The organism is Devosia sp. Root436 (assembly GCF_001426345.1).
In the GTDB taxonomy this organism is placed as follows: domain Bacteria; phylum Pseudomonadota; class Alphaproteobacteria; order Rhizobiales; family Devosiaceae; genus Devosia.
Genome location: NZ_LMEM01000016.1, coordinates 112,095 through 155,921, shown reverse-complemented (window position 1 = coordinate 155,921; position 43,827 = coordinate 112,095). Strand labels below are relative to the sequence as shown.

General features: G+C 62.4%; 45 protein-coding genes. 18 read left to right on the top strand and 27 right to left on the bottom strand.

Annotated elements, in window-relative coordinates; genetic code table 11:
* Positions 1-119: 119 nt before the first annotated feature.
* Positions 120-2,693, top strand: coding sequence for a PAS domain-containing sensor histidine kinase (locus tag ASD04_RS18980; protein ID WP_056260390.1), 2,574 nt, complete (start codon positions 120-122; stop codon positions 2,691-2,693).
* A gap of 2 nt (positions 2,694-2,695) precedes the next feature.
* Positions 2,696-3,085, top strand: coding sequence for a DUF2237 domain-containing protein (locus tag ASD04_RS18975; RefSeq protein ID WP_056260415.1), 390 nt, complete (start codon positions 2,696-2,698; stop codon positions 3,083-3,085).
* A gap of 207 nt (positions 3,086-3,292) precedes the next feature.
* Here ASD04_RS18975 and ASD04_RS18970 read toward each other — a convergent pair whose 3' ends face one another.
* The 12 genes from ASD04_RS18970 to ASD04_RS18915 form a co-directional block, all read right to left on the bottom strand.
* Positions 3,293-3,475, bottom strand: a complete 183-nt coding sequence (locus ASD04_RS18970; RefSeq protein WP_056260388.1) for a hypothetical protein — start codon at positions 3,473-3,475, stop codon at positions 3,293-3,295.
* Positions 3,472-3,969: an SRPBCC family protein gene (locus ASD04_RS18965; RefSeq protein ID WP_056260386.1), complete on the bottom strand. Its 498-nt coding sequence runs from the start codon at positions 3,967-3,969 to the stop codon at positions 3,472-3,474. The genes ASD04_RS18970 and ASD04_RS18965 overlap by 4 nt, the downstream gene beginning before the upstream one ends.
* 10 nt (positions 3,970-3,979) lie before the next feature.
* Positions 3,980-4,333 (bottom strand): metalloregulator ArsR/SmtB family transcription factor, encoded by a 354-nt coding sequence (locus ASD04_RS18960; RefSeq protein ID WP_056260384.1) that lies wholly within the window; start codon positions 4,331-4,333, stop codon positions 3,980-3,982.
* 59 nt (positions 4,334-4,392) lie between these two features.
* The gene (locus tag ASD04_RS18955) at positions 4,393-5,412 is read right to left on the bottom strand and encodes an aldo/keto reductase (RefSeq protein WP_056260382.1); all 1,020 of its coding nucleotides are present in this window, start codon (positions 5,410-5,412) and stop codon (positions 4,393-4,395) included.
* Between the two features lie 56 nt (positions 5,413-5,468).
* Positions 5,469-6,464: an AraD1 family protein gene (araD1, locus tag ASD04_RS18950; RefSeq protein ID WP_156461341.1), complete on the bottom strand. Its 996-nt coding sequence runs from the start codon at positions 6,462-6,464 to the stop codon at positions 5,469-5,471.
* A gap of 259 nt (positions 6,465-6,723) precedes the next feature.
* Positions 6,724-7,038: a hypothetical protein gene (locus ASD04_RS18945; protein ID WP_056260380.1), complete on the bottom strand. Its 315-nt coding sequence runs from the start codon at positions 7,036-7,038 to the stop codon at positions 6,724-6,726.
* A complete protein-coding gene (locus tag ASD04_RS18940) occupies positions 7,035-7,376 on the bottom strand; it encodes a hypothetical protein (protein ID WP_056260377.1) in 342 nt (113 codons plus the stop codon). The genes ASD04_RS18945 and ASD04_RS18940 overlap by 4 nt, the downstream gene beginning before the upstream one ends.
* Positions 7,377-7,386: 10 nt before the next feature.
* The gene (locus tag ASD04_RS18935) at positions 7,387-8,166 is read right to left on the bottom strand and encodes a hypothetical protein (RefSeq protein WP_056260375.1); all 780 of its coding nucleotides are present in this window, start codon (positions 8,164-8,166) and stop codon (positions 7,387-7,389) included.
* Positions 8,163-9,659, bottom strand: a complete 1,497-nt coding sequence (locus ASD04_RS18930; protein ID WP_162245162.1) for a phage tail length tape measure family protein — start codon at positions 9,657-9,659, stop codon at positions 8,163-8,165. Before ASD04_RS18930 ends, ASD04_RS18935 begins: the two co-directional genes overlap by 4 nt.
* Positions 9,660-9,688: 29 nt before the next feature.
* On the bottom strand, positions 9,689-10,051 hold the full coding sequence (locus ASD04_RS18925) for a hypothetical protein (RefSeq protein WP_156461340.1): 363 nt from the start codon (positions 10,049-10,051) through the stop codon (positions 9,689-9,691).
* Between the two features lie 171 nt (positions 10,052-10,222).
* The gene (locus ASD04_RS18920; protein WP_056260368.1) at positions 10,223-10,891 is read right to left on the bottom strand and encodes a hypothetical protein; all 669 of its coding nucleotides are present in this window, start codon (positions 10,889-10,891) and stop codon (positions 10,223-10,225) included.
* Positions 10,888-11,346, bottom strand: a complete 459-nt coding sequence (locus ASD04_RS18915; RefSeq protein ID WP_156461339.1) for a helix-turn-helix domain-containing protein — start codon at positions 11,344-11,346, stop codon at positions 10,888-10,890. Before ASD04_RS18915 ends, ASD04_RS18920 begins: the two co-directional genes overlap by 4 nt.
* Before the next feature lie 383 nt (positions 11,347-11,729).
* Between ASD04_RS18915 and ASD04_RS18910 the strand changes: the two genes are divergently transcribed.
* From ASD04_RS18910 to ASD04_RS18900, 3 genes are read left to right on the top strand one after another with little or no spacing between them, the layout of a single operon-like run.
* Complete coding sequence (locus ASD04_RS18910) at positions 11,730-12,332, top strand: hypothetical protein (RefSeq protein WP_156461338.1); 603 nt, start codon at positions 11,730-11,732, stop codon at positions 12,330-12,332.
* Positions 12,322-13,386 (top strand): XRE family transcriptional regulator, encoded by a 1,065-nt coding sequence (locus ASD04_RS18905; RefSeq protein ID WP_056260362.1) that lies wholly within the window; start codon positions 12,322-12,324, stop codon positions 13,384-13,386. The genes ASD04_RS18910 and ASD04_RS18905 overlap by 11 nt, the downstream gene beginning before the upstream one ends.
* A 9-nt stretch (positions 13,387-13,395) precedes the next feature.
* Positions 13,396-14,241 carry a hypothetical protein gene (locus ASD04_RS18900; protein ID WP_056260360.1) on the top strand — a complete coding sequence of 282 codons (846 nt, stop codon included), beginning with the start codon at positions 13,396-13,398 and terminating at the stop codon, positions 14,239-14,241.
* 170 nt (positions 14,242-14,411) lie between these two features.
* Here the strand turns inward: ASD04_RS18900 and ASD04_RS18895 are convergent, their stop codons facing one another.
* From ASD04_RS18895 to ASD04_RS18860, 7 genes are all read right to left on the bottom strand, one after another.
* Positions 14,412-14,729: a hypothetical protein gene (locus tag ASD04_RS18895; protein ID WP_156461337.1), complete on the bottom strand. Its 318-nt coding sequence runs from the start codon at positions 14,727-14,729 to the stop codon at positions 14,412-14,414.
* Positions 14,730-14,812: 83 nt separating this feature from the next.
* Complete coding sequence (locus ASD04_RS18890; RefSeq protein ID WP_056260356.1) at positions 14,813-15,229, bottom strand: hypothetical protein; 417 nt, start codon at positions 15,227-15,229, stop codon at positions 14,813-14,815.
* 507 nt (positions 15,230-15,736) lie between these two features.
* A complete protein-coding gene (locus tag ASD04_RS18880; protein WP_056260352.1) occupies positions 15,737-16,186 on the bottom strand; it encodes a regulatory protein GemA in 450 nt (149 codons plus the stop codon).
* Positions 16,170-16,907 carry a hypothetical protein gene (locus ASD04_RS18875; RefSeq protein WP_056260349.1) on the bottom strand — a complete coding sequence of 246 codons (738 nt, stop codon included), beginning with the start codon at positions 16,905-16,907 and terminating at the stop codon, positions 16,170-16,172. Before ASD04_RS18875 ends, ASD04_RS18880 begins: the two co-directional genes overlap by 17 nt.
* A 101-nt stretch (positions 16,908-17,008) precedes the next feature.
* Positions 17,009-17,359, bottom strand: coding sequence for a hypothetical protein (locus ASD04_RS18870; protein ID WP_056260347.1), 351 nt, complete (start codon positions 17,357-17,359; stop codon positions 17,009-17,011).
* Positions 17,356-18,174 carry an AAA family ATPase gene (locus ASD04_RS18865; RefSeq protein WP_056260345.1) on the bottom strand — a complete coding sequence of 273 codons (819 nt, stop codon included), beginning with the start codon at positions 18,172-18,174 and terminating at the stop codon, positions 17,356-17,358. The genes ASD04_RS18870 and ASD04_RS18865 overlap by 4 nt, the downstream gene beginning before the upstream one ends.
* Positions 18,174-19,934 carry a transposase gene (locus ASD04_RS18860; RefSeq protein ID WP_056260342.1) on the bottom strand — a complete coding sequence of 587 codons (1,761 nt, stop codon included), beginning with the start codon at positions 19,932-19,934 and terminating at the stop codon, positions 18,174-18,176. The genes ASD04_RS18865 and ASD04_RS18860 overlap by 1 nt, the downstream gene beginning before the upstream one ends.
* Before the next feature lie 501 nt (positions 19,935-20,435).
* Between ASD04_RS18860 and ASD04_RS18855 the strand changes: the two genes are divergently transcribed.
* From ASD04_RS18855 to alaS, 3 genes are all read left to right on the top strand, one after another.
* Positions 20,436-20,936, top strand: coding sequence for a helix-turn-helix domain-containing protein (locus ASD04_RS18855; protein ID WP_056260341.1), 501 nt, complete (start codon positions 20,436-20,438; stop codon positions 20,934-20,936).
* Positions 20,937-21,300: 364 nt separating this feature from the next.
* Positions 21,301-22,377: a recombinase RecA gene (gene recA / locus ASD04_RS18850; protein WP_056260339.1), complete on the top strand. Its 1,077-nt coding sequence runs from the start codon at positions 21,301-21,303 to the stop codon at positions 22,375-22,377.
* 172 nt (positions 22,378-22,549) lie between these two features.
* Positions 22,550-25,198 carry an alanine--tRNA ligase gene (alaS, locus tag ASD04_RS18845; RefSeq protein WP_056260337.1) on the top strand — a complete coding sequence of 883 codons (2,649 nt, stop codon included), beginning with the start codon at positions 22,550-22,552 and terminating at the stop codon, positions 25,196-25,198.
* Between the two features lie 108 nt (positions 25,199-25,306).
* Here the strand turns inward: alaS and ASD04_RS18840 are convergent, their stop codons facing one another.
* Positions 25,307-26,191 carry a DMT family transporter gene (locus ASD04_RS18840; protein WP_056260335.1) on the bottom strand — a complete coding sequence of 295 codons (885 nt, stop codon included), beginning with the start codon at positions 26,189-26,191 and terminating at the stop codon, positions 25,307-25,309.
* A 96-nt stretch (positions 26,192-26,287) separates the two neighbouring features.
* On the bottom strand, positions 26,288-27,220 hold the full coding sequence (locus ASD04_RS18835) for a DMT family transporter (RefSeq protein ID WP_056260334.1): 933 nt from the start codon (positions 27,218-27,220) through the stop codon (positions 26,288-26,290).
* A 263-nt stretch (positions 27,221-27,483) separates the two neighbouring features.
* On the opposite strand from ASD04_RS18835, the gene ASD04_RS18830 reads away from it, so the two are divergent.
* Positions 27,484-28,473, top strand: a complete 990-nt coding sequence (locus ASD04_RS18830) for a FecR family protein (RefSeq protein ID WP_056260331.1) — start codon at positions 27,484-27,486, stop codon at positions 28,471-28,473.
* Here ASD04_RS18830 and ASD04_RS18825 read toward each other — a convergent pair.
* Positions 28,470-30,758: an EAL domain-containing protein gene (locus ASD04_RS18825; RefSeq protein ID WP_056260328.1), complete on the bottom strand. Its 2,289-nt coding sequence runs from the start codon at positions 30,756-30,758 to the stop codon at positions 28,470-28,472. The two genes, ASD04_RS18830 and ASD04_RS18825, sit on opposite strands and share 4 nt — an antisense overlap.
* 352 nt (positions 30,759-31,110) lie before the next feature.
* Here ASD04_RS18825 and ASD04_RS18820 point away from each other — a divergent pair, with 352 nt between their 5' ends.
* Positions 31,111-32,784 carry a VWA domain-containing protein gene (locus ASD04_RS18820; RefSeq protein ID WP_056260326.1) on the top strand — a complete coding sequence of 558 codons (1,674 nt, stop codon included), beginning with the start codon at positions 31,111-31,113 and terminating at the stop codon, positions 32,782-32,784.
* 51 nt (positions 32,785-32,835) lie between these two features.
* On the opposite strand, the gene ASD04_RS18815 is transcribed toward ASD04_RS18820, so the two are convergent.
* On the bottom strand, positions 32,836-33,564 hold the full coding sequence (locus tag ASD04_RS18815; RefSeq protein WP_056260325.1) for a head GIN domain-containing protein: 729 nt from the start codon (positions 33,562-33,564) through the stop codon (positions 32,836-32,838).
* A 174-nt stretch (positions 33,565-33,738) separates the two neighbouring features.
* Positions 33,739-34,950 carry an NADP-dependent isocitrate dehydrogenase gene (locus ASD04_RS18810; protein ID WP_056260322.1) on the bottom strand — a complete coding sequence of 404 codons (1,212 nt, stop codon included), beginning with the start codon at positions 34,948-34,950 and terminating at the stop codon, positions 33,739-33,741.
* Positions 34,951-35,091: 141 nt separating this feature from the next.
* Between ASD04_RS18810 and ASD04_RS18805 the strand changes: the two genes are divergently transcribed.
* Both ASD04_RS18805 and fabF read left to right on the top strand, forming a co-directional pair.
* Positions 35,092-35,508, top strand: a complete 417-nt coding sequence (locus ASD04_RS18805) for a MarR family transcriptional regulator (protein ID WP_056260321.1) — start codon at positions 35,092-35,094, stop codon at positions 35,506-35,508.
* A 42-nt stretch (positions 35,509-35,550) separates the two neighbouring features.
* Complete coding sequence (gene fabF, locus ASD04_RS18800; RefSeq protein ID WP_056260318.1) at positions 35,551-36,837, top strand: beta-ketoacyl-ACP synthase II; 1,287 nt, start codon at positions 35,551-35,553, stop codon at positions 36,835-36,837.
* A gap of 3 nt (positions 36,838-36,840) precedes the next feature.
* Here fabF and ASD04_RS18795 read toward each other — a convergent pair whose 3' ends face one another.
* Both ASD04_RS18795 and ASD04_RS18790 read right to left on the bottom strand, forming a co-directional pair.
* Positions 36,841-37,176, bottom strand: coding sequence for a TfoX/Sxy family protein (locus tag ASD04_RS18795; protein WP_056260316.1), 336 nt, complete (start codon positions 37,174-37,176; stop codon positions 36,841-36,843).
* Complete coding sequence (locus ASD04_RS18790) at positions 37,173-37,616, bottom strand: GFA family protein (RefSeq protein ID WP_056260314.1); 444 nt, start codon at positions 37,614-37,616, stop codon at positions 37,173-37,175. The genes ASD04_RS18795 and ASD04_RS18790 overlap by 4 nt, the downstream gene beginning before the upstream one ends.
* A gap of 95 nt (positions 37,617-37,711) precedes the next feature.
* Between ASD04_RS18790 and ASD04_RS18785 the strand changes: the two genes are divergently transcribed.
* The 6 genes from ASD04_RS18785 to rpsD all read left to right on the top strand — a co-directional run bounded on the left by ASD04_RS18785 (position 37,712) and on the right by rpsD (position 42,299).
* Positions 37,712-38,308, top strand: a complete 597-nt coding sequence (locus ASD04_RS18785; protein WP_056260313.1) for a GNAT family protein — start codon at positions 37,712-37,714, stop codon at positions 38,306-38,308.
* Between the two features lie 107 nt (positions 38,309-38,415).
* Positions 38,416-39,012, top strand: coding sequence for a GNAT family protein (locus ASD04_RS18780; RefSeq protein ID WP_056260309.1), 597 nt, complete (start codon positions 38,416-38,418; stop codon positions 39,010-39,012).
* Positions 39,013-39,069: 57 nt separating this feature from the next.
* Positions 39,070-39,861, top strand: coding sequence for an RNA methyltransferase (locus tag ASD04_RS18775; RefSeq protein ID WP_056260412.1), 792 nt, complete (start codon positions 39,070-39,072; stop codon positions 39,859-39,861).
* A gap of 104 nt (positions 39,862-39,965) precedes the next feature.
* Complete coding sequence (locus ASD04_RS18770; RefSeq protein ID WP_056260308.1) at positions 39,966-41,204, top strand: MFS transporter; 1,239 nt, start codon at positions 39,966-39,968, stop codon at positions 41,202-41,204.
* A gap of 11 nt (positions 41,205-41,215) precedes the next feature.
* Entirely contained in the window at positions 41,216-41,512 is a 297-nt protein-coding gene (locus tag ASD04_RS18765; RefSeq protein ID WP_056260305.1) for a DUF1330 domain-containing protein, read from the top strand.
* A gap of 169 nt (positions 41,513-41,681) precedes the next feature.
* A complete protein-coding gene (gene rpsD, locus ASD04_RS18760; RefSeq protein ID WP_056260303.1) occupies positions 41,682-42,299 on the top strand; it encodes a 30S ribosomal protein S4 in 618 nt (205 codons plus the stop codon).
* 69 nt (positions 42,300-42,368) lie between these two features.
* Here rpsD and ASD04_RS18755 read toward each other — a convergent pair whose 3' ends face one another.
* Complete coding sequence (locus ASD04_RS18755; protein ID WP_056260302.1) at positions 42,369-43,742, bottom strand: SbmA/BacA-like family transporter; 1,374 nt, start codon at positions 43,740-43,742, stop codon at positions 42,369-42,371.
* Positions 43,743-43,827: the final 85 nt, after the last annotated feature.

Sequence of the window (43,827 nt, the reverse complement as noted above, 5' to 3'; positions counted from 1 at the left end):
CCCCCCCGCGATCCCGTGTTGAAAACCATGTTCGGTCTCCCGCAGCACCGGGGCATTTGCTAGACCAGTGCAACGTGCCTGATTCGGCCCGACTCACCGGTTACGGAGCACCCTGACCCATGGCATCGACGCCAACAGGCGAGGACAGTTATCCCGATCCGCTCGTGACGGCGGGCCGGGGCGGGGCCGGTTTGTGGCGCGTCGTCGTGCTTGGCCTGGTGCTGATCGCCATAGCGGTTGGCTTCGCCCTGTTCAGCGACCGGATCCCGGCCGATCTGATCATGACCTTTGTCGGCGTGCTGGCCGTGGTGGGCGTATTCTGCCTGTTCGGGCTGGCGGCGGGCCTGTTCCGCTTCGCCAATGGCGAGGAGCGGCGCACCGTTTCCAATGCCGTGGTCGACAGCCTGCCCTTTGGCGCCGTGGTGTCCGACCGAGACGGCAAGATTTCCTATGTAAACGCGCATTACGGCAGCTTTTCGGGCGCGGTGACCAATGGCGTGCCGGTCGGCATACCGCGCCTCTTCGCCGGCCAGTCCGATGCCAGCGAGGCCATCTATCGGCTGTCGCGCGCCGCCAAGGATGGGCGGGCCGCAGTGGAGGATATCCGCATCGTCGGCGGCTTGGGCGGCTCGCTGGGCGATAGCGCCAAGCCGTTCTGGTATCGCGTCAGCGTGCGGCCGCTCCCGGAATCCGACGAGACCAGCAGGCCGCTGGCCATCTGGTCGGTGGAAGACATCACCCGCGACCGCGACAACAACGAAAGCGCCTTCCGCGACCTGCAGCGCGCCATCGACTATCTCGATCATTCGCCGGCCGGCTTCTTCTCCGCCGACGCGCATGGCCGCATCCAGTATCTCAATTCGACCCTGACAGACTGGCTCGGCTACGACCTGGCCGAGTTCAATTCGGGCCATCTGGGCCTTTCCGACCTGGTGCGCGGCGATGGGGCGACCCTGCTGATGCGCGGGCGCGGCGATGGCGAGATCGGCACCGAGATCATCGATATCGATCTGGTGCGCCGCAATGGCACCAGCTTTCCGGTGCGCCTGCTGCATCGCGCGGCGCGCCTCGCCGATGGCGAACTGGGCGAGACGCGCACGCTGGTCCTCGACAAGTCCAAGGCGCCCGACACCGAAGAGGCCCTGCGCGCTGCCGAAGTGCGCTTCTCGCGCTTCTTCAACGATACCCCCTTCGCCATCGCCACGCTCGACGCGGAAGGGCGCATTATCCGCACCAACGCCCCGTTCGGACGCATCTTCAAATGGTCGGGCGAGGAAAAGAGCCTCGAAATGCAGCCCCTGAGCGACCTGATCGGCGAGGGCAGCCGCGAGAAATTCGCCCGGGCCATCGCCGACGCTGCCGCCCACCGCTCCGAGGTCGAGCCGGTCGATGCGCTGCTCAGCGCCGAGGGCGATCATGCCGTGCGGCTCTATCTCTCCTCCTCGGAAATGAGTGCCGGCTCACCCGAGCAGGTCAATGTCTATGCCCTCGACATGACCGACCAGCGCAAGCTCGAAGCCCAGTTCGCCCAGAGCCAGAAAATGCAGGCAGTCGGCCAGCTTGCCGGCGGCGTGGCGCATGATTTCAACAATCTGCTCACCGCAATTATCGGCTTTTCCGACCTGCTGCTGCTCAAGCACAAGCCGGGCGATCCCAGCTTCAGCGAGCTGATGCAGATCAAGCAGAATGCCAATCGCGCCGCCGGCCTCACCCGTCAGCTGCTGGCCTTCTCGCGCCGCCAGACGCTGCGGCCGCAGGTGCTGGAACTGCCGCTGATCGTCGACGACCTCACCGTGCTGCTCAAGCGCATGATCGGCGAGAAGAACACGCTCGGCGTCGAGCATGGCCGCAATATCTGGCCGGTGCGCGCCGATGTGGTGCAGCTCGAACAGGTCATCATCAATCTGGTCGTCAATGCCCGCGATGCCATGCCCAATGGCGGCGCCATCACCATCCGCACGTCAAATGTGGAGCGCTCCGAAGCCGAGCGGCTGAACTTCGAGGGCATGCTGCCGGCCGATTATGTGCTGATCGACGTGCAGGATACCGGCACTGGCATGAGTGCCGAAGTGCTGCAGAAGATTTTCGAGCCCTTCTTCACCACCAAGGAGCTGGGCAAGGGCACGGGCCTTGGCCTCTCCACCGTCTACGGCATCGTCAAGCAGACCGAGGGCTATATCTATCCGGTCTCGGTGGTGGGCGTCGGTACCACCTTCAAGATTTTCCTGCCGCGCCATGTCGCCAGCGCCTCCGAACAGGCCGCCAAGGTTGCCGCCGCCGCGGCGCCGGTGCGCGACCTGACCGGCCATGAGCGGATATTGCTGGTTGATGACGAGGAGAGTGTGCGTGCCTTTTCGGCCCGTGCCTTGCGCGCCACTGGCTATGAGGTTTTCGAGGCCGATGGCGGCGAGGAGGCTCTTGGGGTCCTTGAAGATGAAGATTTCAAGATCGACCTGATGATATCAGACGTGGCCATGCCCGAAATGGATGGCCCGACGCTGCTGAAACATATTCGCGAGCGCATGCCCGACCTCAAGGTCATCTTCGTTTCCGGCTATGCCGAAGAAAGCGTGCGCCGCGATATCGAGGACGACCAGAGCGTCGAATTCCTGCCCAAGCCGTACTCGCTCGACCAGATCAACACCAAGGTCAAGGAAGTGCTGCAGATGGTGGGCAAGAGCGACGTCAATTGAACGTGCATGGGCGCTTCGAGGGGCCGGCCGAGCGCAACGTGCTCGGCGAACCGCTCGGCCCCTGTTCCAGCGATCCGTTGACCGGCTTCTTCCGCACCGGCTATTGCGCCGCCGGCCCCGACAGCGCCGCAGTGCATCTGGTCTGCATCGAGGCGAGTGACGACTTCCTCGAATATTCGGCTTCGGTCGGCAACGACCTCTCGACTCCCATGCCGCAATTCGCCTTTCCCGGCCTCGTCTCCGGCAATCGCTGGTGCCTGGTCGCCCAGCGCTGGCTGCAGGCGCACCAGGCGGGCAAGGCCCCGCGCGTCTTCCTCCGCTCGACCAACCAGGCCGTCCTGGGCCTCATCCCTCTCGACGTGCTCAAGGCCTATGCGCTGGATTTGAACTGAGATTAGTTAAACCGCCAGGCTGCCCCAGGGGATGCTTTACCTCCAGCGCTTGAGTTCTCCCCCTTCTCCCCTTGAGGGAGAAGGTGCCCGAAGGGCGGATGAGGGGTCCTGCGCTATCCACAATCATCGAAGCATGGGATGGCGCAGCACCCTCACCCGGAAATCCGCTGGACGCGGATGGGGAGAGTGCCTGGAGGCGTCTGAAGCCTACCGCCGCCCGCGTACCAATCGTCCCAGGGCCGCGCCCAGCCCGGCGAGAGCCACGGTGAAGAAGGTCCACTGCAGCACCATCAGGAAGGTGCTGGGCGCCTCGGCGGAGAAAAAGATCGTGTAGCCCAGCCAGGCAGCGACCGTGGCGCAGATGATTGCCGAAATGCGGGGATCGTTCATTCCTGTCCCTTTCCCAGTTCCGCCAGCACCTTGTCCAGCTTGCTGTACCCAAACTCCATGCCATCGGCCATCGGCGTCGCCAAGGCCCCGTCGCGGGCCTCTTTCGACGAATAGTTGAGCGTATTGACTAGCGTCGTCCGTCCGCTTTCTTCCTCGAAGATAAGCGTCGACACCGTCTCGCCGCCGGTCCAGTCATCGTCGAACACTTCGGCGCTCACCAGCCGTTCAACCGGTTCGATTTCCCTGACCACGCCACCCATGCCCATCACATAACCACTGGGCGCCTTCCACTCGTAGCGGTATTTGCCGCCCACCCTGGCGTCGAATTCGCACACCGTCATCACCCAGCCTTCGGCGCCGTTGAGCCAGCGGCGGATCAATGCCGGCTGGGTGTAGCAGGCGAAGACCAGGTGCCGCGGCGCGTCAAACTGCCTGGTGATCACGATCCGCGTGTCTTCAGGCGTGGTTACGGTCAGGGGGCCGCCAAAGGCCATGTCGCTCTCCTCAATTGTTCTTGCCCGCCATGGCTTCGAGTTTCTTCAACTCGTCGAGTAGATCATCGAGCTGGCCAAACTGCTTTTCCCAGAATTTTCGGTATTCGATCAGCCAGCCCGTCGCCTCGGCCAGCGGCCCGGCTTCGAGCTTGCAGGGTCGGCGCTGGGCGTCGCGGCCGCGCGAGATCAATCCGGCATTTTCAAGCACTTTCAGATGCTTGGAAATGGCCGGCTGGCTCATGGCAAAAGGCTCGGCCAGCTCCATCACCGAGGCCTCTCCCAATGCAAGGCGCGCCAGGATAGCCCGTCGCGTCGGATCGGCAAGGGCCTGGAAGGTGGCATCGAGGGCGGCTGGCGTCGGCATGACAATAACTCTGAGGTTCTAGAACCGTTCAGTTATATTGAGCGCCATTCAGTCTGCCGTCAAGCCTCTCCGCCGGGAATAGGCGTGCCCGGCGCCAGCAGGTCCTTGGCCGCCAGCGTGGTCCACAATTGCTCGGGCACCTTGACGTCCCACCAGTCGAGAATGCCGTCGAGCTCGGCCGGGGAGCGCGGGCCGGGCAGCACGTTGCACACGGCCGGGTGGGTCAGCGGAAATTGCAAGGCCGCGGCGGGCAGCGGCACGCCGAACTCCCGGCACACTGCCTCGATGGCCCTGACCTTGCTCACGATGTCCTCGGGCGCCTTGGCATAGTTGAATGTGTCGCCGCCCACCAGAATCCCCGAATTGAACGGGCCGCCGATGACCACGGAGGCGCCGCGTTCGATACAGCTGGTCATGAACGGGGTGAGCGAGGTCTGTTCCAGCAGCGTATAGCGTCCGGCCAGCAGGAAGACGTCCCAGTCGCCCAGCGCCAAGGCGTCCATCAGCACCTGCCATTCATTGACGCCCAGCCCGATCGCCTTGACGACGCCGGCATCGCGCAATTCGCGCAAAGCCTTGTAGCCGCCATTGGCAAGCTGCGCCCAGAGTGGCTTGTTGCCCTCGACGCCGTGCGTCGCCGTGCCGATATCGTGGACATAGAGAATGTCGATGCGATGGATGCCCAGCCGCTGCTGGCTGTCCTCGAAGGAGCGCATCACCCCGTCATAGGAATAATCGTAGCGCTGGTTGAAGGGCAGGGGATCGACCCAGTTGCCCTTGTCCTGCTCGGCGGCGCCGACCGGCTGCAGCAGCCGGCCCACCTTGCTCGACAGCACCACGCCGTCGCGTCGCTCCCGCAGCGCGTCGCCCACCAGATGCTCGGAGCGGCCGAGGCCATATTGGGGGGCCGTATCGACATAGTTGATGCCGACATCGAGCGCATGACCCACCGTGGCGCGCGCCTGCTCGGCCGGAACGGCGGAGAAAATACCGGCCAGCGAAGCGCCGCCGAGCCCCAGCGTCGTCACCTCCAGATCGGTGCGGCCGATGCGGCGCTTTTCGAAGCTGCGAGCAGTCATGTCATCCCTCCACCGAGCGGAGGGATAACTGACATGTTAGTTGGCTGGCTTCAAGCTCAATAGACGTTGCCGACGATCATTGGGTGCTCGGTTTCCACCCGGACGGGATTGCGTAGCGCCATGCCGAACTGGGCTTCCTCGATCTCGAAAATATCGTCCGGCTGTGTCTGGATGCCGTCGGCAAAGCTCAGCGTCGCCGTGCCGAACATATGCACATGCAGGTCGCCCGGATTGCGGAACAGGTCATACTTGAAGTGGTGATATTCCAGATTGGCGATGGTGTGGCTCATATTGTCCTCACCTGAAAGAAACGGCTTTTCCCACAACACCTTGCCATTGCGCCAGATTCTCGACTTGCCCTCGATATGGGCGGGCAGGTCGCCCACGCGCAGTTCCGGCCCGAAGGCACAGGCGCGAAGCTTGGAATGGGCGAGATAGAGATAGTTCACCCGCTCGGTCACATGGTCGGAAAACTCATTGGCCAGCGCAAAGCCCAGCCGGCGCGGCTGGCCGTTCTGGTCGATCACGTAAATGCCGGCGATTTCGGGTTCCTCGCCCGCATCGAGCGCGAAGCCGGGCGAGGGAATGGGGTGGCCCGGATTGACCACGGAATAGCCGTTGCCCTTGTAGAACCATTCCGGCTGCACGCCCTTGCGCCCGTCGGCCGGTTTTCCGCCTTCCACGCCCATGCGGAACATCTTCATGCTGTCAGTCAGCTCGCCTGCCGGTTTGTCGCCATTGGCTTTGTGCATGGCGTCGCGCGTGGCGGCTGAGCCCAGATGGGTGAGGCCGGTGCCGGTGACATAGAGATGGGCCGGATCGGGATGATCGACCGGGGCCAGCATGCGCCCTTCGGCCAGGATGGCGGCGCGATCCACCTCGGCCCCGAGACCCTTTTCGGCGATCAGGGCGCCAAGCCCGCCATGGCGCGACAGGGCGGTGATTGCCAGTTCGTAGACGCTGCTGGCATCATTGACGACGCGGGCCATGCCGCTCTCGACGGCGCCGACCGCCCGTTCGCCATTGGCATCGAAAAACTGGATCAAATTCATGGCACGGCTCCTCAGCTGCTTGGCGCGGGCTGTTGGCATAAAGCGCAACCGGGCATGCGGTGGCAAGTCAAAAATCATACTTATCAGGTCGAACCGATTTCCACCTGTTCGGCGCGTCGATGTTAACAGTGTGCTAACCAACTCGCTGTAACCTGTAGATAGATATTCCGGACTGTAGGGCGATATCCGGGATTCACCGGGGATGCCCAGTGATGCCCAACACATGCCAGTATTGGACAGGGGAAAAAGGGGCGCGAACTTACGCTTGGTGGATGAAGCGGTGGATCGATGACCGCGACGGTGCCCGCTCCACCCCGAATCGTTCTTCGCATGCCGCAACGATCTCCTTGATCAGCATCGTCTCGGCGGCCTGAAGGATGAACTGGGCAAGCTCGGGGTCTCTGGCGATGCGGGAGCGAGAGGCCAACCGGACCTTGGACACGTGGTGGGTGTACGCGGCTTCGCGGTCCTTCCGGAACGCCAGGAGCTCCTGATACTCGTCGCTGGAGATGGTCACCGCCTCCCCTGGAAAGGCAAGCCGCCCACACTGCTGGCACTTTTCGGGCACGGTCATCGCGGGTCGCTCCGCAACCTGGCCATCCGCTCCCTATGGGCCGCCATCTGAAGATATCGGTGGATCGCCGAGCGGGAGGGTACGCGCTCGGCGCCGAAGCGTTCGATGCAGGCGTTCCGCATATCGGTGAGCAACATTTTGCCCGCTGCCGCCAGTTCGACCAGGTGGGCGGCCAGCTCCGTGTCATTGTCGAGTTTCGAACGGGATGGCTTGCCCAGATACCCGCCTTCTCGGGCAGGCCGGCTGAGAAGGTCGCGGTATTCAACTGCGGTGATCGTCACCATCGCCTCGGCGTAGACCAGCTGCCGGCAATCGGCACAGGGTTTCAGCATCGCCATATCGGGCTCCTTACCTCTGCGGGCGCCGGGCCGCCTTGAGGGCTCGACGCTGCTGCCTGTTCAAGGCGTTGACGGTGGCCTGGGCACGCACTTCGCCAACAAAGCCTTCGGCATCCCTTGATAGGTCAATCTTGTGCCCGATCCGGTCCGGCCAGCTGCGTAGAACCTCGCTGGTCAAACCTTCTCTGGTGATGGTCGTTAGCTGGGCGTACCCACCGACCATGTGATACCCACCGGTGCTGTGCCGATAGAGCCGCTGGCCTTCCATCAGGCGCATGCCATCGGTGCGGGGATCGAACTCTTCGGGTGAGATCGGGCCGAAAATCCCGACCGCCGCCAACTGATGCGGCGCCGGTATAGGTGAACCGACAAGGTCGGGAACTCGGACGGGGACGGCCTCGGGGATGGTGCCCATTCCGTCGCGCATTCGCCCCTGCGCACTGCGGCTGAAGCATAGGTATGTTTCCATCCCCTCCCGCGCCCCGGAGTACCCGCCGATCGTCAGCTCGAAACGGTCCCGGTGGAAGCGGGCAGTCGCGCCCCGGATTATCGCGGGCAGCTGTTCCACCAGATCGTCAAACGATTTCAGCCGGTCGCCGGAAGCGTTGAGCATGTACTGAAGAACGCGGAAATTCTCGTACGGGCCACGGGTGGCTATCGCCGCTCCGATGGCGGGCAGCAGAATGACCTTGTCCTCAATTGCCTCGATAACGCCGGTCTGGGAGTAGACCGCTGCATCGGTCATGAACCAGATACGATCGTCCCGCCGAATGACGTTGATGGCCGTCATGGTCTTTGGTCTCCGGCCAGTGTGTTGAGGGTGTCCCACTCTCCATCCGGGGACGCAGCGACCGCACGGTCGGCTATCTTGTCCAGGGCCGACACTGCGGCATTGCCGAAGACTTCCCAGGCGTTGCCGCCCTCTCGCAGGCCCTTGAAAATGTCGGTGACAAATCCGCTGAAGGTGGACTTGTAGAAGTCCATCTCGCGGTTGAAGTCGGCCATGGCATCCTTGGCGATCTTTACGCCCTGGGCCGCTGCACCGGCAGCGTCACCAGTTTCCTCAAGCCCGGCATTGTAGTTCGCGATCGCTTGCGTCTGCACGGCGCCGAAGAATTGGCCCATATAGTCGGTCTCGGCCACCTCCTGGAGGCGGGTATTCAAGGCTCCCCAACCTTCGGTCAAGCGGGCAACGGCTGCATCGCCGCCGAAGTCCACGTCCACGTACTCCATCAGGTTCATCGTGGGGAAAAGGTCCTGACCCATACCAGCTTGGGAGGCGAGGCCGTTGATGTCGGTTATGAGGCTGTTGTAGGCGACCTGCACCTCTCGGAAGCCGAAGATGATCGCGTTGGCAAAACCCTCGGCGGCGGCCTCACCCGCTGCGGTGAAGGCGTCGGGAATGGACATGACGATAGTGCCGACGATATCGACCATGCCGATCGTCTCGCGAACGATGAAGTTACCGCCCTCCTTGGTCTGCTGAACGAATAGGTCCCATTCGTCCGACCACCAGGAGGCCACGGCGTCGAGTGCCGGTTTAAACTGTTCATAAATGGCCGCTGCAGGCACCTGAAACACAGCTGCCAGCACATCGCCGAAGCCAACGGCGACACCGCTGGTTTCCTCAATTTCATGGCGTATGCCGGCGATAGACAGGGCACCACCACCTATGACCAGGGCGAGCGGCCCCAGCTTCGACACAAGGCCGCCAGCCATCTTGCCGGTTTCCGACAGAGCCTTGCCCAGCCCGCCTTCTTCCGGGCCGTAGATCATGGAAATCTGGGAACCTTGCTGGGCGGCGACCATCAGCGGGTTCATGCCCGATGCAAGCGAAACGCCAATATCTTGAAGCTGAAAAAGCAGGTTCGTTCGCTGGGCAGCGGCGCGGTTGTTCCGCATCATCGCGCCGGTATGGCCGTCCAGGGCCGCAATGGCGCTGGTGTGCGCCATCTTCTCGCGGTCGATGGCCAGGGACATTTCATCGGCGGATATCGCGCCCAGGCGGTAGGCCCGCTGAATACCCGCAAGGTTGGTTTCGTGCGCCTGTTCGGCAGCAAAGACGGGGTTGTATTGGGCCCGCAGCGTGTCGAGCTGCTGCCCCATCGCTGCAATATCGTCGCGGGTGGTTTTGAAGGCATTGTTGCCGCTAATGCCGAACATCCGGTCAAGGTCGGCGCTTAGACCTTTCCCGCTTGCCGCGCTGATGGAGCTGGTGGCCAGCATCTCGATCTCGCGGCGTGTCTCCTTTAGGCCGGCAACAGCGTTGCTGTTGTCGGCCATGAGCTTCATCGAAATGACGAAGGGCCGGGTCACTTCTTGGTGCCGGCTGCCTGTCCGCTGGTAGACTCTGACCAGGCGGTCCAGAAAGCCTTCAGTACCCAGACATTGGCGAGCATGTCGGCTAGCGCAGCATCCGAGAAGGCCACCGGCTGCCCATCGTCATCCACTACACTTTCGTCCCAGTCGAGGACTATAGCCTGGATGAATTCAATTGTTCCGTTCTCGCCGGCACGATCCATGATTTCCCTGGTTTCGGTCGTGGAAACCGAGCGGAACTGCGCGTTGAACGTCTGTTCAACGGTTGCGCCGCCGCGCTTGGGGTCTGTGTTGGGCGACTTGACCCTCACAGGCCACCAATACTCATAATTGGGTTTTAAGACGAATTTTGCCACGGGATGTGACCTTTCCTTGATGTGGGGCGGGTGCCTGGGAGGGAGGCTAACGGTGTCCCCCACCTCGTGGGCCCGCTGCCGAAGATGGTTGGGCGGTGGCCGGCCTCCGCAAAGCTGGCCACCGCCTCGTCCCGACCCAACCTGGACAAGGGGGTTGGTCGGAAACTTGAGTTAGCGTTTTGCCCTTGCTTTTGAGACCGCCTCAACGGCCTGGATGAGCGTAACGTGTCGGCCCGCCTTTGCTTCAAGGTCGATGTAGTCTCTGGCCGCTGCCGCAATTTCCGCAGCATAGTTTTCCGGTGTGTAGTGGGATGGGGCGGCGTCAGGCCCTAGAAGGTCGCGAACCTTCTTGTTAGTGTCTTCGACGCTTGCGCAGAACTCAATGAACCGGCCGGGATTTTGGCGGGAAAATGAGATGGCCCAATCGCGGTTGTCTTCAAGAATTACTCCTGCAGCGATAGCCTCTTCTGCCAGTCTGTCCAGGTCTGGTGTTGCCGTGTGCTCGGATACCGCACTTGCAACGACCGAGCTTGCGTCAACACTTTTAAAGTCAATTGCCCGTTTCTCCGAGACGAGCGTAACCGCCTCTTCCAGGGAGACTGGCAGGCCGATTTCCTCGCGGTGGTGCATCAGCAGCCTGGCTTGCGCAGCGATGTCACTGGCGGCCAGGAAACTTGCACCCTCGGACGACGCGCGCCGACCATCTGCGACCATCTGCGTAGCCTGTATCAAGCTAATGGGCATGCCTGCTTTAGCCCTTGAGGCCATCAGTTCATTAGCGAGAACCGCGAGTCGTCTTGCCTCCTGAAACGCGTCGGCGTCGGGATACTTGTAGGTCATGGGTCGTTTCCTTTCTTGTCCATGAAACCGACGTGCTGTTGTTCACGGCCCAGCCGTCGGTTCCTTGCGGCGCGCATGTGCGAAACCATCCGTTCGCTGATGCCCAGCTGGATTGCTGTCTCTCGAATGCTGAAGCCTTTGACACAGGCCTGTTCGAGCAGGAGTCTCCGTCGCAACCTGATGGCACTGGGAATCACCACGGGCGTTCCAATCCAACCAACGTCGTGGTCACGGTGCCCTTGAACCGACAGTTTGAAGTGGTCACACACCGCCCGTGCGGCGTCATGACCAAGAAGCTGAGTAAGCCAATGATCTGGCATTGCGGCGGGCGGGATATAGACGCGTTGACCACCCCTTGCCGCCGCGAGCGTCAGGACGGCCTCAATCCCGATAATTTGCGCGAGCCCCGCTAACAACGCGGGTAAGTCGGAAATATCCGTTTGGCTTGCTGTCACTCTCAGGAGGTCGCCGGTTTTTGAGCAGGTGACTGACAGCTATCAGGGCTTGTGGGTGTCTCCGACCCTGACGAATGTCAGGGGGACGTCGTGTCGGTCGACTTGGGAAGCTGGTGCTGGGCCTAGGAACTCGTTATCGTCCAGTGGACCGCCGTGACAACCGGGAAATCGTCGGTCCGGTTCAGAGCCTCCTTCGTGGAGCCTCTGTTACGGGGAGGGTGGCGTACCCCCCGGCGGTCACCCCCTTATCGAGGCCGATTTGACCATGCCCTGGTCTTGATCGGGCATGGCGATCCATGGAGTTATTTTCTCAGTTATATTTTTCATTGAAAATGTCGAACAGCGGGCCCATGTTTGAGACCCTGTCCTTTGGAGATTCGTGCATGCCGTTGTCCCGTGAAGACGATCAGAATGCCGCGATGGTCGCTATCGCTCCGATCCTGCCCCTCGTGAACGATATCCTCAACGGGGCGGTCGAATTCTACTTCGGCGAGAATTACACCGACGCCGCCCGCGCGCAGCACACGGCCCGAGCTGCTGCAAACTGCATATATTCACATGCAGAGCGCCTTATGTTGGACGCCGAAGGTTCGAGGGCTGGCCTTCACATCCTCGATGTCCGTGGACTCCGCGTCATGAACTGGCGGGACCAAGCATTGCTGAGGTTCAAGAAGGTCGACGGCAATGGCCGCAGTTCAAATTACCAGACCAAACAGCAACAGGACTATGACGATCAGTTGCCCATTCCCGACCTACCAGACCCCGCTGTCCGACTGACTGCTGGCTATGAGCTGGCGCCGGCCGGCGTGGGTCTGAACCGCGTGATCATATCCCGGCGCGTCGGCCAGGGGATGTTCTGGTCGTCGCAGGTGATCTTCTTGGAAAATGAGGCAAATTGGGTAGATATCACGCCGCAGCGGTTCGCAGGCATGGGCGATTCCGACTTTAACGCTGCGCGGGCGCGGAGGGCGCGGAGTGGACGATAGGACTTTCAATCCCGATATGTTGAGGTTGGCGCGAGAGGCGCGCGAACTGACTCAGTCGGATCTGGCAAAGCGCGCCGATGTTACCCAAGCGCTTATTTCGAAGCTCGAGCATGGCCTCATTACGCAACCAGGTGATGAGGCCATTGAACGGATCGCGACGGCGACCAGGTTCCCAGTTGAGTTCTTTTTCCAGCGGGAGAGGGCCGTTGGCTTCCCGCATTTCCACTATAGGAAAAGGGCGAGGCTCGCTGCCAAACCGTTGGCGCGCATCAACGCTGTGATGAATATACGCCGGCTTCACGTTGCGAAGTTGCTAGCATCTTTCGACTGGGAAGTGGCGAAGCCAATTCCGCAGATCGATCTGGATGAAAACGGCCTCACGCCGGAGAAAATTGCGGAGCGGGTGAGAGAGTATTGGATGGTGCCCCGTGGGCCTCTGGCCAACGTTGTCGACCTCATAGAGCAGGCGGGCGGGGTGGTGATCGTTGCCCGGTTCGGCACGGACCTCATGGATGGGCTGAGCTTCCGTTCCGAGGGGCTGCCCCCGATGTTCTTCATGAACATGGATATGCCAGGCGATCGCTTCCGCTTTTCGTTGGCCCATGAATTGGGTCATATGATCATGCACCACCATCCTGACGACGATGCAAAGATGGAAGAAGAGGCGCACCGGTTTGCCGCAGAACTTCTGATGCCGGCAGCAGATATCCGCTCGTATTTGGTCGGCGCCAAGCTCAGCCACATGGGTAGAGTGAAGTCCTTCTGGAAGGTTTCGATAAAAGCTTTGATCCGGCGAGCGTTCGATCTGGCTCTCATGACTCCCTCGCAATACAAGTCTCTGAGCATCCAGTACAGCAAGGTGTTCAAGGGTGTAGAACCGCTGCCGATACCGGTCGAGAAGCCTTGGCGCCTGGCTCGCGTCGTGCAGCATCACCTGGAAACGCTTGGCTACTCGGTTGACGAGCTGGCCAAGTTGCTGGCGTTTCGACCAGAGGATGTTCAGACGGTCTACATTGGTTCACGCCCTGGTCCGCGCCTCGTTATTTCGAACTGAGGTGCAGTGATGACAATTGCCGCTGCCATTTCGGTCATCTGCACCAACGTATGGTGTGCGGTGACAACGGAAGTTGTCGTCCGTCTTTCTGAGAGGCCAGCTGGGTCGTTTGCCCGGACGCCGGTGCACGTGGTGTGCGATGGCTGCCGGGAGGAATACTTTCTGTCTCTCGATTCCGACGACGCCGGCACAGAGGTCACGCCAAGCGATGCGCCAGCGTTTTTCGCAACATGTCGCCCCTACTTGGGCGACGATATCGACTGGGATGAATACGACCCACCAGCCAACCCCTATGACGTCTTCCGGAGGGGTCGCGAGAGCTTAGGCTTGCTACTGAAAAACGGTGGCTGGGCGAAGCACCGGACGTTTCAGCAGATGGTGCTGGTCCAACACTTCTCCCTGATCGAGGCGTTTCTAGCTGATGCGTTGATTGGCCTATGCCAGCGAGAAGGCGAGGTCCTGGACCGCATGGTGTCGCGAGTAGACGAACTGCGGACCGCCAAGGTCGGCCTCCAGGACATCCTTAAGGACGGCGATATCGTCCGCAATCGGGTGACGAGCTACCTGCGTGGCCTGCAATTCCATAACTTTCCCAAGGCAGATGCCCTCTACAACATCGCGATCGGGACGGGCATCATGCCCAAGTCTGAGGAGGACCGTGGCTGGTTGGGGATCATCACCGGTCTGCGGCATGACTGCGTTCATCGAAACGGATTCGACAAGGACGGAGACCTGACGCCTGACTTGCAGGAAGAAATCCGCATCGCAGACCGCATGTTCCTAGCCATGGCGGAACGCGTCCAGGACGGCATCGCCAGACTCGATCGAGATCGACCCTTCAGGCACAACCGCTAGCAGGTTTATGAACGGGAATGGTGTCACGCCCACTTCGCTACAATCGCCCTGTGGCAGGCGAAAGGCAATCGGTGCGGCTTGGGTAGCTGGGCGCGTGGCTTCGACCGTTCTAGCCGTTTCAATACCGCTTCAAATTCGATGTTCGAGGCCGGGGTTGGGGCGGGCGGCGTCTAGCGGTCCCAAACCTTGCCGGTGAAATGCATTCGCCATTGGGTGACGGTCGACTCGTTGATGCCGAGCCTTTCGGCAGCACGCTCATCGGACGTGACAAGAGCAGCCCTCGCCTGATCCTCGGAAACGCACCTGCGGTTGCCAGGAATTAGAACACTGACGCCGATTTCCCCATTCGAGGAGCGCTGCGGTTTTCCCAGAGCCGCAGCAACCCGGAGCGCAGCATCCGTGCCGACGATGGTGGCAAGCGCGGATTCGGCTGGCACTTCCAGCGGCAACCAGAGGTCGCGACCGCCAAGCCGCTGGGCTACGATCATGCCCGCTTCCCGACCCAGAACCTGGATGATCACATTGATTGGGTCGGAGCTCGGAGAAGGAGCCGCCACGGACATGGCGAAGCTCAACGCGAGGATTGCCCGGTGGGCGCCCCGTCCGAATAACCTAGCTTGGCCCGATAGCGATAAACGGTGCGAACATGGCACCCCATGCGAACAGCGGTTTCGCTGACCGTCAAGCCGAGCGCCAGGACATCTTCCCAGGCAGCGGTCTGCCGGGCATACCGCGCCATCGGTACCGTTAGACTCACCCCTTGCCCTTGAACCTTTCGGTCACTGCCGTTGCCAACGCGGAAGTGTTCACAGAGCTTGTTCGCCAGGTCGTAGCCGATCAGTTCGGACAGCCAATGCCCAGCATCGACCCTGGAGGGAATGTAGGTGACCAGGCCGCCCTTAATGTTTGCGAGCATGGTCGCAGCTTCAGTGCCGATGACCTCGGCAATCTCGGCGAGGGATGTTGGGAATTCGTCAGCTGAAGACATGGGGTGGCCACCCGGAGCGTTCGGCTGGCTTGAGGGACGCGTATTTGCCAGCGTGCCCCTAACATCTGTCACCCCTAAGAACAAAACGGGATCGTGACGGATGTCACCCCCTTTGCGGGGACGCTTGGGGTGTTCGGCAGGAGCGGCGCCAAAGAGGTCCAGTTGGAGCGACTTCCCGGAATCGGCTACCACTTTGCGGCACACCGGACACTGGAGCGGACATGAGAGCGAATTGGGTTGCCTGCACGTCGAAGGACCATGAAGGCCGGACGGTTTACATCAACCTGGACAGGGTGGACCTGATCTACGCAGACGAGGGTGAGACATTCGTCGTGATGGCGGGCTGGGACACTGGAGAAGATGGGGGCCCTTTGCACGTCGAAGAAACTCCGGAAACTATTCTCGCGGGCGCCTCGAAATAATCTGGTGTGGCGCGAAGTGCGGGCGGGGCTGGGCAACGGATTGGCGCAATAGCGCCACCCCCTTCCAGCCCCCTTGAAAGCCTGTTTAACGGCCATGTTGATTCCGGGCGGCCATGGCCTTGAGGCCGGGAATTATCCGCCCGGCAATCTCGGCCGTCACGAAGCGCAGGGCCGATACGTGATGGTACCTGGTCAACCAGGTGTTCAGCGCGGCTTCGGCGGTTTCGTCGTTGCCCTGGTGGTGGTACTCGCCCCAGAGCTTCCGGATCAGGTCCACCTGGCTGGGGCTGGCCATGCCGGCGCGATTGCCGAACGTGCGCTTCGACCAGGTGGACTTGAAGCCCAGCCTGGTCAGGTGTGCGATGACCCGCTCGAAGCCGAGCAGGTCAAGTTCGGTGGCGCTTGCGACGCCGGCCACCTGCACCAGCATGGCCCGATAGTCGTCATCGGACAGGTGGAGATCGCGCTTCGCCACGTGCAACAGCGCGATCTTCTTGCCCGGCAAGCCGGAGGTGGACTTAGGCGCCCTGGACATTGCGCAGCGCCAAGGTGAGCGTGATCCGCTTGCGAATGTCGGCCTGCTGGCTTTCGAGCCGATGGAGGGCATCAAGCAGGGCTTCGCTACTCATGGCTTTGAGCTGGTCTGCCGATGGCCCTTCCACCAGCACGGCGATGTCTTCCATGCGGGCCGTATCGATGAACGGCCAGGCTTTGGAACGGTCAACGCCACAGACTTCGCCCAGCCGCTCCAGGAGCTTGGCGATGCGCCAGTTGATGACGGCCTCGGCCTTCAGGCGTTCGTACCAGGACAGTTCGGCGCGGGGCTTGCCCTTGACCATTTCGAGGAAGGTGCGGGCTTCACGGTCGCGCAGGCGTTGCCCCTCGCGCTCATCGAGCACTTCGGCCATGAGCTGGGCATCGGCCATGAGCTGGGCCGCCTGGCGCAGGGATGCGGCGGCCTGGGCGACCACGCCGGCATGGTCGGCGCCGGTTTCGGCCAGCACGATCGCCGCCCGCTGGCTTTCGTCGGCTGCGGCGCGGGTGCGGTCAGCGGCGGCGCGAAGGTCAGCCTCGAAGGCATCCAGGTCGCGGAAGAGATCGCCATGGCCGGCTAGCTTATCGCAATCCTGTGCGATCGGACTGTCAACGCCGAAATATGGGCCATTGTGACCCAGTCTGTTGGGCAGGGATTCGACCTGGGCCGCGACGGCCGGTTGCTGCTGGTTGTCGGTAGACGTAGAGTGGCAAGCGTCCATTTTCGGTTCCTTAGAGTGGCATCGGGGGTGGATAGGACCGAAGGTGGTGCAAACACCTTCGGTCCGATTGGTCTGCCGGCGTCTCCCCCGGCAGCGGGTAACTAGTCGCGGTCCTGCCGAGCCCTGACGAAGGGATTGCTGTCTTCGTCGTTGGCGACCGACCAAACCCAGAAGGGCGCGCCATTAGGCGGGTACCATTTTTCCGGGTCACTGCTATCGGCAACCTGTGCGGCTTCCTTGGCCATTTGGCGCAACCGAGCTGCGATTGCGCGAGGCGTCGCCGGGTCTTTCAAGACGTATTCCGGCGCCATTTCGATCGTGAGGCCGTTGCTCACGGCTCGCCGCAACATGCTGCGAAGGCGCTCTGCGCTGCCTTCATCAATGAGGTAGCGCCTGACGAGCCAATTTACGAAGTCGCTGTCACGCTGGAAGGCAGCCCATGATGTGCTCATGCTATTTTCCTCCGGTGCTCTGCTGGTTTTGCGTGGTCATCGAGGACGGGAAGGCGTGAGCGGTTAGTCAGCTCAACCATGGCGCGCAGGTGTTCCATACGCACCGTCCCGATGCCCGAAAGCTTGCGAGCGCTGGTTAGCAGCATGACCAGTTGATGCAGGCTGAACTGCCGCCCATAACGCGCAAGCGCGTCTCTGGTGGACGCCTCATTCTCGACGGCCCATTCGTCGGCAACCCTGTCGAAGTCGCTGTCCAGCAGGCCATCAATCTTGATGTCCATACCAAAGCGATTGTTGATCTGCTCCATCGCCCGCACCTGGTCGGCATTCGCGCGCTTGACGACCGTTTCGCCATTGCCAACGAGCAGCAGGCCAAAGCCAATTTTGCTTTGAACGCGAAGCAGCTCGCGAAGCGCCAGCGGCTCGATGCTCTGGAATTCGTCCAGGATAATCGGTTCGATCCACTCACCGTGGTTCCGCTCAGGGATTTCCCGATAGACCCGGTCGGCCAGTTCATTGAGCGTGGTGTTGGTGACCTTGATTTCGTAAAGTCGCAGCAACATGCGATAGACCCCGCGAGGGCTGCTGTCAGGCAGGCGAACTTCGCAGCCCAGCGCGAGGCCTTCGTCCAGAATTTCGGCGATGACGCCGGATTTTCCGATGCCTGATGGCCCTACGATGCGGGCAGGATGACCAGAGCTTATGGCCTGGTCTAAAGCGTTTCGAATAATCGTGCCCGTCGAGATCTCGACATAGCGCGTCGCGCGTCTCGGCAAGACCAGATTGTAACTGTCATCGTTGCTGAAATGGTCCATCAGCTTGACCTCAGACGGCGGAGAGTTTCAGTTTGACGCGCGAGGCTCGCCTCGAACTCGGCTTCCTTGGCGCGGCGGGCGATTTCCTGCTGATCAACCTGGTCGGCCAAGGTCGCCTTTCGCGGCGTGATGGCGAGCAATGGCTCTGCGTAGAGGCTGACATTGACCGTCCCGCGGGGCGGGTTGGGTCGGGCGAGGGGTTGCTTGCGGGCGCGCTCGATCAGCAGCTTCCCACCGTCGACAATTGGGGCTTGCCGTTCCAGCTCCCTAAGGCCCTCGTAATATAGCTTCCGCGCCGCCAGCGAATTGATGATGCCCTTGGGGTCGAGGTAATCGACAATTTCATTGGGCTCCGCGATACCGAGAAAGTTGCCCGCTGTGTCTTCCACGACCAGGGCGTTGAACTTGTGGTACTTTGGCCGGTAAATCATGGCGTAGTCGCCATGGTATTTCTTGAGGGCGTCGCAGGACCAGAAGCGGTTTTCCAGGCGGAATTGCTGCCGGGTCAGCTTTACTTGCTTGCGCTCGCTGAACGCCATGTTGAAGCCCTGTTCGCCAGCAACGACGGCGGCCCAGCCGGCGTCTACAAACTCTTGGAACCGTTGCTCTGGTGACCGGCCAGCTATGCCGCCTGAATCGCGTTTGAAGGTGTTGTCGACACGCTCGTATCCATAGAAGTCCTCGAAGAACGCTTCGACGCCCTTGCTCCAAGGCTCGTGCCGCTTGCCAAGCGCAGGAACCTTGGGATCGTGCCGATTATCGCCGGCCCAACCTTCCATGTGCTTGTAGAAGTGATTTTCGACATAGGCGAACCGGGCCTCGACATGCGCCTTGGCCTGGGCGTTGTAGGCCTGGGCGAAGATGAGGGTACGCATGCTGCTGCCGTCTGGCTCTTCCCACGCCAGGCGCGCGGCATCCTGCATGAAGGGCGCGAAGCCGTTCTCCTTGCCGTTGTCGAGATAGAGGGTGCGCGGGATGCCCCAGCTTGGGTCCGTGACCATGGCCTTGTAGGCTTGAATCATATCGATGACGCGAACCGAGCCGCCCATTTCGGAGATCACCACAACGCTGAAAATGCGCTGGGTGGCGACATCCACGAAGCTGATCATGCGCGGCCAGACGACCCTGCCGGTCGGCATGGTGATTGGGTCGTTCATGTAGTGAACGTCGCCCACGACGACTTCCATCGGCACAAGGTTTTCGGTAGTGCGTGGCTGGCGCCAGCGCGAGTCCTCCGAGGCTTTCCGGTCGAGCCGGTGTCGGCCAGCTTTCAGAAATACTCGCTCCTGATCGATGCGGTCGATCGACAAGGCGAAGATGGCTTCGCCGATGGGGACGTAGCCGAGCTTTGCGGTCTGCTCTTGCAGGTAGCTCTCGGCTAGGGACCTGACTTTGCTGCGTTCCTGGTTGTCCATCCAGAGGCCGCGAATACGCAACTGCAACGCCTTGGACATGGCTATTTTCGTAGCATCGTCGAAGGGAACCGCATTGTCCCATTTGCGGCTGACGTGGACCTTCTTTTTTCCCGTGTCTGCGCGCTTCTTGCGCAGCAGACCTGCCGCACCGAATTCGAGGTAATCCTTAACGTAGCCGTACAGAGTTGTGCGTTTCAGCCGCACCAACTTGCCACGCCAGTCATGCACTTCGCGGCCATGCAACTCCATGATCGCGGCTTTGCGCTTATGGCCGGAATCTAGCTCCGCAAGCGGTTGCACATAGTGCAGCAGCCATGCCAGTTCCCTGCCGTCGCCTTCGGTCAAGGAGAGCGAGGGTTGAAGGGCTGTTCGTGAGGGTTTTAATTGCCGTTGAAGGTCGAGCGGGAGCGAGCTGACTTTGACGGAGTAAGATGTTCCGCTGCGACCGCCCCGGCTCCCCGCTGTGGTTTTCACAACTAGGGATACGCCTCGCCAAATACCCTTCGCACAAGCTTTCCACGCTGCTTGTCGGCTAATTTCGGCGAGCTTTGCGAAATCGCCGAGAGACAAATAGTCAGGCTGCATTTCTTACAGCACCGGCTATGATGCGAATGCGAAGGGTTTGTGCCTTCGGCCCGTTTCGCTTGCCGAGCAGAGCATAGGTCGCCCAAACGCGGTCTACTTCATTTTCTCGACACCAAGCGGTAAGGGATGTGCCCTGAGCGACGAGACAACCTCGAACGGCGCTTAACAGCTCTGGGCCTGGTGATATACAGTGAATCGAGTTGGTTACAGTATGCATTCACGCATACTGTATGCAATTTTGAGTACCGTCAAGCGGTGACAATGACTTCTGAGATCGAAGAATATCTAAGCCTGCTCAAAAAGCTCACCGGAGCCACGTCCGATACGGACCTAGCCACGAAGCTCGGTAAAGCCAAGCAAACCGTCTCGTCTTGGCGTAGGCGAGGCAGCATTCCGCTAGAGGTGCAGTATGAGTTGGCAGAGCAGTACGGGCCTGAAGCGACGCCGTTCCCTGAGATAAAATATGCCGTTCAGATGCGGGAGCGCCTCATTGCGACAACGGTTTTCCTCAGTCTGTTTGATGAACAAAGGGCGGAGTTAGAGCCCAAAGACGACCCCTCTCGTTACGTCTCTTGGGGGCGACTTTTTGAACACGTTGAACTTGAGTTGATGAAGGCAGCTAGAAAGGTGCGCGAGGCTTCTTTGGACGGTGATCCGTTTGCGGCTGCCGAACTCGTGAAGGGCCTGCTGCGTGCGGGCAAACTTCCCGATGTCCAACGTTCAATTGATATTTGGATACGCGACGTAGAGGTTGACGACTAGGTTTACCAATTTGCGGATCAGTCGTGACGGTAGGGTATCAAGGTTTCCCAATAATCCTAACGCGATCAACCACTTGATATGTACGACGGACTCTGTGGCCAATTTACCAATTGGGTTCCAGAGTGGTTGACCATAGTTCCCATGCAGATCAATGGCTTGGGTAGTTTTTGGTCCGAAATATCGACCGACACCAATCCCAAATAGCTTTCGCCGCCCTAGCTGCCCGCGTGAATGCGGATGTTCTCATTTTGTCCCTTGACGGCGCCGGAACAATATGAGAACAAATAGCGGACATTCAGGGCAGACCACCGGCGGTACCAGCGCGTTGCGCAGCCTCCAAGGGCGTGGAATAAGGAGAGACCAGATGGCTAGTGCGCCGCTTCGTATTGTTGAAGGTGGATCGATGGATAAGGACAAGGCACTTGCCGCGGCGCTCAGCCAGATCGAGCGCAATTTCGGCAAGGGCTCGATCATGCGCCTGGGCGAAGCGTCCTCCATCGAGGTCGAATCGATCTCCACCGGCTCGCTTGGCCTGGATATCGCGCTGGGCATTGGCGGCCTGCCAAAGGGCCGTATCGTCGAGATTTTCGGGCCTGAAAGCTCGGGCAAGACCACGCTGGCCTTGCATGTCATCGCCGAAGCGCAGAAAGCCGGCGGCATCTGTGCCTTCGTCGATGCCGAGCATGCGCTCGATCCGATCTATGCCCGCAAGCTGGGCGTCAGCGTCGATGATCTGCTGATCTCGCAGCCCGATGCCGGCGAGCAGGCGCTCGAAATCACCGATACGCTGGTGCGTTCCGGCGCCATCGACGTTCTGGTGGTTGATTCGGTGGCCGCGCTCACGCCGCGCGCCGAACTGGAAGGCGAAATGGGCGACTCGCTGCCGGGGCTTCAGGCCCGGCTGATGAGCCAGGCCATGCGCAAGCTGACCTCGTCCATTTCCAAGTCCAAGTGCCTCGTTATCTTCATCAACCAGATCCGCATGAAGATCGGCGTGATGTATGGCTCGCCCGAAACCACCACGGGCGGCAATGCGCTCAAGTTCTACGCCTCGGTACGCCTCGATATCCGCCGCATCGGCGCCCTCAAGGACCGCGAGGAGATCGTGGGCAACCAGACCCGCGTGAAGGTGGTCAAGAACAAGCTGGCCCCGCCATTCCGCCAGGTCGAGTTCGATATCATGTATGGTGAGGGCATTTCCAAGACGGGTGAATTGCTCGACCTGGGCGTCAAGTCCGGCATCGTGGAAAAGTCCGGCGCCTGGTTTTCCTGGGACAGCCAGCGGCTGGGGCAGGGCCGTGAAAATGCCCGCCAGTTCCTTAAGGACAATCCGGCGATTGCCGCCACGATCGAGCAGGGCGTGCGCGAAAGCTCGGGGTTGCTCGGCGAAGTGCTGCTGGTGGCCGGTGGTGACGACGACAGTTCCGGCGACGACGACTGAGCTCCTTCCCATGCAGGGATATTCGAGGCATCGCGCAAGCGGTGCCTCTTTTCTTTGTCGATCTGCCGCAAGGCAGCCGCAATGCTGGACAGGGCGGCAAGCTGCACGATAGAAAGCCAGCCGAACTCGTCTGCGGCGCCCCTGCGCCAATTTCCGCAATGAAAGCCTCTAGATGACCAGCGTAAACGATCTCCGTTCGAGCTTTGTCGATTACTTTGCCCGCAATGGTCACCACGCTGTGGCGTCGAGCCCGCTGGTGCCGCGGAACGACCCGACGCTGATGTTCACCAATTCGGGCATGGTGCAGTTCAAGAACACCTTTACCGGTGTCGAGAAGCGCCCCTATTCGCGCGCCACCACGGCGCAGAAATGCGTGCGCGCCGGGGGCAAGCACAACGATCTCGACAATGTCGGCTTCACCGCGCGCCACCACACCTTTTTCGAGATGCTGGGCAATTTTTCGTTCGGCGACTATTTCAAGGACCACGCCATAGAGCTGGCCTGGAACCTTCTGACCAAGGACTGGGGCCTGCCCAAGGACAAGCTCATGGTCACCGTCTATCAGGACGACGACCAGGCGATGGACCTGTGGAAGAAGATTGCCGGCCTGGGCGAGGACCGCATCGTGCGGCTCGGCGCCAAGTCGAACTTCTGGCAGATGGGCGATACCGGCCCCTGCGGCCCATGCTCAGAAATCTTCTACGATCATGGCGAGCATATCTGGGGCGGCCCGCCGGGCTCGCCCGAGGAAGACGGTGATCGCTGGATCGAGATCTGGAACCTCGTCTTCATGCAATATGAGCAGCATGGCGACGGTTCGCGCAGCGGGCTGCCGCGCCCCTCGATCGATACCGGCATGGGGCTCGAGCGCATTGCCGCCGTCATGCAGGGCGTGCACGACAATTACGATATCGACCTGTTCAAGGCGCTGATCGCTGCCGCTGCCAACGCAACTGGCGCCGACATCAATGGCGAGGGCAATCGAAGCCTGCGCGTCATTGCCGATCACCTGCGCTCGATGAGTTTCCTCATCGCCGAAGGCGTACTGCCATCCAATGAAGGCCGTGGCTATGTGCTGCGTCGCATCATGCGCCGCGCCATGCGTCATGCCACCCTGCTGGGCGCCAATGAGCCTGTGATCCACAAGCTGGTGCCGACGCTGGTGCGCGAGATGGGCCAGGCCTATCCCGAGCTCAGCCGCGGCGAGGCGTTGATTTCCGAGACGGTACTGCTGGAGGAAGGGCGTTTCCTCAAGACGCTCGGGCGCGGGTTGCAACTGCTGTCTGAAGAGACGAAGGACATGGGCGAAGGCGCGGTGCTCAATGGTGCCAGCGCCTTCAAGCTCTATGATACTTATGGTTTTCCGCTCGACCTGACCGAGGATGCCCTACGCATGCGCGGCATCACCGTCGACCAGGCCGGCTTCGACGCCGCCATGGCCGCCCAGAAGGCCGAGGCGCGCAAGAGCTGGTCCGGCTCGGGGGAAGCGGCGACCGATACGGTCTGGTACGGCCTGGCCGACAAGCTCGGCCCCACCGAATTCCTCGGCTACGAGACCGAGACGGCTGAGGGCGAGATCAAGGCCCTGCTCAAGGGTGGCGCCGAAGTCGCCGCGCTGGCGACGGGTGAAGAGGGCGTTGTCGTCCTCAACCAGACGCCGTTTTACGGGGAAAGCGGTGGCCAGGTCGGCGATATCGGCCTGCTCAAGGGTGAAGGCCTGGCTGCCACGGTTACCGACACGCAGAAGCATCACGGGGTGTTCGCCCACAAGGTTGTCGTCACCGAAGGCGGTCTCAAGGTCGGCCAGCCGGTGACGCTGGTGGTCGATCACGAACGCCGCTCGTCGATCCGCGCCAACCATTCGGCCACCCACCTGCTGCATGAGGCTTTGCGCCTCGTGCTCGGCGATCACGTCGCCCAGAAGGGCTCGATGGTTTCGGCCGATCGCCTGCGCTTCGATTTCGTCCACACCAAGCCGGTGACCGAGCAGGAAATGGCCGAGGTCGAGGATATCGCCAATGCCATCGTGCTGCAGAACACCCCGGTCGAAACGCGCCTGATGGGCGTCGAGGAAGCCAAGGAATCGGGGGCCCGCGCCCTGTTCGGCGAAAAATACGGCGATGAAGTGCGCGTCGTAGCCATGGGCGAGCCCACCGGCAATGGCCTGGGCTGGTCCGTAGAGCTCTGCGGCGGTACCCATGTGCGCCGCACCGGCGATATCGGGCTCGTCTCCATCGTTGCCGAAAGCGCCGTCGGTGCCGGCGTGCGGCGCATCGAGGCGCTGACCGGCAAGGCGGCCCGCCATCGCGGCAATACCAATGTGGCTATCGTCGATGCCGCCGCGGGCCTGCTGCGCTCGGGCAGCCACGAAGTGCTGGACCGGATTGCCGCCCTGCAGGACAACGTTAAAAAGATCGAGCGCGAACTGACCGATGCCCGCAAGAAGCTGGCTCTGGGCGGGGGCGCCGGCTCGGGCGCGTCCGCATCGGCCGACGAAAGCGTCAATGGGGTCACCTATGTCGGCCGCACCGTGGAAGGCATTCCCGCGCGGGACGTGAAGGGCCTGGTCGATGCCGAAAAGAAGCGCGTCGGCTCGGGCGTGGTCACAGTCGTCCTCAAGGGCGACGACGGCAAGGGCACGGTGGCTATCGGTGTCACCGACGACCTGACCTCGCGCTATGCCGCCGGCAACCTCATCAAGCTGGCCACCGCCGCGCTTGGCGGGCAGGGTGGCGGCGGCCGCCCCGACATGGCGCAGGGCGGCGGACCGGATGGCGGCAAAGCCGCCGAAGCCATCGCGGCCGTGCGCGCGGCGCTCTGACGCCGTTGCATCTGCTCATCGACGTCATCCCCGCGAAAGCGGGGATCTCTCTTGTCTTGCAGGGAGATTCCCGTTTTCGCGGGAAAGACGTGGTGGGCGCAACTGCCGCTAAAGCCCCGTTCGGAAGAAGAACAGCCGCGGTTTCCAGACGATTTTCATCTTCTCGGTCAATACGTTGGCAAGGCCGGCCGCCAGCACGATGACAAGTCCGATAATGGCGACGTAGTCCGGGTATTCTCCGAAAAACAGCGCGCCGAAGACGATGGCCCAGATCAGCTGGCTGTATTGCACCGGCGCCACCAGATTGGCGGGCGAACGCCTGGCCGCCGCGATCAGCAGCAGGCCCCCCGTACCGCCGATCAGGCCGATGCCAAGGAATACCGCAAGCTGTTCCGGCGAAGGCAGCACGAAGAATGGAATCATCAGCACGCCGTTGACGATGCCCGAATAAAGCACCTGCAACCCCACCAGGCTGACGCGCCGCTCCCTAGGCGCCACATGGCGCAGGATGATGGTGGTGATGCCGCCAAAAAACACGCTGCAGAAAATCGCAAGATGGCCCAGTTGCAGGTCGCGCACGCCGGGGCGGATCACCAGCACAACGCCGAGGAAGCTGATGATCAGCAGCAGCCAGCGATGCAGCGCCACATGCTCCTTGAGCACCAGCACGCCCAGTAGGGTGACGACGATCGGTGTTAGGAAGCCGATGGCATAGACGTCGGCAAAGGGAATGTGGGTGAAGGCGAACATGACGCAGGCCGTGCCCGAGATCGCGGTCGCGCAGCGCAGGTGCACCAGTCGCGGGTGCTGCAACTTGTAGAGATCGCGCCAGCGCTCGCCGCGCTTGGTCAGCATCGCCGGAATGATCGACAGCGTCGTGGTGAAAAAGGCGATCTCGAATACCGACATGGCGGGGCCGGTGGCCTTGATGAGGGCGTCGGCGACCGAAAAGCTGGCATAGGCCAGAAATGCAAAAAGGACGCCGACCGGCATCGAAATATCCGAAAAACAGGGAAGACTCGAAAAAGGCAGGTTCTACCATACAAACGGCAGAGCCTGCCGTCGACGGAACCAGCCGGCGCGATGCAACTATATTTCGGGGCCGCGCAGCTCGGTGATATTGCCCGCCGGATTGTCCGGGCGCCCGCGATATTCGGCGAAGCGGCCGGCCACCCGCGCCCTGGTGCCGTCTACGAACACGTTGACCAGCCCGGACAGCACGACGACCGCCAGCCCGATATAGGCCAGCAGGTCGGGATATTCGAAATAGAAGAATGCCCCCAGCCCGATGGCCCAGACAATCTGTACATACTGGATCGGCGCGACCTGGCTGGCCGGCGCGTTGCGCGTGGCCGATATAAGCAGGATGTGGCCCATGCCGACGAGGCTGCCCGACGCGGCCAGCAGGCCGAATTGCTGCGGCGTGGGCATGACGAAGCCGGGCACCATCAGGATGGCATTGACCACGATGACATAGAGCGCGGGCAGCGCGATGAGGCTGACCCGTTTTTCGGTCGGGGCGATGATACGCAATATGGTGGTCGTCGACGCGCCGAAGACGGCGCAGAGCAGGGCGGTCAGGTGCCCGAATTCCAACTCGCGGAAGCCCGGTCGCACCACCAGCATCACGCCGACAAAGCCCAAAGCCAGCATGGACCAGCGCACGATATCGACGCGCTCCCTGAGGATGAAGACCGACATCACGGTGATGAACAGCGGCATCATGAAAACCAGCGAATAGGTCTCGGCGAAGGGAATGGTGGTGAAGGACACCGTCACCAGGATCGAAGAGGCGACACCCGTGAACGAGCGCAGATGTACCAGGGCGGAATGGCGGAGCCGGAAGCTGTCGCGCCAGCGCTCGCCCTTCGGCTTGGCGAAGGCGGCGGGGATCAGCCCGAAGATGGCGATGAAAAAGCCGATCTCGAACACCGAGAGGCTCTGGCCGAAGCCCTTGATGATGGCGTCGCCGCAGGAATAGACCGAGTAGGCGACCACCGCGTAAAGCACGCCGACCGGCATGGTATTTTTCCAGGAAAACGAGGGCTTGGAGCAATGGGGCGACCCTAGAGCGCGGGGCCCGTTCCGTCGATGGGATTCGGCGCGGCTGCGGCGCTATCGCGCGGCCATGAGGCGCCGCACGCTGCCGGACGGTCAATCCATCAACATTCCGCCGACCAGGTAGTCGATCGTTAGGCACCAGAGCAAAAGCATTTCGGCAGATACGCCTTATTAACTGGGCCGCGACCTCGGCAAGGCTACCATATGTGCTGGAGGTGCCCGTCATGGCTCACGATGGATTGTTGCGTATTGCGCCACTGGCTCTGATCGCCTGGACGGGGCTGGGTGGCGTCGTCATGGCCGATGACTGGATGGTGGACCGCCTGCGCGGCGAAGTGCAGGTGCAGGTCGCCGGCGCATGGCAGGACCTGCAGCGTGGCGACATCGTCAGCGACGAGAGCCGCATCCGCTCGCTGGATGGCAGCCGCGTCGTGTTTACCCGCGGCGCCGAGGCGATCGAATTGAGCGGGGCTACCGAAATCCGCATCTTCGATCAGGCTGGCCAGCGGATGACCACGGTCATGCAGGCCTATGGCACCGTCACCGTCGAGGCCGAGCGCCTGCAGGTGCAGCATTTCTCGATCCAGACGCCTTACCTTGCCGCCATTGTCAAAGGCACACGCTTCACCGTTCATTCCAGTGACGGGCAATCCAGCGTCGATGTCGAGCGCGGCCTGGTGCAGGTGCAGGATTACGTGCACGGCGTCGCCACCGACATCACGCCGGGTCAGAGCGCGGTCGTGAGCCCGAATGTCGTGCTGGACGTCTCCGGTATTGGAGCCCATGTCCCGCTCGTTACCCTGGATGGCCAACTCGTTGACCGCGGCAGTGTGATGGCGAATGACAGTGCCAGCTCAGCCGGCAATGGCCGCGGACCCGAAGGCAACAATGCCGGCGGTAACGGCAATGGCAATGCCTATGGGGTGGAAAACGGCAAATCCGCAAACGGCAGCAGTCATGCTGGCGGGGCCGGCCAGGCCAATGGCCACAATGGCGGCAATGCCGGTGCAAACAGCAGCGCTCCGGGGCTCGAAAACGCCAATTCGACTAATGGTGGCAGCAATTCCGGTGGGAATGGCAGCGGTAACGCCAACAGCAACAGCAACAGCGCTAGTGGCAATGCTCATGCCCACGAAACTGGCAATTCGGGCGATACCAGCGCTGCTGGCGGGAGTTCCGGCCAGGGCACGGGAAATGGCGGCGGGAAGCCCTAGGCCGAGCGCGCAGATCCGGCACTGAGCAGGGCCGCGATGGCCGATGTCTCCATGGGCCGGCCGAGATGATATCCCTGCCCGATATCGCATCCCGCCAGCCTTAGAGCGTCCAACTGTGCGGCCGTCTCGATGCCCTCCGCCAGCACGGCTTTGTCCAGCGCCTTGCCCATGGCAATGATGGATTCGAGCAGCGAGCGGTCAGTGGCGGTCTGATCCATGCGGCGCACGAAGCTCTGGTCGATCTTGATCGTGTCGAAGGGCAGGGTGCTGAGGTGGCTGAGCGCCGAGTAACCCGTGCCGAAATCGTCCAGCGCCAGGCCGATCCCACGTTCACGCAGGGCTGCGGCCAGTGCTTGCGCCGCTTCGATATCCCGCAGCACGGTGCCTTCGGTAAGCTCGATTTCGAGCCGAGCCGGATTCAGTCCGGATTCGCCCAGGGCATGCTCGATATCGTCAACCAGATCGGTATTCTGCAACTGGCTGGGTGACACATTGACCGCAACCCGTCCGGTCCAGTCCCAGCGCATCGCATCATGGCAAGCGGTGAGCAGGGCCCAGCGCCCCAGCCGGATCATGTCGCCCGATTCCTCGGCCAGCGGAATGAACTCGCCCGGCGAGATGGGGCCCAGCTCCGGGTGCTGCCAGCGCATCAGCGCTTCGATGCCGACCAAGCCGCCGTCGCGCAGGTCGAATTGCGGCTGATAGACAAGGCGCAACTCGCCCCGGTCGATGGCCTGGTGGAAGTCCACGCTCAGATGACGCCGGCGCTGCAGCGCATCGGCCTGTCCGGCGGCAAAGCCGGCAATGTTCAGGCCGCTGCGCTGCCCGTGCATCAGGGCGGCTTCGGCTTCGCGCAGCAAGGCGCCACGGCGGAAGCGACCATGGGCAAAGCCGAAGCCGAGGGCTACCAGTACGGGTCGATCATCCGCCCGCAATATGCCACCGGCCATCACCTCGATATCCCTGCACAGTTCCTCGACCGTGCCATCGCCGCACGGGCGGTCGAAATGCAGGCAGAACAGGTCCTCGGCGATATAGGCGAGCTGTGCATCAGGTATGCGGCCCAGCTGCGCGGCGATGGCCGCCAGTGCCGCGTCGGCAACGTCGCCACCCAGCGTCGCGCGCACCTGGTCCAGGCGATGCACGGCGATGAGCAGGACCGTGCCTTCCTTGCTGCTCGGTTCCAGGGACTCGACGAGGCCCGTGCGGGACAAGGCGCCGGTCACCGGATCATGGCTGGCCAGATAGGCCAGGCGCTGTTGGGCGATGTCGCGCCGCCGCGCCTCGTCCTGCGCCACCCGGGCCAGCTCAATGCCGAGCAGGGCCACCACCGCCATGTGGAATGTCGCCGTGGCGACCAGCCATCCGGCGCTCGCATAGGCCACCAGCGCTCCGATTTCCACTCCGCCGGCCGTAACGGCTCCGACCACCAGCAGGGCGCCAAGGGGCCCGCGGCGGCGCAGCAGCCCCAGGACAAGGGCGAATGCTGCGGCAATCCCGGCAGCGGGCGCCCAACCGGTCATCTGCAATTCGCGGTGTTGAAGCAGGGTTTCGGTGGCCAGCGCCTGCAGTACGGGCCCTGCCATGACGCCATAATGGGGAACCGCGAAAATGTCGCGCAGCTCCACAGCCGTGGCGCCGATGATGACCTGCTTGTCGCGGATACGCTCGTCCGCCACGCGGCCGCGCAGCAGTTCGGCAAAGGAAATATGGTCGATCCCGGTGGCATCTATGCCGAAATCGATGCCCGGATCGGCGCCGTCGAGGTCGGCGCGGCGCGACAATATGGCGGCCAGCGCGGGCACCTGCCCCTCTGCCGTGGGCAAGGTGGGAACGATGCGCGTGGCCAGGCCGTCGCCGTCGAGCGCTACATTGACCGACGCGGCGTCGGCCTGTTCGAGAAACCGGGCCAGCGGCAGGGAGACATAGTTCGCGCCGCCGACGAGCTGCTCGAACGCGCCCAGCCAGGCGAAACCGCCGGCCCGCTCCAGGGCATCGGCGAATATCTGGTCGTCGTCCGGATTGCTTGCGCTGCTGAAATCGATGTCGAAGGCCACATTCGCTGCGCCCTTGTCGAGCAGCACGTCAAGCGCTTCGGCATGCAGACGTCGGGGCCATGGCCACACGCCGATTTCGGCAATGCTGGGGCTGTCCATTGCCACCACGACGACATTGCCGGTCGCGGCGCGGCCTGCCAGCGAAAAGCGGCTGTCCTGCAGCATGCGGTCGAATGAATTGAAAGCGCCAAGGGCGCCCAGGGCCGAAAGGCAGCCGACGGCCGACAAGCCAATTGCCGTCCAAAGCCACGAGCGCACGATGGTCCTCACTGTCGATTGCGCTGAAGCTAGCGCGGCCGGGTAAAGGAGCCGTCACCGAAATAGGGCGCCTTGCCTTGGCCGGGCAAATCCCGCACCACTGAAGCCGGTGGTTCCGGCCGCTTCTCTTGGGCGGCGGGATTAAAAGGGAACACGGTACGAAGTGCACATCAGGCGCAAGGCAGGTGCCGAATAGTTCCGATACAAAGTTCTGCTCAGGCTGAATAAAGCATTCATCCCGCCGTCATCTGCGGCGTGATTTGAATTGCGCGCTGTTGTGCGGTCCCCGATAGTCGAGGCCGCCATTGCTGGAGGGCTTTCTATGCGGTTCGTTCGAAACTTCTTGCTGGGGGCCGTTGCGGCGCTCGGTCTGGTGCTGCCGGCGGTTGCCGCCGAGCGGGCCATCATCGTGCTTGATGGATCGGGCTCGATGTGGGCGCAGATCGACGGCAAGGCGCGCATTACCATTGCGCGCGAGACATTGCATGAGGTGCTATCGACGCTGCCCGACGATCTCGAACTCGGCTTCATGACCTATGGTCATCGCGAGAAGGGCAATTGCGCCGATATTGAAATGCTGGTCGAACCGGCCACCGGCACCGGTGCTGCCATCGCCGCGGCGGCCGACGGCATCAACCCCAAGGGCATGACGCCGATTTCCGACGCGGTGCGCCTGGCTGCCGAGGATTTGCAATTCACCGAGCAGAAGGCCACCGTGATCCTCATTACCGATGGTCTCGAAACCTGCGAGGTCGATCCCTGTGCCCTGGCGTCCGAGCTCGAAGCCCAGGGTATCGACTTCACCACCCATGTCCTGGGCTTCGGCCTCTCGGACGACGAAGGACAGCAGGTGGCGTGCCTGGCCGAAAATACCGGCGGCAAGTATCTGTCGGCCAATGATGGCGATGCCCTGGTCGAGGCGCTGACGACCACCGTGGCCCAGATCGCGCAGGCCGAGCCCGAACCTGCCCCGGAGCCGGAACCCGAACCTGTCGCCGACTATAACTACAAGCCCACCGCGTCCTTGTCGGAGGGTGGGCCCGATCTCGCCAGCGACAATGCCGACCTGGTCTGGGAGTGGTACAAGGTGGCCGCCGATGGCAGCCAGGGCGACTATGTCGGCACGGACTACAATTCGGACTTTGAAGGCTCGCTCGAACCCGGCGACTACATCATGACCGCCAGCATGGGCTATGCCAGTTCGTCCCAGCCGGTGCCCATCGAGGCCGGCAAGGTCGCCGAGCCGCATTTCATCCTCAACGGCGTCATTCTCAAGCTGCACCCGCGGCCCAGCGAAGGCGCCGAAGTCGATGACAACGCCTCCATCGAAATCCGCCATGCCGGTGAATATGTCACCACCAACTATGGCGATACCAATCTGGTGGTGCCGGCCGGTGCTCTGGATGTTGACGTGTCCATCGGCGCGGCGACCGTCACCCGCAGCTATGATGTGGCAGCGGGCGAGACCATCGATGAAGACGTCATCGTCGGCGTTGGTCTCGCCAAGGTTACCTCGCTTTATGTCGAGGGGATGCCGGTCGAAGCCGATATCTTCATCGAGGTCTTCGCAGCCCAGAAAGCCATCGATGGCGGCCGCAAGTCCGTTGCCTATCAGTATGGCGGCGATCTCGACTTCGAGCTGGCGCAGGGTGACTATGTAGCCGCCTACCGCCTCGGCGGCGCCGAGGGCGAGGTTCCCTTCTCCGTCAAGACGGAGGAACTGACCGAAGTGGCCATCGTGCTCGACGCCGGCATTCTCGCGGTCACCACGCCCGGCGACAAGTATGTCGAGGTGTTCGGCGCGGCCAAGAGCATCGACGGCAGCCGCAAGTCCTTCCACTACGGCTATGGGCCGGATGTGCAGGCCGCGTTGCCGGCCGGCGACTATGTCGTCGCCACGACGATCGGCGATGCCGTCACCGAGACGCCGGTCACTATCAAGGGCGGCGAGCGCTTCGAGCTGACGGTCGAGGCCGCCGCCGGCAAGACCAAGTAGCTGCTTCCCGCATATGAGGAGGGCGCCCGATGGGCGCCCTTTTTGTTTGGCTCAGTCCTCGAAATTCACGTCGCCGCCGCTCGAAGCGTCCACGTCCCGCTCCGCCGGATTGCCGTAGACATCGATATCGCCGCCGCTGGATGCATTGGCCTGGAGGCGGGCCGTGGCATGGACCGAGACATTGGCTCCGCTGGATGCTTCGGCCTTTGCCGTGGCTGCGACCAGGTCTCCGGCGTCGAGATCGGCGCCGCTGGAGGATTGGGCACTGATGGAATCGGCCGTGCCCGAAAGGGTGAGATCGGCACCGCTGGAGGACCCGGCGCGAACGGTGCCGAGCCTGGCATCGCGCAGTGAGATATTGGCGCCGCTTGAGGCGGTGACATCAAGCTGGTCGCTGGTGACGCCCTGTGCCTTGATATCGGCGCCGGCGCTGGCCTCCAACCCGGCCAGCGCGGGCAGGGTGATGTCGATGGTCACTGCATTGTCGTTGATCAGCATGCCGACCAGGCCGCCACTGAAAATGAAATCGAGAAAGCTCTCATCCAGCCGGGCGCGCAATACGCCGTCGACGACGCTCAATTGCAGATTGTCGAGTGCGTCGGGATTGTTGGAGGCGGCGGTGACCGCAAAATCGCCCTGATGGATCACCGCATCGAGGCCGGCGGCTATATCGACCTTGTCGAAGCCGCTGAGTTCGAAGCTGCGGCTCTCGGCCCAGGCCGGTCCGGCCAGCGACAGTCCCAGGATGGTCCCCAGCGCCAGAGTGACGGAAGTCCGCATGATGTTGCTCCCTCATTGTGCGGCTCTGATATTGGGGGCGTCCCCCTGGCACTCAAGGGATCGTGAAAATATAGTCCGAATGGGGTTGCAAGGCACATTCATGTGCCTACGGCGCGGAAAATAAAAAAAGGCCGGGTCGCAACCCGGCCTTCGTATTCATGCGTGGCGGATGGGTTACGCCATGGCCTTCTGCAGGTTCTGGTCGATGGCGTCGAGGAAGCCGAGTGTCGACAGCCACGGCTGGTCGGGGCCGACCAGCAGGCTGAGATCCTTGGTCATCTTGCCTTCTTCGATCGTATCGACCGTGACTTTCTCCAGCGTGGCGGCGAACTTGGCCAGTGCCTCGTTGTCGTCGAGCTTGGCGCGGTGGGCCAGGCCACGGGTCCAGGCGAAAATCGAGGCGGTTGAGTTGGTCGAAGTTTCCTTGCCCTGCTGGTGCTGGCGGTAGTGACGGGTCACCGTGCCATGGGCGGCTTCGGCTTCCACGATCTTGCCATCGGGCGTGGCCAGGACCGAGGTCATCAGGCCGAGCGAGCCGAAGCCCTGCGCCACGATGTCGGACTGCACGTCGCCGTCATAATTCTTGCACGCCCAGACGTAGCCGCCGGACCACTTGAGGGCCGAGGCGACCATGTCGTCGATCAGGCGGTGCTCGTACCAGATCTTCTTGGCCTCGAACTTTTCCTTGAACTCGGCCTCGTAGATTTCCTGGAAGATATCCTTGAAGCGGCCGTCATAGGCCTTGAGGATGGTGTTCTTGGTGGAAAGATAGACCGGCACGCCGCGGGCGAGGCCGTAATTGAAGCTGGAATAGGCGAAGTCGCGGATCGAGTCGTCGAGATTGTACATGGCCATGGCCACGCCGGCACCGGGGGCCTGGAACACTTCGTGCTCGATGACCTTGCCGTCTTCGCCGGTGAACTTGATGGTCAGCGTGCCCTTGCCGGGGAAGGTGAAATCGGTGGCGCGGTACTGGTCGCCGAAGGCATGGCGGCCGACGATGATCGGCTGGGTCCAGCCGGGCACCAGGCGCGGCACGTTCTTGCAAATGATGGGTTCACGGAAGATCACGCCGCCCAGGATGTTGCGAATGGTGCCATTGGGCGACTTCCACATCTTCTTGAGGCCGAATTCCTCGACGCGCGCCTCATCGGGCGTGATGGTGGCGCATTTGATGCCGACGCCGTATTTCTTGATGGCGTTGGCGCTGTCGATGGTGATCTGGTCGTTGGTGGCGTCGCGGCTTTCCACGCTCAGGTCGTAATATTCGATCGGCAGATCGAGATAGGGATGGATGAGCTTGTCCTTGATCGCCTGCCAGATGATCCTCGTCATCTCGTCGCCATCGAGATCGACGACCGGATTGGCGACTTTGATCTTGCTCATCGGAAACATCTCCCTGAATTCCGCATATGGCCGTCTGGCCTTCGGCGAGCCCTATAGCATCGGCGGACGGCAGCGCAAAGCAGGCAAAGGGCAAGGGGGCATGCCGTTGACATCGTGCATATACACGCTTACCTGAGCAGCATGAAGGACGACTTCGATCTCTGCATGGTGCTGAATACCCGCATGGCGGCACGGGCCGTCACGCGGCGGGTCGATCGCAAGCTGCGCCCTTATGGCGTCACCGGCGCCCAGTTCACCATCCTGGGGTCGCTTCGCAACCATCCGGGCCGCTCGGTAACGGAGATGGCCGAGGCCATCGCCATGGATCGCACGACCCTGTCGCGCAATCTCGCTTTGCTCGAACGCAAGGGCCTCGTTTCCGCCACGTCCGCCGCCCATGGCAATGGCCGCATCGGCGCCGTCACCGAGGCGGGCCGCACGGTTATCGATGACCTGCTGCCCGAATGGCGCAAGGCGCAGGCCGAATTACGCGGCCTGCTGTCCGATCCCGATTTCGACACCATGATCGCCGGCCTCCGGCAACTGTCCCGCGTCTAGCGCCGTTCTCGACGCAACTGATCTGCACTACAGGAGAAATTTATGCTGAAGCCCGATCCTGCCGATCCCATTGTTGTCACCGGCATGGGTGCCATCAGCCCGCTGGGCGTCGGCGTCGATGCGCTGTGGCAGGGCCTCACCAGCGGACGCAGCGGCATTGTACACAATGATCGCTTCGATACCGGCGAATTTGTTGCCCACATTGCTGGCCTTGTGCCCGCAAAGCCGGCCGACCCCAATGGCTTCGATCCTGCCGACTTCATCGACGGCAAGGAGATCAAGAAGATGGACCTGTTCATCCAGTACGCCATCGGCGCCGCCAGCGAGGCGCTGGACCAGGCCGGCTGGCATCCGACCGCGCTCGAAGACCAGTTGGCCACCGCCACCATCATCGGCTCGGGCGTGGGTGGCTCGCCGGTCATGGCGCGCGCCGTGGAAATCATCCAGACCAAGGGGCCGCGGCGGCTGTCGCCCTTCACCGTGCCGTCCTTCCTCGCCAATCTGGCGGCCGGCTGGCTCTCCATCCTCCACAGCTTCCGCGGTCCCATCGGCACGCCGGTCACTGCCTGCGCCGCCTCGGCCCAGGCCATCGGCGACGGCATGCGGCTGATCATGACCGGCGAGGCCGCGGTTGCAGTGGTCGGCGGGGCGGAAGGGTCGGTCGATCCCATTTCCATCGGCGGCTTCGGCGCCTCGCGCGCGCTGAGCCCCAGCCATGCCGACGAACCGCAAAAGGCGTCGCGGCCATTCGACAAGGGCCATGACGGCTTCGTGCTGGCCGAAGGCGCTGCCGTGCTGGTCATCGAAAAGCTCAGCCATGCCCTGGCGCGCGGCGCGAAGCCGCTGGCCGTCGTGGCCGGCTACGGCACCTCGGCAGACGCCTATCACCTGACGGCCGGTTCGCCCGATGGCGCCGGGGCGCAGGTCGCCATGCGCAATGCGCTGGCCATGGCCGGCATCGATCAGCACCAGGTCGGCTACGTCAACGCTCACGCCACCTCCACCGCGGTCGGCGACACCGCCGAAATCGCCGGCATCGCCGCGGTATTCCCCGGCCGTGGCAAGGATCTGGCGGTGTCGTCCACCAAGTCGGCCACCGGCCATCTGCTCGGGGCCGCCGGGGCGCTCGAAGCCATCATTTCAGTCAAGGCACTGCGCGAAGGCCTGCTGCCGCCCACCATCAATCTCGACGATCCGGTGGAGGAAGCCGACATTTTCGACCTCGTGCCCAATGTCGCCAAACCCAAAGCCATCGACTACGCCCTGTCGAACTCGTTCGGCTTCGGCGGCGTCAACGCTGCGCTGGTATTCGGCAAGGCGCCAGCCTGACCGCTATTTTGCCGGGAGGGTGCCGACGAAGCGGCGGGCCAGTTCGATCCAGTCGAGCAGCACCTCGTCATCCCCCAGCACGTCGCCGGTGACCTCCACGAAGCCCGACATGGTCCTGCCGCCCATGGTCATCGGCCGGGCGCCGGGCCGGGTGAGGGCGTCGGCATAGCCGTCCTTGCCGACCCGGACCAGCATGCCGCCGTCCTTGGTGGGGCCGACCAGCATATTGCCCTCAAGCATGAAGCAGCGGCCGCCGAACATCTTCTGCTCGGCGACCGCAGGATGCGGCCCCAGATGCGCGCGGATGCGGTCGGATAGTTCCTCGGAGGCCAGACTCATCGGGCGGAACCCTGCCGATAAGTCTCATGCCGGGGCAGATGATCGGCGATGAGATCCCAGGCTTGCTGGCTGCGGGCAAAGATTAGTTGATTAGGCTCAAACCACGCATTCTGCCCGGCAAAGAACCCCACCGGGATCATCCGCATGTCCGGCGCTCGTGACGACTGGCCATAGAGCGGCGTGCCGCAGTCGGGACAGAAGTATCGCGTGAAGGTTGCGCCCGAATCGCTTGGCCGGTCGAAAGATTTCGCCGCGCCGTCGAGATGTAGCGCCTCCGCGGGCACCAGCGCCACCGTCGCATGGCCCGATCCCGTCGCTCGCTGGCAATCGAGGCACGAGCACATCAGCATCGAGACGACAGGTCCGCGGACCGACATGGCCACGCTGCCGCAGGCGCATCTGGCGGTGAGATCGACAAGGGGGCGCGTGGTGCTGCTCATGGGCCGAGGCTGGCATGCGGTTTCCACACCGGCAAGGGGCCGGACTTGCCTTTATACGCCACAGTGGCGACAGTGTTGCGCCAACGAGGGGAGGCATGCCGCTTTATCCCGACTACCCGATCTGTACCGACCGGCTGACGCTGCGGCCCTTCACGCGGGGGGACGTCGATGCCGTCTACGCCTACCGGCGCCGTGAGGATGTGGCGCGCTACCTGTTCGATGTCGCGCTCAGCCGGGAGGAATGCGCCCTGGCGGTGCAGCAGCGCATCGGCCAGGTGGCGCTGGAAGGGGATGGCGACAAGATCATTTTGGCCGTGGACCTCACCCAGACCGGCAGCGTGATCGGCGAGGTTTCGCTGATCCTGCGCAGCGCCGATGCGCGGCAGGCCGAAGTCGGCTGGATCTTCGATCCGGAATACCAGGGACAGGGCTACGCCACCGAGGCGGCCACCGCCATACTCGATCTGGCATTCGGCGCCGGTGACATCCATCGCGTCGCGGCCCGCTGCGATACCCGCAACGACGCCTCCTGGCGGCTCATGGAGCGCCTGGGGATGCGACGCGAGGCGCATTTTCGTGAACACGCCTTGTTCAAGGGAGAGTGGGACGAGGAGTATATCTATGCTATGTTGCGCCGCGAGTGGTTGGGTCGTCGGAACTCGTTTTCTGCCCCATTGCGTGCCGGTCCGTGATCGCCGTCCATTAGTATTCTTTTCCAGCAGTGGCAGGAACTTCCGCGACTTTGGCGGCGTTGGGGGCTTTGGGCTTGCAACGACCATGCGGAGGGATCGCAGCTATCATGACGTCACTGATTTTGCCCATTCAAACCGATCGTCTGACCCTGCGAACCTTCGAGCGCGGCGATATCGAAGGCCTCAACGCCTATCACGCCTTGCCCTCTGTACAGCGCTACGTCTTCAGCCGCACGCGTGACCGCTCGGAAATCGCCGATGCACTCAACATCATGCGCGGGCATGTCAGCCTGCAGCGTCCTGGCGATACCCTGACGCTGGCGGTGGTGCGCAGGGGTGATCAGGCGCTGATCGGGCATGTGGCATTGCATTGGTCCGATGCCACGGCGGGGCAGGGTGAAGTCCGGTTCGTCGTCAATCCTGTCCATGCAGGGCAGGGCTATGCCGGTGAAGCCCTGGGCGCGCTGTTCGATCTGGCCTTCGATCATTTCCGCATCCACCGGGTCTTTGCCCGCAGCGATGGCCGCAACCACCACTCTATCAAGCTGATGCAGCAATTGGGCATGCGGCTCGAGGCCCACTATCGCGAACACGCCCTGTTCCAGGGCGAATGGGACGAGGAATTGCATTTCGCCATTCTCGACCGCGAATGGCAGCGATCGACCAAGGTCAAGGACTTGCCGATACGTCATCGCGTCGCCTGAATTGCCTTGGAGCGGCGAAAGGGGCTATGAGCGCTTGATCTTTCTGGATTGGGCGATATGGCCGGAACCGACACATCCATCAAAATCGAACTGCGGCCGTCGCCGGCGGTGATCCTGTGCGAGCCGCAACTGGGCGAGAATATCGGTACCGCGGCGCGGGCCATGGCCAATTTCGGCCTCTGGGACCTGCGCCTCGTGCGGCCGCGCGATGGCTGGCCCAATGAAAAGGCCGTCGCCGCGGCTTCCCGTGCCGATCATGTCATCGAGCGGGTCCGCGTCTTCGAGACGCTGGAAGAGGCCATTGCCGATCTGACTCTGGTGCTCGCGACCACTGCGCGCTCGCGCGACCTGCAAAAGGAGGTCATTGGCCCCGACGAGGCCGCGCAGCGCATGGCGTCGCAGATTGGCATCGGCAAGAGCGTCGGCCTGTTGTTCGGCCGTGAAAAATGGGGCCTGCTCAATGAGGAAGTGGCACTGGCCGACACGATCGTCACCCTGCCGGTCGAGCCGGCCTTCGCCTCGCTCAATATTGCCCAGGCCGTGTTGCTGCTGGCCTATGAATGGCGGCGACACAGCGATCTCGGTGCGGCGCTGCCATTCACTGATGGCATGGCAGACGTGGCGCCGCGCGAAGAACTGATCGGCCTCTTCGGCCATCTTGAAACCACGCTGGACGGGTCCGGCTTCTTTACCGCACCCGACAAGCGGCCCACGGTGATCAACAATCTGCGCACCATGCTCGAGCGCGGCAAGTTCACCAGCCAGGAAATCCGCACCCTGCGCGGCGTCATCTCCTCCATCGATCGCCGCCACGAGCGCCCCAATCCCAATCGGCAGAAGAAAGAATAGGTGGGATGGCCTTGCGCCGGTCTTCACCCTGAATACGCGCCCACCGTACACTTTTTGCCCATTCCGCCTTTGACTGCGACAAAACGCCGTGGCACCACCAAGCCATGAGCACCGCAGCCCCCGCCGAGCCGTCCCGCCTTGCTTTCAGCTATACCGGTTTCCGCTTCTTCTGGCTGACCACGCTGTTGGTCAGCTTCGCCGTGCAGATCATGTCGGTGTCCATCGCCTGGCAGATTTATGACGTCACCGGCAATGTGTTCCTGCTCGGGCTCGTCGGCCTCAGCCTGTTCCTGCCGGCGCTACTGCTCATGCTGGTGACGGGACTTACGGCCGACCGGTTCAATCGCCGGCTGATCATGGCGGTGTGCCTTTCGGTCGAACTGCTCTGCGCGTTGGGCTTTCTGGCCTTCGTCAATGCGGAGGCACACGAAGTCTGGCCGATTTTCGGCATCCTGGTGGTGCTGGGCACGGCCCGCGCCTTCTGGGGGCCGGCGGCGCAGTCGCTGGCGCCCAACCTGGTGCCGCCTGAGGCGCTCAGCAACGCCATCACCGTCAATGCCTCGGCCTGGCAGGCCGCTTCCATCATGGGGCCGGCCGCCGGAGGACTGCTCTATGGCATTGCGCCGACGGTCGCCTTCGGCACCGGTGCGGCGCTGCTGCTGCTCGCCGTGGTCTGCGTGCTGCTGATCCCCAGGCCGGCACAGCGCGAGTCGCACCAGGCCACCAGCCTCGAAACCATTTTCGGCGGCTTCCGCTATATCTTCTCCAACAAGGTGGTGCTTGGCGCCATTTCGCTCGACATGTTCGCCGTGCTGATGGGTGGCGCCGTGGCGCTGCTGCCGGTCTATGCCAAGGATATCCTGCATGCCGGGCCGCAGGAACTCGGCCTGTTGCGCGCTGCGCCGGGCATCGGCGCCATCATGATGGCGCTGTGGCTGACGCGCTTTCCCATTCGTGACCATGCCGGCAAGTTGCTGTTCCTGTTCGTCGGGCTCTTCGGCCTGTTCACGCTGGTCTTCGGGCTTTCGACCACGGTTTGGATATCGATTCCCGCTTTGGCGCTGGTAGGCGCCGCCGACATGGTCAGCGTCACCATTCGCGAGACCATCATGCAGCTGTGGACGCCCGAAGAGGTGCGCGGGCGCGTCAATGCGGTCAATTCGGTATTCATCGGCGCATCCAACGAGCTGGGTGAGTTCCGTGCCGGCACGGTGGCCCATTTTGTCGGGCCGGTCGCGGCCGTCGCTATCGGCGGTGTCGGCGCCATCGGCATAGCCATCATCTGGAGCCGCATCTTCCCCGCCTTGCGCGAGCAGCGCGGCCTCGACAAGAAAATGGCGTAGGAGGGACAGGGATGGCCAAGGGCTATTGGATCGCGCAGGTCGATGTCGAGGATATGGACCGATACAACGAATACAGCGCCGTCATCGATGCGACGCTGGCGCCGTTCGGCGGCCGGTTCCTGGTGCGCGGCGGGCGTCGCGAGGCCGTTGAGGGCGCAACGCGCCAGCGCGCCATCATCATCGAATTTAACAGCTACGAGCAGGCGCTGGCCTGCTACCGTTCTCCGGCCTACCAGGCCATCATTCCGCTGCGGAGCGGGGCGGCTATCGCCGATATCGTCGTGGTCGAGGGTCAGGACGGGCTCTAGCCCCTCATTTGCTTGACTCCTGCGGCTTTCCGCTCTATCAGGCGCGCACCTATCCGGACCTCTGGTCCATAGGCGCACCCGGGATTCCTCAAACATCTGGAGTCTGTCGGCTCTCCGCAAGGAGGGCAGAGGAGGGCGCGATCCATTCAACGTGTGAAAAGGATACGCGATGTCGAAGCGTCATTCAGCCAAGTACAAGATCGATCGCCGTCTTGGCGAAAATATCTGGGGTCGTCCGAAGTCCCCGCTCAACGCTCGTGCCTATGGCCCTGGCCAGCATGGCCAGCGCCGCAAGGGCAAGCTCAGCGATTATGGCCTGCAGCTCCGCGCCAAGCAGAAGCTCAAGGGCTATTACGGCTCGGTCACCGAGAAGGCTTTCAAGAAGCTCTACACCGAAGCTGCACGCGTCAAGGGTGACACCGGCGAGAACCTGATCGGCCTGCTCGAGAGCCGCCTGGACGCCGTGGTCTACCGCGCCAAGTTCGTTGCCACCGTTTTCGCCGCGCGCCAGTTCGTGTCGCATGGCCACATCCTGGTCAATGGCAAGCGCGTCAACATTCCGTCCTACCAGGTCAAGGTCGGCGACAAGGTCGAAGTGCGCGAGCGCTCCAGGCAGCTCACCGTGCTGCTCGAAGCCACCCAGCTCGCCGAGCGCGACGTGCCCGACTATGTGGAAGTCGACCACAACAAGATGACCGCCACCTTCGCCCGCGTCCCGGCGCTGTCGGACGTGCCGTACCCGGTTCAGATGGAACCGAACCTGGTCGTCGAATTCTACTCGCGCTAAGCGAAGCCGGATTTGAGAATCGGAAAGGGCCGCTCTTCGGAGCGGCCCTTTTGCTTTGTTCGGCCCGTGCTATTGCGCCGGCGCCGCATCGCTGACGCTGGCCTTGATGGGCTCCTGGTCATGCGGGATGTAGCTCTCGAACTTGCGCAGGCGCATGACCACCGACTGCAGCTCGACGATCACCGTCCAGGCGCGGGCGAAGAACTGGAACGAGCCGAACACCTGCCCGAAGGCGATCTGAATTTGCTGGTAGAGGCCCATGGTCAGCGTACCCGCAAGGATCGACGGCGCCATGACCAGCAGCGGCACATAGCCGACCATATTGGTGTAGCCGTAGCGCGCCAGGTTGAAGTAGGTGTAGTGGAAATAGAGGCGGAAGTAGTTCTGCTGCACCCCGGCAAACAGCTCGCGGATCGTCGGCGGATCGGCGCGGTCGGCATGGTCCTCGCCGAAGACCAGCTCCTTGCGATAGGCGGCCTCCACGCGCTGATTGGCGAAGTTGAGGCCGGGGAGCTTGATTCCGACGAGGGCGAGCAGCGCCGTACCGGCCGCCGCGCCGAGCAGCGCCACCCAGACCAATCCGCCCGGAGTCGCGCCGAAAATCGGCAACTCGCTGATATTGGCCGAAAGCTGCCAGAGCAGGGGCAGAAACACGACCAGGGTGATGAGCGAGTCGAAAAAGGCCGTGCCCAGATCCTCCATGATCGAGGCAAAGCGCATGGTATCTTCCTGCACGCGCTGCGCCGCGCCTTCCGTCTCGCGAATCTGCGGCCAATAGGCCATGTAGTAGAAGTTCATCGCCTTGCGCCAGCGGAACACATAATGCGACGTGTAGAAGGCAAGGGCCACGGCCACCAGCACGTTGGGAATGGTGACCAGAACGATGGTCCAGGTCAGCCCGTAGAGCTGGTCGGGCGATACCGAGCCCGGTTGGGTCAGCGCCAGTTGGATGGTGTTGAAGAATGAGCCCGACCACTCATTGACGAAAGCCTGAACCTGCACCTGGAAATAGATGACCAGCAGGATGACCGTGGAGCTGACCACGGACCACCAGTACCACTCGTTGCGTTTGTAGAAATACCAGAACACGCAGAAGATCGCCGCGATCATCAGCACATATTGATAGAGCCAGACCCGCTCCGCCGTCAGGAAGTTCAGGGTCGATCCGGCTTCGGCCGCCGCGGAGGGGTTTGGTGCGGCCGGCGCCTGGCTTTCCGTGCTTGCCGGGGCGTTGGGGTTGGTTTGCTCGACGCCGGCTGCCGGATCGGCTTCCGCCGGCTGATCGGCAACGGTGGCGGCAATGGCGGGATGGGTGAAGCGGTCGATGCTGACGACGGACCGGATCGGTTCGCCGGCGACGAACCAGATCAGCACCGCAGCCAGCAGCCAGAGCGCGGCGGATGAGAAGAAAATCTTGGGGACGGGAAAGAAAGATCGAAACACCGCGAGACTCCTGGGTGCCGAGGGATGACGTCATCTAACTGGCGCTTTGGGACTAAAGCAAGAAAGGGAAATTAAGCTTTGGTAA

What these genes read in the sequence shown, in the direction of transcription:
- ASD04_RS18980 (WP_056260390.1), top strand. Translation starts at nt 120, where the DNA reads ATGGCATCGACGCCAACAGGCGAGGACAGTTATCCCGATCCGCTCGTG.
- ASD04_RS18970 (WP_056260388.1), bottom strand. Translation starts at nt 3,475, where the DNA reads ATGAACGATCCCCGCATTTCGGCAATCATCTGCGCCACGGTCGCTGCC.
- ASD04_RS18965 (WP_056260386.1), bottom strand. Translation starts at nt 3,969, where the DNA reads ATGGCCTTTGGCGGCCCCCTGACCGTAACCACGCCTGAAGACACGCGG.
- ASD04_RS18960 (WP_056260384.1), bottom strand. Translation starts at nt 4,333, where the DNA reads ATGCCGACGCCAGCCGCCCTCGATGCCACCTTCCAGGCCCTTGCCGAT.
- ASD04_RS18955 (WP_056260382.1), bottom strand. Translation starts at nt 5,412, where the DNA reads ATGACTGCTCGCAGCTTCGAAAAGCGCCGCATCGGCCGCACCGATCTG.
- araD1 (WP_156461341.1), bottom strand. Translation starts at nt 6,464, where the DNA reads ATGAATTTGATCCAGTTTTTCGATGCCAATGGCGAACGGGCGGTCGGC.
- ASD04_RS18945 (WP_056260380.1), bottom strand. Translation starts at nt 7,038, where the DNA reads ATGACCGTGCCCGAAAAGTGCCAGCAGTGTGGGCGGCTTGCCTTTCCA.
- ASD04_RS18940 (WP_056260377.1), bottom strand. Translation starts at nt 7,376, where the DNA reads ATGGCGATGCTGAAACCCTGTGCCGATTGCCGGCAGCTGGTCTACGCC.
- ASD04_RS18935 (WP_056260375.1), bottom strand. Translation starts at nt 8,166, where the DNA reads ATGACGGCCATCAACGTCATTCGGCGGGACGATCGTATCTGGTTCATG.
- ASD04_RS18930 (WP_162245162.1), bottom strand. Translation starts at nt 9,659, where the DNA reads ATGGCCGACAACAGCAACGCTGTTGCCGGCCTAAAGGAGACACGCCGC.
- ASD04_RS18920 (WP_056260368.1), bottom strand. Translation starts at nt 10,891, where the DNA reads ATGACCTACAAGTATCCCGACGCCGACGCGTTTCAGGAGGCAAGACGA.
- ASD04_RS18910 (WP_156461338.1), top strand. Translation starts at nt 11,730, where the DNA reads ATGCCGTTGTCCCGTGAAGACGATCAGAATGCCGCGATGGTCGCTATC.
- ASD04_RS18900 (WP_056260360.1), top strand. Translation starts at nt 13,396, where the DNA reads ATGACAATTGCCGCTGCCATTTCGGTCATCTGCACCAACGTATGGTGT.
- ASD04_RS18895 (WP_156461337.1), bottom strand. Translation starts at nt 14,729, where the DNA reads ATGATCGTAGCCCAGCGGCTTGGCGGTCGCGACCTCTGGTTGCCGCTG.
- ASD04_RS18890 (WP_056260356.1), bottom strand. Translation starts at nt 15,229, where the DNA reads ATGTCTTCAGCTGACGAATTCCCAACATCCCTCGCCGAGATTGCCGAG.
- ASD04_RS18880 (WP_056260352.1), bottom strand. Translation starts at nt 16,186, where the DNA reads ATGTCCAGGGCGCCTAAGTCCACCTCCGGCTTGCCGGGCAAGAAGATC.
- ASD04_RS18875 (WP_056260349.1), bottom strand. Translation starts at nt 16,907, where the DNA reads ATGGACGCTTGCCACTCTACGTCTACCGACAACCAGCAGCAACCGGCC.
- ASD04_RS18870 (WP_056260347.1), bottom strand. Translation starts at nt 17,359, where the DNA reads ATGAGCACATCATGGGCTGCCTTCCAGCGTGACAGCGACTTCGTAAAT.
- ASD04_RS18865 (WP_056260345.1), bottom strand. Translation starts at nt 18,174, where the DNA reads ATGGACCATTTCAGCAACGATGACAGTTACAATCTGGTCTTGCCGAGA.
- ASD04_RS18855 (WP_056260341.1), top strand. Translation starts at nt 20,436, where the DNA reads ATGACTTCTGAGATCGAAGAATATCTAAGCCTGCTCAAAAAGCTCACC.
- recA (WP_056260339.1), top strand. Translation starts at nt 21,301, where the DNA reads ATGGCTAGTGCGCCGCTTCGTATTGTTGAAGGTGGATCGATGGATAAG.
- alaS (WP_056260337.1), top strand. Translation starts at nt 22,550, where the DNA reads ATGACCAGCGTAAACGATCTCCGTTCGAGCTTTGTCGATTACTTTGCC.
- ASD04_RS18840 (WP_056260335.1), bottom strand. Translation starts at nt 26,191, where the DNA reads ATGCCGGTCGGCGTCCTTTTTGCATTTCTGGCCTATGCCAGCTTTTCG.
- ASD04_RS18835 (WP_056260334.1), bottom strand. Translation starts at nt 27,220, where the DNA reads ATGCCGGTCGGCGTGCTTTACGCGGTGGTCGCCTACTCGGTCTATTCC.
- ASD04_RS18830 (WP_056260331.1), top strand. Translation starts at nt 27,484, where the DNA reads ATGGCTCACGATGGATTGTTGCGTATTGCGCCACTGGCTCTGATCGCC.
- ASD04_RS18820 (WP_056260326.1), top strand. Translation starts at nt 31,111, where the DNA reads ATGCGGTTCGTTCGAAACTTCTTGCTGGGGGCCGTTGCGGCGCTCGGT.
- ASD04_RS18815 (WP_056260325.1), bottom strand. Translation starts at nt 33,564, where the DNA reads ATGCGGACTTCCGTCACTCTGGCGCTGGGGACCATCCTGGGACTGTCG.
- ASD04_RS18810 (WP_056260322.1), bottom strand. Translation starts at nt 34,950, where the DNA reads ATGAGCAAGATCAAAGTCGCCAATCCGGTCGTCGATCTCGATGGCGAC.
- ASD04_RS18805 (WP_056260321.1), top strand. Translation starts at nt 35,092, where the DNA reads ATGAAGGACGACTTCGATCTCTGCATGGTGCTGAATACCCGCATGGCG.
- fabF (WP_056260318.1), top strand. Translation starts at nt 35,551, where the DNA reads ATGCTGAAGCCCGATCCTGCCGATCCCATTGTTGTCACCGGCATGGGT.
- ASD04_RS18795 (WP_056260316.1), bottom strand. Translation starts at nt 37,176, where the DNA reads ATGAGTCTGGCCTCCGAGGAACTATCCGACCGCATCCGCGCGCATCTG.
- ASD04_RS18790 (WP_056260314.1), bottom strand. Translation starts at nt 37,616, where the DNA reads ATGAGCAGCACCACGCGCCCCCTTGTCGATCTCACCGCCAGATGCGCC.
- ASD04_RS18785 (WP_056260313.1), top strand. Translation starts at nt 37,712, where the DNA reads ATGCCGCTTTATCCCGACTACCCGATCTGTACCGACCGGCTGACGCTG.
- ASD04_RS18780 (WP_056260309.1), top strand. Translation starts at nt 38,416, where the DNA reads ATGACGTCACTGATTTTGCCCATTCAAACCGATCGTCTGACCCTGCGA.
- ASD04_RS18775 (WP_056260412.1), top strand. Translation starts at nt 39,070, where the DNA reads ATGGCCGGAACCGACACATCCATCAAAATCGAACTGCGGCCGTCGCCG.
- ASD04_RS18770 (WP_056260308.1), top strand. Translation starts at nt 39,966, where the DNA reads ATGAGCACCGCAGCCCCCGCCGAGCCGTCCCGCCTTGCTTTCAGCTAT.
- ASD04_RS18765 (WP_056260305.1), top strand. Translation starts at nt 41,216, where the DNA reads ATGGCCAAGGGCTATTGGATCGCGCAGGTCGATGTCGAGGATATGGAC.
- rpsD (WP_056260303.1), top strand. Translation starts at nt 41,682, where the DNA reads ATGTCGAAGCGTCATTCAGCCAAGTACAAGATCGATCGCCGTCTTGGC.